The sequence below is a fragment of the Pseudomonas sp. NY15181 genome, assembly GCF_048068055.1.
Lineage (GTDB): Bacteria > Pseudomonadota > Gammaproteobacteria > Pseudomonadales > Pseudomonadaceae > Pseudomonas.
This window is the reverse complement of sequence record NZ_JBLUPT010000008.1, coordinates 1-57,671: the sequence shown is the minus strand read 5'-3', so window position 1 is coordinate 57,671 and position 57,671 is coordinate 1. Positions and strand designations below refer to the sequence as shown.

Here is a 57,671-nt window from a genome sequence, read left to right as displayed (position 1 = left end):
CTGCACACGGGACGGCCCTCACCCTAACCCTCTCCCAGGGGGAGAGGGGACCGTTCGGCGCAGGATGAAGTAGTAGTGTCAGCCGGCACGGTCTGCCCCCTCTCCCTCAGGGAGAGGGCCGGGGTGAGGGGAAGTGTCGGCACAGATTATCCAGAAGAAGACAGTTGCTCCTACGATGCTTTCTGGGTGATACCCCTTCGGGCCAGCGCAAGCGCTGTTCGCGATGAAGCCGCGTCCCGCGTTCGCGAGGATGACGTGTGCGGAGTATGGCGCATAACACCGTCACTCCCGCGAACGCGGGAGCCCAAAAGACACAGGAGCCATCAGACGCTCCTACGGAAACTGTCGGGTGCGGCCTCTTGTAGGACCGAGGGGGACGCCCAGTCCTTGCTCGCGAACAGAGGCACGCAGCGGAATCCATTCGCGAGCAAGCTCGCTCCTACGAAATGCAAACGCCAGATACGAAAAAGCCCCGCATCGCGGGGCTTTTTCATTCGAGCCTGAAGCTTACAAGTAGAACGCCTTCAGCGGCGGGAAGCCGTTGAATTCCACCGCGCTGTAGCTGGTGGTGTAGGCGCCGGTGGACAGCCAGTACAGGCGGTCGCCGGCGGCCAGGTTGAGCGGCAGGCCGTACTTGTAGTGCTCGTACATGATGTCGGCGCTGTCGCAGGTCGGACCGGCGATCACCACCTCTTCCAGCTCGCCCTGCTTCTCCACGTGGATCGGGAACTTGATGGACTCGTCCATGGTTTCGATCAGGCCGGAGAACTTGCCGACGTCGGTGAACACCCAGCGCTCCACGGCGGTGCGCGACTTGCGCGCCACCAGCACCACTTCGCTGACCAGGATGCCGGCGTTGGCGATCAGCGAACGGCCCGGCTCCAGGATGATTTCCGGCAGCTCGTCGCCGAAGTCTTCCTTGAGGAAGCGGATGATCTCTTCGGCGTAGGTTTCCAGGCTGTTGGTCTTGGCGATGTAGTTGGCCGGGAAGCCGCCGCCCATGTTGATCATCTGAAGCGTAATGCCGTCTTCTTCCTTCAGGCGCTCGAAGATGACCTTCACCTTGGCGATGGCCGCGTCCCACACGCCGATGTCACGCTGCTGCGAGCCGACGTGGAAGGACACGCCGTAGGGCACCAGGCCCAGGTCGCGGGCCAGCACCAGCAGGTCCATGGCCATGTCGGTCTGGCAGCCGAACTTGCGCGACAGCGGCCAGTCGGCGGAGGTGGAACCCTCGGTGAGGATGCGCACGTAGACCTTGGCGCCCGGGGCGGCCTTGGCGATGTTGCGCAGGTCGGCTTCGGAGTCGGTGGCGAACAGGCGCACGCCCTTCTCGTAGAAGTAGCGAATGTCGCGGGCTTTCTTGATGGTGTTGCCGTAGCTGATGCGCTCCGGGCCCACGCCGGTCTTCATCACCTTGTCCAGCTCGTAGATCGAGGCGATGTCGAAGTTCGAACCCTTGTCGCGCAGCAGCTCGGTGATCTCGGTGGCCGGGTTGGCCTTCACCGCGTAGTAGATCTTGGCGAAGGGGAAGCAGTCGGTCAGCTGGTCGTAGGCATCGGCAATGGTTTTCTTGTCGATGACGACGAAGGGGGTTTCCTGCTTGTCGGCAAACGCCTTCATGCGCTGGAAGGTTTCCGGGGCGAAGTAATCCTCGACCTTGATGGACATGGTTGGGACTCCAAATGGCAAAACACGCAATTGAAAAGAGGGATGGCCCTTAACTTTCGAGCCACGAACGCCTGATCAGTTTCCCCACTTTGGTTCGCCTACTTCCCAAGGCATGTCGCCGAGTATCACCGGTTCCAGTTCTCCAGGGCTCCCTGCCCCTGTCGGGGCGGCGGAGTCGCCGGGCCGGCAACCTCTCGTCGTCAGTACTTGAGCCGGATGGATCGTTTCCAGCATGAGCGTTCGGGCGCGAACTTTAGGACCACAGGCACCACAGATCAATCAAAAATTGCCGCTTTTTCATAACCCTTTGTCGCGATCCGGCGTTTCGTTTCAAATCCTTAACAAAACGTCATGAAATGCTGCACAGGCGCGGGTTTCAGGGGAATGACAGGCGCCGCCGACGGACCGTTTTCAGCCCGGATAAAGAGGTGATGGCGGACGAGTCGATAGCGCCGCCGGAATCCCCGGATTCGACTGCCGATCCACCTTTCTGGAGTGACCGCCAGGAGGGCACGCCAACCACCGGGTGCCCGGTGGCGCTGATCGGCCGGTCATTTCCCGTTATAATCCCGCGCTTTTGGGCCGATCCGGGCCCATCATCGATTCCAGCCAGGCACGCATCCATGACCCTCCAGGCCGCCGAAGTCGCCAAACGCCGCACGTTCGCGATCATCTCCCACCCCGACGCCGGTAAGACCACCATTACCGAAAAGCTCCTGCTGATGGGCAAGGCGATCGCCGTCGCCGGTACCGTGAAGTCGCGTAAATCCGACCGCCACGCCACCTCCGACTGGATGGAGATGGAAAAGCAGCGCGGCATCTCCATCACCACCTCGGTGATGCAGTTCCCCTACCGCGAGCACATGATCAACCTGCTCGACACCCCCGGCCACGAAGACTTCTCCGAAGACACCTACCGCACCCTGACCGCGGTGGACTCGGCGCTGATGGTCCTCGACGGCGGTAAGGGTGTAGAGCCGCGCACCATCGCCCTGATGGAAGTCTGCCGCCTGCGCGACACGCCCATCGTCAGCTTCATCAACAAGCTCGACCGCGACATCCGCGACCCCATCGAGCTGCTCGACGAGATCGAAGCCGTCCTCAAGATCAAGGCCGCGCCCATCACCTGGCCGATCGGCTGCTACAAGGACTTCAAGGGCGTGTACCACCTCGCCCAGGACAAGATCATCGTCTACGTGCCGGGCCACGGCCACGAGCGCATCGAGACGAAGATCATCGACAAGCTGGACTCGGACGAAGCCCGCGCACACCTGGGCGACCTCTACGAGAACTTCCTCGAAGAACTGGAACTGGTGCAGGGCGCCTGCCACGAGTTCGACAAGCAAGCCTTCCTCAACGGCGAGATGACCCCGGTGTTCTTCGGTACCGCGCTGGGCAACTTCGGTGTCGACCAGGTGCTCGACTGCATCGTCGATTGGGCTCCGCAACCGCTGGAGCGTGGCGCCCACGAGCGCACCGTCGCACCGACCGAAGAGAAGTTCTCCGGCTTCGTGTTCAAGATCCAGGCGAACATGGACCCCAAGCACCGCGACCGCATCGCCTTCATGCGCATCTGCTCGGGCAAGTACGAGAAGGGCATGAAGATGCGCCACGTGCGCCTGGGCAAGGACGTGAAGATCGCCGACGCCCTGACCTTCTTCTCCAGCGAGCGTGAGCAGCTGGAAGAGGCCTTCGCCGGCGACATCATCGGCCTGCATAACCACGGCACCATCCAGATCGGCGACACTTTCACCGAAGGCGAGGCGCTGGGTTTCACCGGCATCCCGCACTTCGCCCCGGAACTGTTCCGCCGCGTGCGCCTGAAGGACCCGCTGAAATCCAAGCAGCTGCGCCAGGGTCTGCAGGAACTGGCCGAGGAAGGCGCCACCCAGGTGTTCTTCCCCGAGCGCAACAACGACATCATCCTCGGCGCCGTCGGCGTGCTGCAGTTCGACGTCGTCGCCAGCCGCCTGAAGGAGGAATACAAGGTCGAGTGCGCCTACGAGGCGATCAACGTCTGGTCGGCGCGCTGGATCGAGTGCAAGGACGAGAAGAAGCTCAAGGAGTTCAAGGACAAGGCCATGGAGAACCTCTCTGTGGACGGCGGCGGCCACCTCACCTACCTGGCCCCGACCCGCGTCAACCTGAGCCTGATGGAAGAGCGCTGGCCGGACATCACCTTCCGCGCCACCCGCGAACACCACTGAGTTCGCTTCCATGAAAACGCCCGCCTTGTGCGGGCGTTTTCGTTTGCGCCCTGTATGTCCGCGATCGCGCCCACAGGGCGCTCCCACTGGGAGCGCTGCACTATCCCGTAGGGCGTACAACCGTTCGCGGTTGTACGTCGATGCACCCATCTCGACACATATCCCGTGGTTCGACCTGCCACGAATCCAACGCCATGGTCGACCCCGAGCGAACTCGGAACCAAGGTCAATCGGCGTATAACGCGGAGCGTTATACGCCCTACGCCTCGATTACGGATCGAGCGCGCCGGAGCTCCAGGTGCTCGAAGGTGCGCTGCCGGTGAGCTTGGCTGCGATGGCGCCCTGGGGGATCAGGCGATCGCGGTAGCGGGTCGCGAGGATGCCACTCTGCGGCGCGCGCAGGATATGCTCGCTGCTCGCATCACCAGGCCGGGCGACGATACGGCCGAATCGTTCGCCGGCCTCGATGCGCTCGCCCAGTTCGCGCTCGAACACCAGCACGCCGGCGGCCGGGGCGAACACGGTTTCCATGAAGCCGATGGGCGTGGCGACGCCTTTCCATTCCGGCACCGGCTCGGCGTCCGTCACCACGCCGCGCGCGCCGAGGAAGCGGTAGATGCCGTCCGCATCCTGCCGCGCCAGCGCATCGCTGACATCGCCCTGCCCGCGCAGCTCGACCGTGGCTACCAGACGCCCGTCGAAGCGCTGCTCGGCGAGCCAGGGCGCGATCACCACCTCCTCGAACGCACCATCGCTGTCGCCCTCCCAGATGATTGCCAGCTCTGCGCGCAGCGCCGCGGCGAGGTCCCGGCCGGCCGGCCAGAAACACTCGTGCAGGTAGACGTACTGCAGCGCCTCGTCGTCGGTGTGCAGGTCGAGCACGATGTCCGCCGGAGCAGCCAGTTCAGCCAGGTGCTTCTGCCACAGCGAGAGGTTATCCAGGGTACCGCGGGCGGCCGCCGAAGCCGGGAAGCCACGATTGAAATTGCGTGCGCTGGCATCGTGATGACGACCGAGGATGCGCCCCTGGCGGAACTGCCCGATGCCGATGGGATTAGCCTGCGGCACTACCGTCACGCTGCCGTTCAGCGCGCCGTTCTGTGCCGCCTCGCGCAGGCGCGGCAGCAGTTCGTGGAGCACCAGCATCCCGGCGATTTCATCGGCATGCACGCCTGCCTGCAGGTGCACCTTCGGTCCCGGTTTGCCACCGTCGATACGCCAGGCAAGCACGCGCAGCTCGGCACCGGAATCCCCGGGTACGCTGAAGGAAACGTCCTCGATCATATGTCCTCTCCTCTGTCCGAATCGCCCATGGAAATCTTCTTCGGCGCCCCCTAGTATCGGAGCCATTCATTCGCTGACCCGGACGGCCCCCTTGGATATGCCCCGCCAGAAAGCCCAGCGCGCCACCTCCGAGGAGCGTCGCGACCACCTGGTGCGCGCCTGCCTCAAGTGCCTGGTCGCCGACGGCCACGCGGGCATCTCGGTGCGCCGCATCGCCAAGGAAGCTGGCGTCGCCGTCGGCCTGGTGAACCACCACTTCGGCAGCATCGACGCCCTGGTCGCCCAGGCCTACGAAACCCTCGCCGGCGAAGTCACCCAGGCACTCTACGAGCAGGTCGATGCCGCTGGCGACGACCCCGCCGCACGCATGGAAGCCTTCCTCACTGGCTCCTTCTCGCCCCAGGTCCTGGACCCCGACCTGCTCAGCCCCTGGGTGGTGTTCTGGAGCCTGATCCGACACTCGCCGCCGGTGAACGACGCCCACGAGCGCGGCTACCAGAGCTACCTCACCATCCTGGAAAAACTCATCAGCGACCTCGCTGCTGCCGAGGGCTTCAGCGTTGCGCGTCCGCGCCTGGCCGCCATCGGCCTCTCCGCGATGCTCGATGGGCTCTGGCTGGAATGGTGTCTGAACCCCGCGACCTTCAGTGCCGCGGACGGTCTGGAGCTCAGCCGTTGCTGGGTAGAGGGGCTACGTCGCGGCGCCTACTCCTGACGATCTGCTGCGCGTCGGCTGGATGTCGTTGGGCGGCGCTCTCAGATGCTCATTTACTGGCGTAAACTCCGCTCCTCGAGCCCCCCGCCTAATCCAGCTCTAGCTCGCGAGATCGTAATGCGAGCCATAAATCCACAATCAAACCGCCGTACGCGGTCGCCGCTTGCCCAGCCAGGAACGCTGAGTCCTGCCCTGCGCCTCGCCGCGAATCGGCGTGCTGCGTTCCAGCACGGCGAAACCAGCCTCGATGATGAAGGTCAGACAGATGTAGATCGCCGCCACCAGCAGCAAGGGCTCATAGACGTTGAAGGTCTGCGCGCGCACCACGTTGGCCGCGCCGAGCAGGTCGACCACAGCGATGGTCGAGGCCAGCGCGGTGGACTTGAGCAGCATCACGCTCTCCCCCGCCAGGGTCGGCAACAGCAGGCGGATCGCCCGTGGCAGCCAGACGCGGTAGAGCACCAGCGTGTGGTTCATGCCGAATGCCGAAGCAGCCTCCAGCTCGCCACGCGGCACGGCCTTCAGACCGCCGCGCACCACCTCGCCGACATAGGCGCCCACCGAGAGGACAAGTGCGATGACGATGTACCAGAAGCCATCGCGCAGGTAGGGCCAGAGGAAGCTGCCGCGGATCAGCGGGAACTGCGCGAACAGGCTGCCCAGGCCGTAGTAGAAGATGTAGATCTGCACCAGCAGCGGTGTGCCGCGGATCACGCTGGTGTACGCCAGCGCCAGGCGCGCGATCAGGAAGTTGCGCGACATCCGCGCCAGCGCCACGCCCAGTGCCAGCGCGAAGCCCAGGATGGCGGAAATCAGCAGGATAACTAGGGTGGTGCCCAGCCCCTTGAGCAGCAGGGTGCCGTAGACGAATAGCCAGTGTTCGTTCATCGCCGTGCCTCGTTCAAACCGCCGGAATCCAGCGGCGGAAGCGCCGCTCCAGGTAGCCTGCGAACAGGTTGGAAAGCACGGTGAGCACGTAGTAGAGCGCCGCCGCGGTGAGGTAGAAGGTCAGGTAGTGCCGGGTGGAGCCTGCGGCCTGCTTGGCGGTGTAGAGCAACTCGTTGGTGCCCACCACGCTGATCAACGCGCTGTCCTTGATCAGGTTGACCCAGAGGTTGGCCATGCCGGCCAGCGCGTTGGGCGCCATGATCGGCAGGGTCACGCGGCGGAACAGGCCGAAGCCGTGCATGCCGTAGGCCCGCGCAGCCTCGATCTGCCCGTAGGGGATCGCCTGGATCGCGCCACGGAAGATCTCCGAGGCGTAGGCGCCCTGCACCAGGCCGAGCACGACGATGGCCACCATCATGCCGTTGAGCTTTACCTCGCCGTAGCCGAGCCAGGCGAAGAACTGGTTCAGCCCCATGGAGCCGACGTAGAACAACAGCAGGATCAGCAGCAGCTCCGGCACCGCCCGGCACAGCGTGGTGTAGCTGCGCGCGAGCATCGCCAGCGGCCGGGGTCCGCCGATCTTGGCGCTGGCCGCGGCCAGGCCGATCAGCAGGCCGACCAGGAAGGCGCCGACGGAAATCTGCAGGGTGACCAGCAGCCCCTTGAGCAGGGCCGGGCCCCAGCCGGTGGGGCCAAAGCCGATCAGGTCGAAGATACTTTGCATGGCACTCTCCACGACAGGAGCTGACTCGCGTGCCCGCGCACCGGGGAAGCCGGCGCGCAGGCGTGCAACGGCGTTACTGCTTGGGTGCGACGCTCATGCCGAAGTACTTGTCCGATAGCGCCTTGTAATCGTCGCTGGCGAGCAGCTTGCCGATGGCTTCGTCCATCTTCGCCTTCAGCGCGGTGTCGTCCTTGCGCATGCCAGCGCCGACGCCACGACCGAACAGCGGGTCGTACTTCACTTCACCCTTGTTGACGATGCCGGCAGCCTGGGCATCCGGCGACTTGACGAAGGACGCCACGGCGATGCCGTCGGCCATCATCAGGTCGATGCGCCCGGCCACCAGGTCGGCATTCACCGAGTCCTGGGTGTCGTAGTAGCGCACGTCGGCGATCTTCTCGTAGTACTTCTTCAGGTAGTTGGAGCTGACCGTGGAGATCTGCACGCCGATGGTCTTGCCCTTCAGGCCCTCGGGGCTGATCTGCAGGTCCGCGGCCTGGGGCGCGGCCACGGCGACCGGGGTGTCGTAATAGGGGCGGCTGAAGGCGATCTGCTTCTCGCGCTCCTCGGTGATCGACAGGGAGTTGAAGATCACGTCGATCTTCTTCGCCAGCAGCGCCGGGATGATGCCGTCCCAGGCCACTTCGTCGATCTCGCAGGTGGCTTTCATCTCGGCACAGACCTTGTGGATCAGGTCCGGCTCGAAGCCGACCCAACTGCCGTCAGGCTGCTTCTGCGAGAAGGGCGGATAGGGTTCGGCGGCCAGGGCGAAACGAATCGTCTCGGCCTGCGCGCTTACCGCGCCGGCCATGAGCATCGTTGCACCCACCACCCAGTTGCACAGACCTTTCTTGTTCATCGTGATCCCCTGCCTTGTTTTCGATTGTTATGGGTCACGCTTATCGATGCGCCGACTGCGCGGCATCGGTCAGCGATTCTGGTGCGCGTTGACGAACTGCCGGCAGCGCTCGCTGCGCGGCCGCGAGAAGACTTCCTCAGGCGTGCCTTCTTCTTCGATCAGCCCCTTGTGGAGGAACGCCACGTGGCTGGAAACATCGCGAGCGAAGGCCATCTCGTGGGTGACCAGGATCATGGTCCGCCCCTCCTCGGCCAACGAACGGATCACCCGCAGCACTTCGCCCACCAGTTCCGGGTCCAGCGCCGAGGTCGGCTCGTCGAACAGCATGACCTTCGGCCGAACCGCCAGCGCGCGGGCAATCGCCACCCGCTGCTGCTGGCCACCGGACAGGAAGGCCGGATAGGTGTGGCGCTTCTCCGCCAGGCCGACGCGCTCCAGCAGGGCCTCAGCGCGCTCGCGGGCCTCGGCCTTGCTCTCGTGGAGGACGAAGGTCGGCGCCTCGATCAGGTTCTCCAGCACGGTGCGGTGCGGCCACAGGTTGAAGTTCTGGAACACCATGCCCAGCTGCGAGCGGATGCGGGTCAGCTGCTTCTGGTCGGCCACCATCGGCTCGCCCTGGCGGTTCTGGGTCAGGCCGATGGTCTCGCCGTTGACGGTGACCGTGCCCTGGTTGGGAATCTCCAGCATGTTGATGCAGCGCAGCAGGGTGCTCTTGCCCGAGCCGCTGGCGCCGATCAGCGAGATCACCCCGCCCTCGCGGGCCGACAGCGACACGCCCTTGAGCACTTCGAAGTCGCCGAAGCGCTTGTGGATATCACGGACTTCGATAACCGGCTTGCCAGCAGGCTGCTGCGGCTCTTGTAGGGGCGAGCTTGCTCGCGAACCCGCCTCTGCACCGGGAACATCAAGGGCGTTCGCGAGCAAGCTCGCTCCTACAGGGGCAGACTTTGCATTCGCCGGAAGGGATTCGACAAACCGGATGATCCGCGCACAAGCCTCGGCCATGCTCTCGTCGCTCAGGCCAAAGGACAGCCGCACGAAACCTTCCGCCTGCGGGCCGAAAGCCGCCGCGTCCAGCACCGAAACGCCGGTGGCGTGGAACAGCTGCCAGGAGAAGTCCAGCGAACTCAGCCCGGTGTCGCGCACGTCCACCAGGACGAACATGCCGGCCTCGGGCTTGAGCACCCTCACCCGAGGGCAATCGCTCAACGCGGCGACCACCAGATCGCGGCGACGGCGATAGATCTCGCGCATCGACGACACCACCTCGTCGTGCCGCTCGACGGCCACCCGCGCGGCTTCCTGAACGAAGCCCGGCAGGCCGTAGAACATGTTCAGCGCGAGGTTTTCCAGGTGCCCGACCAGCGTCGGGTTGGCCACGACCCAGCCTGTGCGCCAGCCGGTCATGGCGTGGGACTTCGACAGGCTGCCGATGCTCAGGGTGCGCTCGGCCATGCCCGGCAGGGCGGCGAAACTCTGGTGCTCGCGCTCGAAGGTCAGGCCCTCGTAGACCTCGTCGACCACCACCCAGAGATCGTGGGCGCGGGCCAGCTCGGCGATGGCCAGCAGCTCCTCGCGGTTGAGCACGACGCCGGTGGGGTTGTTCGGGTTGGCGAAGAAGATCGCCTTGGTACGCGGGGTAATGGCGGCGGCCAGATCGCCGGCTTCGGGGCGGAAGCCGTTGCCTGCACGGGTCGGCACCGGCACCAGCACGGCGCCGGTGGACTTCAGGGTGGCCTCGTAGGTGACGTAGACCGGGTCGAAGACGATCACCTCATCGCCCGGCTCCAGCAGGCACATGGCAGCGGCGAAGAGGCCGTTCTGCGCGCCGGCGACGACGATGACGTTCTCGGCCGTCACCGCCTGGCCGCATCGTCGTTCGTGCAGGGCGGCGATGGCCTGGCGCAGCTCCGGGCGCCCGGCCACGTCGCTGTAGTGGGTGTCGCCAGCGCGCAGCGAGGTGACGGCGGCCTCGGTGATGAAGTCCGGCGTGGCGAAGTCTGGATCGCCAACGCTCAGGACGATCACATCCCGGCCTTCGCGCTGGGCGGCGATGGCCGCGTAATGAATGTCCCAGGCGGCAACGCCGGGTCCGACCATCCTGTCCACGAGCGACGAATAACGCATGCGAGAACCTCATCCGAATGACGGAATGCCTGACAGGTATTGGAATTGTTGTCTGTCAGAACGTGAGGCCAACATACGTCAGGAATGAACAAGTGTTCAACAGCGATTACCGACATTCAGATGTCGTTTTCAGAATGCTCCCAGCATTTCCCCGCCTTGGCTCGGATAGGCTATGCGATCCTCCCGGCGAGCCCGATTACAGTTTCACCACAAGCACTTAACGGGTTCTTAACGTATCCCCGGCTACCTTTCCTACACTCAAGTAGCGCGGCCCAGGCCCATCAGGACTCATAACATGGACATGAACTTCCTCCCCTTCTCCCGCCCCAGCATCGGCGACGAGGAGATCCGGGCGGTCAATGAGGTGCTGCGTTCGGGCTGGATCACCACCGGCCCGCGGAACCAGGAACTGGAACAGCGCTTCGCCCAATCCATCGGCTGCAAGCACGCCGTGGCACTGGCGTCGGCCACCGGCGGCATGCACATCGCGCTGCTCGCGCTGGGCATCGGCCCGGGCGACGAAGTAATCACCCCGTCGCAGACCTGGGTGTCCACCGCCAACATGATCTGCCTGCTGGGCGCCACCCCGGTGTTCGTCGACGTCGACCGCGACACCCTGATGACCGACGCCGCGCGCATCGAAGCCGCGATCACGCCGCGCACCCGCGCCATCATCCCGGTGCACTACGCCGGCGCCGCCGCCGACATGGACCCGATCAACGCGCTGGCGCAGCGCCATGGCATCGCCGTGATCGAGGACGCCGCCCACGCCGCCGGCACCCGCTACCGTGGCCGCCCGGTCGGCCAGACCGGCACCGCGATCTTCTCCTTCCATGCGATCAAGAACATGACCTGCGCCGAGGGCGCCATGTTCGTCACCGACGACGATGCCCTGGCCGATCGCGTGCGCATGCTCAAGTTCCACGGCCTGGGCGTGGACGCCTACGACCGCCTGACCCACGGCCGCAAGCCGCAGGCCCAGGTGATCGAGCCCGGCTTCAAGTACAACCTCTCCGACATCAACGCCGCCATTGCCCTGGTCCAGCTCGGTCGCCTGGAAGCGATCAACGCGCGCCGCGCCGAACTGGCGGCGGCCTACCAGGAACGCCTGGCCGGCCTGCCGGTGGAACCCCTGGCCCTGCCGGACTATCCGCAGCACCACGCCTGGCACCTGTACATCCTGCGCATCGACGCCGAACGCTGCGGCATCGACCGCGATGGTTTCATGCAGGCCCTGCAGCAGCGCGGCATCGGCACCGGCATCCACTTTATCGGCAGCCACCTGCACAGCTACTATCGCCAGCGCTTCCCCGACGTCAGTCTTCCCAACACCGAATGGAACTCGGCCCGCCTGTGCTCCATCCCGCTGTTCCCCGACATGACCACCGACGACCTCGACCGTGTCGTGGAAGCCATCGAAACCATCACCCGGTAACGCCATCGTGAAACCCTATCCGATCAACCTCGTGTCCATCGTCATCCCGGTGTACAACGAAGAAGCCAGCCTGCCCGAGCTGCTGCGCCGCACCAGCGCCGCCTGCGACAAGCTGGGCCGCGACTACGAGATCATCCTGATCGACGACGGCAGCCGCGATGGCTCGGCCGACCTGCTCCTGGAAGCGGCCGAGGCCCCGGGCAGCCACGTCGTCGCGGTGATCCTCAACCGCAACTACGGCCAGCACGCGGCGATCATGGCCGGTTTCGAAGAGTGCCGGGGCGACGTGATCATCACCCTCGACGCCGACCTGCAGAACCCGCCGGAAGAAATCCCGCGCCTGGTGGAAGAAGCCGCCAAGGGCTACGACGTGGTCGGCAGCGTGCGCCAGAAGCGCCAGGATTCGGCCCTGCGCCGCTGGCCGTCGAAGCTGATCAACCTCGCCGTGCAGCGCTCCACCGGCGTCGCCATGAGCGACTACGGCTGCATGCTGCGCGCCTACCGCTCCAGCATCGTCAAGGCGATGCTCGCCTGTCGCGAGCGCAGCACCTTCATCCCGATCCTGGCCAACAGCTTCGCCCGCCACACCACCGAGATCATGGTCGCCCACGCCGAGCGTGAGCACGGCGAATCGAAGTACGACTTCATGCGCCTGATCAACCTGATGTTCGATCTGGTCACCTGCATGACCACCACCCCGCTGCGCCTGCTGTCGCTGGTGGGCGGCGCAATGGCGGTGGCCGGCTTCAGCTTCGCGTTGCTGCTGGTCTTCCTGCGCGTGATCTTCGGCGCCGCCTGGGCCGGCCACGGCACTTTCGTGCTGTTCGCCGTGCTGTTTACCTTCACCGGTGTGCAACTGGTGGGCATGGGCCTGCTCGGCGAGTACCTGGGCCGCATGTACAACGACGTGCGCGCCCGCCCGCGCTTCTTCATCGAGCGCATCGTCCGCCAGCGGACCGTGCTCGAAACCCGCACAACCACCCCTTCTTCTTCTCTCGAGTCTCTCCAGCCATGACCCAGCAGACCATCGTCTTCGCCTACCACGACATCGGCTGCACCGGCATCGAAGCGCTGCTCGCCGCCGGCTACCAGATCGACGCTGTCTTCACCCATGCCGACGACCCGCAGGAAAACCGTTTCTACGGCTCCGTCGCGCAACTCTGCGCGCGCCATGGCATTCCCGTGCACGCCCCGGAAGACGTCAATCACCCGCTGTGGATCTCGCGTATCCGCGAACTGCAGCCGCGCTTCATCTTCTCGTTCTATTACCGCAACCTGCTCGGTGAAGAGCTGCTGGCCTGCGCCTCCGAAGGCGCCTTCAACCTCCACGGCTCGCTGCTGCCGCGCTACCGTGGCCGCGCCCCGGCGAACTGGGTGCTGGTCAACGGCGAGACCGAGACCGGCGTCACCCTGCACCGCATGGTCAAGCGCGCCGACGCCGGCGCCATCCTCGCCCAGCAGCGCGTGGCGATCGGCGCGGACGACACCGCCCTGATCCTCCATGGCAAGCTGCGCCAGGCTTCCCGCGAACTGCTGGACGAAGCGCTGCCCAAGCTTTCCAAGGGCGAGCTGAGCGAAGTCGCGCAGGACGAGTCCCGCGCCAGCTACTTCGGCCGCCGCACCCCCGCCGACGGCGCCATCGACTGGCAGCGTCCGGCCCGCGAACTGCACAACCTGGTCCGCGCGGTCACCCAGCCCTACCCCGGCGCCTTTGCCCCCGTGGGCGATCGCAAGCTGATCGTCTGGAGCTCCCGCGTCGCCAGCGGCAACAACGGCCAGGCCCCCGGCTCGGTGCTCAGCGTCGATCCGCTGCGCATCGCCTGCGGCGAAGACTCGCTGGAAATCCTCTCCGGCCAGCAAGGCGACGCCGGCCTGTTCCTCGCCGGTCCGCAACTGGCCCGCGAAATGGGCCTGGTGGAAGGCTCGCGCCTGTACGGCGCGGCTCGCAAGGCCAAGCGCAAGACCCGCGTACTGATCCTCGGGGTCAACGGCTTCATCGGCAACCACCTGTCCGAGCGCCTGCTGCGCGACGGCAACTACGAAGTCTACGGCCTGGACATCGGCTCCGACGCCATCGAGCGCCTGCGCAGCAACCCGGACTTCCACTTCGTCGAAGGCGACATCAGCATCCACACCGAGTGGATCGAGTACCACATCAAGAAGTGCGACGTGGTCCTGCCGCTGGTGGCCATCGCCACCCCCATCGAGTACACCCGCAACCCGCTGCGCGTGTTCGAGCTGGACTTCGAGGAAAACCTCAAGCTGGTCCGCTACTGCGTGAAGTACAACAAGCGCGTGATCTTCCCCTCCACCTCGGAGGTGTACGGCATGTGCACCGACGCCAACTTCGACGAAGACAAGTCGAACCTGGTGGTCGGCCCGATCAACAAGCAGCGCTGGATCTACTCGGTCTCCAAGCAACTGCTCGACCGCGTCATCTGGGCCTACGGCCAGAAGGGTCTGAAGTTCAGCCTGTTCCGTCCGTTCAACTGGATGGGCCCGCGCCTGGACCGTCTGGATTCGGCACGCATCGGCAGCTCCCGCGCCATCACCCAGCTGATCCTGCACCTCGTTGAAGGTACCCCGATCCGCCTGGTGGACGGCGGCGCGCAGAAGCGCTGCTTCACCGACGTGGACGACGGCATCGAAGCGCTGGCCCGCATCATCGACAACGAAGGCGGCCGCTGCGACGGGCAGATCGTCAACATCGGCAACCCGGACAACGAAGCCAGCATCCGCCAGCTGGGCGAGGAGTTGCTGCGCCAGTTCGAAGCCCACCCGCTGCGCGACAACTTCCCGCCCTTCGCCGGCTTCCGCGAAGTGGAAAGCCGCAGCTTCTACGGCGACGGCTACCAGGACGTGTCGCACCGCAAGCCGAGCATCGAGAACGCCCGTCGCCTGCTGAACTGGGAGCCCACCGTCGAACTGACCGAGACCATCGGCAAGACGCTGGACTTCTTCCTGCGCGAAGCCCTCGCCGAACGCGAAGGCGGTGCAGCACACGCCGTGCCGCTGAAAAACAAAAGCATCGCGTAATGCAGGCAGGACTGCGTATCGATGTGGATACCTACCGAGGCACCCGTGAAGGGGTGCCTCGGCTTCTGGACCTTCTCGACGAAGCCGGTATCAAGGCGACCTTCTTCTTCAGCGTCGGCCCGGACAACATGGGCCGCCACCTGTGGCGCCTGATCCGCCCGCAGTTCCTCTGGAAAATGCTGCGCTCCAACGCCGCCGGGCTGTACGGCTGGGACATTCTCCTGGCCGGCACCGCCTGGCCGGGCAAACCCATCGGCCGCGACCTCGGCCACCTGATGCGACGCGCCAGTGAGGCCGGCCATGAAATCGGCCTGCATGCCTGGGACCATCACGGCTGGCAGGCCAACGCCGGGCGCTGGAGCCCGCAGCAGCTGGTGGAGCAGATTCGCCAGGGTGTCGACACCCTCGCCGACATCATCGGCCAGCCGGTGGAATGCTCCGCCGCCGCGGGCTGGCGGGCCGACGAGCGCGTGGTCGAGGCCAAGGAACGTTTCGGCTTCCGCTACAACAGCGATTGCCGGGGTACCGCGCTGTTCCGCCCCCGGCTCGACGATGGCCGCATCGCTACGCCGCAAATCCCGGTAGACCTGCCGACCTTTGATGAAGTGGTGGGGCCGCAGGTGTCCGGCGCCGATTTCAACGACTTCATCCTCCAGCGCTTCCGCAAGGACGCGCTCAACGTCTACACCATCCATGCCGAGGTAGAAGGGATTCTCATGGCTGAGACTTTCCGTCAGTTGCTCGGGCGCGCCCGACAGGACGACATCCAGTTCCAACCCCTGGGCCGGCTGCTGCCGGACAACCCCGCCACCCTTCCCGTCGCCCGCCTGGTGCGTGGCGAACTGACCGGCCGCGAAGGCTGGTTGGGGGTGCAACAGGCATGAAGCGCCTCGCCTATCCGACGCTGCTGGCGGCGTTCGTGCTCTGCATCCTGTTGCCACTGTGCTTCCACGGCCTGTGGATTCCCGACGAAACCCGCAATGCGCAGATCGCCCAGGCCATGGTGGAAAGCGGCGACTGGGTGTCACCGCACCTGCTGGGCCTGCGCTATTTCGAGAAGCCCACCGGCGGCTACTGGCTGATCGCCGCGAGCCAGGCGGTGTTCGGTGAAAACCTGTTCGGCGTGCGCTTCGCCTCGGCCCTGGTCACCGCCTTCAGCACCCTGCTGGTGCTGCTGGTGGCCCGGCGCCTGTGGAACGACCCGCGGCGCACCTGGGCTGCGGGGCTGCTGTACGCCAGCTTCGGGCTGATCGCCGGGCAGGCCGGCTACGCCAACCTCGACCCGCAGTTCACCCTCTGGGTGAACCTCAGCCTCGCCGCCCTCTGGTTCGCCTTCGACGCCGCCACGCCACGGGGACGCATCGCCGCCTGGAGCCTGCTTGGCGCGGCCTGCGCCATGGGCCTCATGACCAAGGGGTTCCTCGCCCTGCTCCTGCCGGTGATCGTCGGCCTGCCCTACGCACTGCTGAACCGGCGCTTCATGGAGCTGCTGCGCTACGGTCCGCTGGCCGTGCTGGTGGCTGTCCTGGTGTGCCTGCCCTGGGCGCTGATGATCCACGCCCGCGAGCCGGACTTCTGGAACTTCTTCTTCTGGCACGAGCACATCCGCCGCTTCGCCGGCGAAGACGCGCAGCACAGCCGGCCCTTCTGGTTCTTCGTGCCGCTGCTGTTCGCCAGCGCCCTGCCCTGGGCCGTACTGGTGATCCCCGCGCTGCGCAACGGTTTCAGCCGCCTGCGTGATCCGCGGACGGGCTTCCTGCTGCTCTGGTTCCTCATGCCGTTCCTGTTCTTCAGCCTGAGCAAGGGCAAGCTGCCGACCTACATCATGCCGTGCTTCGCGCCGCTGGTCCTGCTGATGGCCGACACCCTGACGGACGCCCTGCAACAGGGCCGCCAGCGGATGCTGCGCATCAACGGCGCGCTCAACCTGCTGATCGGCCTGCTCGCCCTGATCGCGCTGGTAGTCATCCAGCTGCGCCGTCCGATCTACCTGGACGAAACGCCCAGCGTGCTGATGGTCGGCATCGTCTGCATCTCCTGGCTGGTCTGTGGAGCACTGCAACTGATGCGCCCGGCCCGCCTGTGGGCCGCACCGGCGTTCGCCCTGTGGATACTGGTCGCCCTGCTGCCCGCGGCCATGCCCAATCACATGGTCAACAGCAAGATGCCCGACCAGTTCGTCCTCGAACACCTGGATGAGCTGCGCGCTGCCGACAGCCTGCTGAGCAACGACCTCGGCGCGGCCACCGCGCTGGCCTGGCGCACCGGGCGCAGCGACGTCAACCTGCTCAATACCGTGGGCGAGCTGAAGTACGGACTTGGCTATCCCGAGGGCGCCGGCCGCAGCATCCCCCTGGAGGACGCCCAGGCCTGGATCGCCCAGGCCCGCGCCAAGGGCTCCGTCGGCGTGCTGCTGCGGGTCAACGGCGCCAGCGACGAGGAAGACCTGGCGCAGATGCCGAAGGATGCCGTCAGCTTCCGCCAGAACTACCTCGTCGTGCTGCTGATCCCGAAGGCGGCGCCATGATCGCCCTGCTGCTGGCCAGCGTGTGCCTGCTGACCTGCCTGGGGCAGATCGCGCAGAAGCTCGCGGTGGAAAGCTGGCGTGGCCGTGAACTCGACTGGCTGAAGCAGTTGCTCAGCCCCTGGCTGCTGCTGGCCATCGCCTGCCTGGGCAGCGGCCTGCTGCTCTGGCTGTTGCTGCTGCAACGCCTGGACGTGGGGCTGGCCTACCCGATGCTCAGCCTGAACTTCGTGCTGGTGACCTTTGCCGCACGGGCGCTGTTCCACGAGCACATCGACGCGCGCCACTGGTGCGGCGTCGGTCTGATCGTCGCCGGCGTGGCCCTGCTGGGGCTGCAATCATGAGCGTCGGACGCGGCATCGGTCTCGCCCTGGGCAGCGTCCTGCTGGTCAGCGGCGCACAACTGGGCATGCGCTGGGGCATGACGCGCCTGCCTGCGCCGACGCAGTGGCTCGACGCAATCGGGAGCCTCGACCTGGCCGCCCTGGCGGTGCTGGCCGGCGCGGTGCTGGCCTATGCACTGTCGATGCTGTGCTGGCTGATCGCCCTGAACCATTTGCCGCTGAGCCGCGCCTACTCGCTGCTCAGCCTGAGTTATGCCCTGGTGTACCTCGGCGCCGCCTGGCTACCGGGCCTGGGCGAACCCTTGAGCCTCGCGCGCACGCTGGGCGTCGGCCTGGTCATCGCCGGTGTGATCACCATCAACGCACCGCGTCGCGGCAACGGAACAAACGTCATGAAATCCGGCGACCCTCGCCGCCACAAAATCACACAGTTCGAATGACCCCATACTGGTCATGAGCCCTCAGCGGGAGATCACAGCATGAAAATCAGCGTATTCGGTATCGGCTATGTGGGGCTCGTCCAGGCCGCCGTCATGGCGGAAGTCGGCCATGACGTCCTGTGCATGGACATCGACGAAGAAAAGATCGCCAAGCTCAAGCGCGGGCAGATCAGCATCTTCGAACCGGGGCTTGCGGAGCTGGTGAAGGACAACCTGGAAGCCGGCCGCCTGCACTTCACCAGCGACGTCGCCGAGGCCACCGCCCACGGCCGGGTGCAGTTCATCGCCGTGGGCACGCCGCCCAGCGCCGATGGTTCGGCCGACCTGAGCGCGGTATTCGCCGTGGCCGAAAGCATCGCCCGCCACCGCCACCAGCCGGTGATCATCGTCGAGAAGTCCACGGTCCCGGTGGGCACCGGCGACCGCATCAAGGCACACCTGCAGCAGGTGCTGAACGACCTGGGACGCACGCTTGAGTTCGATATCGTCTCCAACCCCGAGTTTCTCAAGGAAGGCTCGGCGCTGGCCGACTGCCGCAAGCCTGACCGCATCGTCATTGGCTGCGAGCGCCCGGAAGTGATGGATGTGATGCGCGAGATCTACGAGCCATTCAACCGCAATCACGACCGCATCATCAGCATGAACCTGCGCAGCGCCGAGCTGACCAAGTACGCCGCCAACTGCATGCTGGCGACCAAGATCAGCTTCATCAACCAGATCGCCGAACTGGCCGAGCACATGGGCGCCGACATCGAATCGGTGCGCCAGGGCATGGGCGCCGACCCGCGTATCGGCTACCACTTCATCTACCCCGGCTGCGGCTACGGTGGCTCGTGCTTCCCCAAGGATGTGCAAGCGCTGATCCAGAGCGCCAAGGAAGCGGACTGCTCCAACGACCTGCTGCGCGCCGTGGAAGCCGTGAACGTGCGACAGAAGAACAAGCTGTTCCAGCGCATCCACCGCTACTTCGACGGCCAACTGGCCGGACGTACCTTCGCGCTCTGGGGGCTGTCGTTCAAGCCCAACACCGACGACATGCGCGATGCGCCCAGCCGGACGCTGATGGAGGCGCTCTGGGAAGCCGGTGCGCAGGTTCGCGCCTTCGACCCGGAGGCCATGACCGAAGCGCAACGCCTGTACGGCCACGATGAGCGCCTGACGCTGATGGGCACCCCGGAGGCCACCCTCGGAGGCGCCGATGCGCTGGTGATCTGCACCGAGTGGCAGCAGTTCAAGGCCCCGGATTTCGACCTGCTGGCCAGCCGCCTGAAGGCTCCGGTGATCTTCGACGGCCGCAACCTGTTCGATCCGGAGCGCATGGCGCGCCATGGTTTCGAATACTTCCCGATGGGCCGCGGCGACTCGCACCGCCTGCCGGTGCCGGCGATTGAGCAGAAACAACCGGAACAGCTCCACGTCTGAGGCGTCGCGTCCTCCCACCGCTCGAACGTAGGGCGTATAACGTTCGACGTTATACGCCGTTTGACCTTGATCCCAAGGCGCTCCGGGCTTGATCCCGGAGCCGGCGACAAGGCGAGGTGTATCGGCGTATAACCGCGAACGGTTATACGCCCTACGCGGTGGCTACACCCGCCCCTGCACCGGCTCGCCCATTACCATCATCGGCGCCGCTTCCGAGCGCTTGAGTACGGCATAGAGCACCCCCGTCACCACGCTGCCCACGGCGATCGCCAGCAGGTACAGCAGCGCGTGATTCATCGCATTGGGAATCAGCAGCACGAACAGCCCGCCGTGGGGCGCCAGCAGCTTGCAGCCGAACAGCATCGACAACGCGCCGGTCAGCGCGCCGCCGACGATGCTCGCCGGGATCACCCGCAGCGGGTCCCTGGCGGCAAAGGGAATCGCCCCCTCGGAGATGAAGCACAGCCCCAGCACCAGCGCCGCCTTGCCGGCCTCGCGCTCGCTCTGGGCGAACTTGCGCCGCGCCAGCAGGGTGGCGATGCCCATGCCGATTGGCGGGACCATGCCGCCCGCCATCACCGCCGCCATCGGCGCGTAGCTCTGCGAGGCCAGCAGGCCGACGGAGAAGGCGTAGGCCGCCTTGTTGATCGGCCCACCGAGGTCGACGCACATCATCCCGCCCAGCAGAAGCCCCAGCAGGACGGCATTGGTGGTACCCATGCCGGCGAGGAAGTCGGTCAGCGAATGCATCATCGCCGCCACCGGCGAGCCCACCACGTAGATCATCACCAGCCCGGTGAACAGGCTGGCCAGCAGCGGGATGATCAGGATCGGCTTGAGCGCCGCGACACTGGCCGGCAACGGAATCCACTGCGCGATCGCCCGCGCTGAATAGCCCGCCAGAAAACCCGCGACTATGCCGCCGAGGAAGCCCGCGCCCAGGGTGCTCGCCAGCAGACCGCCGATCATGCCCGGCGCGAGACCGGGCCGGTCGGCGATGGACCAGGCGATGTAGCCGGCGAGCATCGGCACCATCAGCTTGAACGCCGCCTCGCCGCCGATCTGCATCAGCGCGGCGGCCAGCGTGCCCTGCTGCTTGAAGGCCTCGATGCCAAAGACGAAGGACAGCGCGATCAGCAGGCCGCCGGCCACCACCATCGGCAGCATGAAGGACACACCGGTGAGCAGGTGCTTGTAGACCCCGCGCGCTTCGTTCCTGCCCGGCGCGGCGCCGGAGGCGGCAGAAGCGGCGGACTCCTCGCGTGCCTCGGCCAGCGCGCGATCGAGGATCACCAGTGGCTGCTTCAGCGCGATACCCGTGCCGCAGCGGAAGATGCGCTTGCCAGCGAAACGCTCGGTGTTCACTTCGATATCCGCAGCCAGCAACACCGCATCGGCAGCGGCGATGTCCTCGGCAGTCAGCGGATTGCGCGCCCCCACCGAACCCTGGGTCTCCACCTTCAGCCCGTAGCCCAGTTGCTGCGCCGCCTGCTGCAACGCCTCGGCAGCCATGAAGGTGTGCGCCACACCGGTTGGACAGGCCGTGATCGCCACCAGCTTCGCAGCACGCGCCTCCCCAGTGGAGAGGGCCGGTCGCTCCTCACCCTGCCACACAGCCGCATCCTGCGCGGCGCGCTGGAGGAAGGCAGCGGGATCAGCCAGCGCCTCGGCCGGGCGCGCCTGCAGCAGGCGCTTGCCGTTGAAGCGCGAGAGGTCCAGCGGCTGCGTGCTGACCACCAGCACCCAGTCGGCCGATGCGATCTGCGCCTCGGAGAGTTGGCGTTCGGGATGCTGCGGGTCGTGCTGCTCGACGCACACCGACCAGCCCAGGCGCTCGGCCGCCGCACGCAGCAGGCGGGCGCTGAGCACACTGGTGATCTGGCCGTTCGGGCAGGCCGTGATAAGGGCAAGGTTCATCGTCATAACCTCTTGTTGTTCTGGATGCGGCGCGGGTCAGGCCTGGGCCTGGACCTGCACGCCGTCTTCGATCCGGCTCAGGCGCGGCACATCGCCGATGCCGAACTCGAACTGGGTGACCGCCAGCGCCGCCACTGCCGTGGCGTGGCGCAGTACGCGCTCCGCCGGCCAGCCGGCGAGCAGGCCGTGCAACATGCCGGCGAGCAGCGAGTCCCCCGCCCCCACCGTGCTCGCCACCTCGACCTTCGGCGGAATTGACCGCCAGTGACCCTGCGGGCCGAACCAGCGCACACCGTCCGCGCCTTGGGACAGCACCACCTGCTCGATGCCGCGCGCACGCAGCGCCTCGGCCTGCGCGGCCAGCGCCGCCGGCGTCTCGAAAGCCTGTCCACAGGCTTCGGCCAGTTCGGCATCGTTCGGCTTGATCAGCCAGGGCGCCGCGTCCAGCCCCGCGCGCAGGGCCGCGCCGCTGCTGTCGAACGCCACCTTCAGGCCGAGCCGCCCGAGCCGCAGCAGCAGTTCGCGCAACCAGTCGGGATCGACGCCGCGCGGCAGGCTGCCGGCGACCACCACCAGCTCATGCTCGCCGGCGATCCGGTCGAGGCGATCGAGCAGCCTGTCCTGCTCGCCGGCGCTTACCTGCGGGCCGGGACCGTTGATATCGGTGATGCGCCCATCACCCTCGGCCAGCTTGATATTGCTGCGGGTTTCCCCCGGCACGCGGACGAAGGCATCGACGAAACCACGGCGCTGGAACAGCGCCTCGAAGGGCGGCGCATTGTCCGCTCCGAGAAAGCCCGTCACGCTCAGCGAATGGCCAAGATCGGCCAGCACCTGGGCGACGTTCAGGCCCTTGCCGGCCGCCTGGCTGAGCACCGACTCGCTGCGGTTGACCTCGCCGACGTCGAGCCGGGGCAGTCGCACCGTCAGGTCCAGTGCGGGATTCAGGGTTACGGTGAGGATGCGCGCCATCAGTTCACCTCCGGCAGGGCCTGGGCGACGCACTCGCGCACCTCGGCGGCGGAACCCAGTGCCAGCGCGGTCTGCGCCAGCTCGCGGGCCATCGGCAGATCGAGCTCGCGCACCCGCGCCTTGACCAGCGGGATGCTGCGCGCCGACACACTCAACTCATCTACCCCCAGCCCCACCAGCAGCGGCACCGCCTGCGCATCCGCCGCCAACTCGCCGCAGACGCCCACCCACTTGCCGTGGGCATGGGCGGCACGCACGGTCATGTCGATCAATTGCAGCACCGCCGGGTGCAGGCCGTCGGCCTGCGCCGACAGGGTCGGATGGCCACGGTCGATGGCCAGGGTGTACTGGGTCAGGTCGTTAGTGCCGACGCTGAAGAAATCCACTTCGCGGGCCAGCACCGGCGCGAGCAATGCCGCCGACGGCACTTCGACCATGATGCCCAGTTGCAGGTCATGCTCGCCGCCCAGCTCCGCGCAGAGCCGCCGGGTCAGGTCGCGGGCCTGTCGCCACTCCTCCACCTGCCCGACCATCGGGAACATGATGCGCAACGGACGCCCGGCGGCGGCCTGCAGCAGGGCGCGCAGCTGGGTCTGGAAGATCTGCGGGCGCTGCAGGGTCAGGCGCACGCCGCGCACGCCCAGGTAGGGGTTCTCCTCCCGGGGGATCGGCCAGTACGGCAGCGGCTTGTCGCCGCCCACGTCGAGGGTGCGCGCCACCAGTGGGCGCCCGTCGAGGGCATCGAGCACGCGACGGTACTCGGCCTCCTGGGCCGCCTCGTCGGGCGCCTGGGGGTTGTCCATGAACACGAATTCGGTGCGCAGCAGGCCGACGCCTTCCGCGCCCTGCTCCACCGCCGCCGCGGCGCCGGAGGTGTCGCCCAGGTTGGCGCAGACCTCCACGGCATGGCCGTCACGGGTGATCGCCGGCTCATGACGGCGCGCCTCGGCGCGCTCGGCACGACGTCGGCGCTGGTCGCGCTGGCGTTCGGCCTCGGCCAGGCATTCCGCGCTCGGCGAGACCAGCAGTTCACCCTGGTCGCCATCGAGCAGCAGGATGGTTTCGCTCTCCAGCGCCAGCACTGCCGCACCCGCCCCCACCAGGGCGGGAATGCCCAGCGCGCGGGCAATGATCGCGCTGTGCGAGGTTGCCCCGCCGCGCGCGGTGAGAATGCCGGCCACCCGCTCGCGGTCCAGCCGCGCCACATCGGACGGGCCGACCTCGTCCATCACCAGGATGTAGGGCCGCTCCGGCGCGGGCGCACTCTGCGCGCCACACAGGCGTGCCAGCACCCGCCGGCCAACGTCCCGCAGGTCGGCCGCGCGCTCGGCCAGCAAAGCGTCGCGCAGCGCTTCCTGCTCGCTGGCGACGCGCTCGATCACCTGGTTCCAGGCCGCCTCGGCGCTGGCGCCCTCGGCCAGGCGCGACTGCACCTCGTCGGCCAGCTCCGGGTCTTCCAGCAGCGCCTGGTGGGTGACGAAAATGTCGCGGATCGCCTTGACCTGGGTGCGCTTTACCAGCGCCTCGATCTCGGCGGAAATCGCTTCGCGTGCGTCATCCAGACGCTGGCGCTCCACCTCGACCGACTCGCCACGCTCGGCGAACCTGAAGTCGCGCTCGACCTGCAGATATGCAGGCCCGCTGGCGATACCGGGGGACGCGGCGATGGCCTGCAGGCGGCTGCCCGCTTCCGGCGCGAGGACCGATTGTGCTTCGACAGCCTCTACGACTTCGGTACTGGGCTCCGGCGACTCGGGCAGCGGCTCGACCTCCTCGCCCAACCCCTGCTCCACCGCCAGGCGCACAGCCTCCAGCGCGCGCCCGGCGATCTGGGGCTCGGCGAAGAATTCCAGCACCTGCCCACGCCGTGCGCCGAGGCTGAGCAGCTTGCTCAGGCTACGGATCGACACCGGCGCGCTGTCGGCCTCGGCGATGCGCACGCGAATCTCGCCCTCGAAGTCCCGCGCCAGCAACATCAGCACCTGCGACGGGCGGGCATGCAGGCCGTGCGGGTTGGCCAGCGGCACCCGCACACTCGGCCAATCCACCGGCAGCTCGCCGCCCAGGGCCTCCAGCACATGACGGCTGGTGGTGGCCCGCGCCAGGTCACTGGCGCGGCCGTCCACCAGCAGGTCGCACAGGCGCTCGAACATAGCCCGGTGCGCGTCACCCCGGCTGGCCAGGCAGAACAGCCCCCGCACCGGCAGACCGGCATGATTCAGTTCGCGCTGCGGCGTGACGAAGGCCAGCCCCGGCCGCGAGACGCGCTCGCCGCTGTGCAGCCACCAGAGCCCGCCGCCCAGCGGCAGTGCCTCGCTGCCTTGCAGTTCGGCCGCGAAGCCGGGCTCGACGCAGCCGGCCTTTTTCAATCGGCGCGCACCCAGCACGGTGAGTTCGTCGAAATCCTCGGCGGCGACACCCAGGCCTACCAGTTGCGTGTCCAGCAACAGCGCCTGCGGCGCGCCGCGCAGCAGATGCAGCAGCGCCTCGGGGCTTTCGGCCCGGCGCAGGGCCTCGCCCATCTCGCCGTCGCCCAGCGCGCGGGTGAGCAGTTGCAGCAGGTGCAGGTGCTCGTCGGACCTGGCGGCGATGGCGATGGCCAGGTGCACCGTCTGGCCGTCACCCCAGGCGACGCCCTCGGGGAAATGCATCAGGCGCACCCCGGTGCGCTGCACCAGGTGGCGGGTGTCCGGTGTGCCGTGGGGAATCGCGATGCCCTGGCCGAGGTAGGTGGAGCCCTGCGCTTCGCGGGCCTGCAGACCGGCGAGGTAGCCGGTGGCGACCAGTCCGTCGTCCTCCAGGGCCGCGCCGAGCAACGCCAGGGCGGCCTGCTTGTCGGCGGCGCGCTGGTCCATGCGAACCTGCTGCGCGTTCAGTTCGAGCATCGCGATCTCCTCGCCGGCGTTCAGGCGCGCCGGCGCTTTGGGCGGTAATCCGCTTGTATGGTGAACAGCTTAGAACCTGTGGCTTTCTCGGCCGCCGGGGCGGTCTTCAGGCAACGCACACAGGAATGCTGAATCGTTTCACCTATTGAGACTGGAACGTTACTCGATAATGCGTGATCCTTGAAGCCCCCAATTGTCGGCAGCCCATTGCGTTGAAACTCAGTGATATCGCCCGCCTGGCCGGTGTTTCGGTCACCACCGCCAGCTATGTGATCAACGGCAAGGCCGTGCAGCGCCGTATCAGTGCCGCCACGGTGGAGCGCGTGCGCGCGGTGATCGAAGAACACGGCTACCACCCGGACCAGCAGGCCGCCAGCCTGCGCCGCGGCCAGACCCGCACCCTCGGCTTCGTCCTGCCGGACCTGGAAAACCCCAGCTACGCCAAGCTCGCCAAGCTGCTCGAACAGGGCGCTCGGGCCCGTGGTTACCAGCTGCTGATCGCAAGCTCCGACGACGAACCGGACACCGAGCGCCAGGTGCTCAACCTGTTCCGCGCGCGGCGTTGCGATGCGCTGATCGTCGCCAGCTGCCTGCCGGGTAACGACGACAGCCTGGCCCGCCTGCAGGACATCGGCGTGCCGGTGATCGCGGTGGACCGCCAGCTCGATCCGCAGCGCTTCTGCTCGGTGGTCAGCGACGACCGCGACGCCTGCCAGCGCCTCACCGCCAGCCTGCTGGAGCCCGCGCCACGGAGCATCGCCCTGCTCGGCGCACGCTCGGAGCTGATCATCAGCCAGGAGCGTGCGGCGGGCTTCCGCAGCGCGCTGCGCGAGTTCAAGGGACAGGTGCTCGTCGAGCACGGCGAGACCTTCAGCCGCGCGTGCGGCCGGCGGCTGATGGAGGAGTTGCTGGCGCGCCAGGGCCGGCTGCCCGACGCGCTGATCACCACTTCCTACGTGCTGCTCGAAGGCGTCTTCGACGTGCTCCAGGCGCTGCCCGACGGCTGGCCGGCAGGACTGCGCATCGCCACCTTCGGCGATACCCAACTGCTCGACTTCGTTCCGCTGAAGGTCAACGCGATCTCCCAGCAGCACGCCCTGATCGCCGAGCGCGCCCTGGACCTGGCGCTGAGCGCGATCGAACAGAACAGCTACACCCCCGGCGTCCATCCGGTGGCGCGCACGCTGAAGCTGCGCACGGAGTGACACCATGCAGCTGATCGACACCCACAACCATCTCGACTGCGCGGACTTCGCCGACGACCGTCAGGCGGTGCTGCGGCGCAGCCGTGAGCGCGGGGTGATCCGTCAGGTGCTGCTAGGAGTGTTCCACGAGAACTGGGAAGACGTCTGGGCGCTGGTCGAGCAGGAGCCCGACCTGTATGCCGCCCTCGGCCTGCACCCTATCTACCTGGCGCGCCATCGCCCCGAGCACCTGGTGGCGCTGCGCGACTGGCTGGAGCGACTGGCGGGCCACCCGAAGCTCTGCGCGGTGGGGGAGATCGGCCTGGACTACTACCTGGAAGACCTCGACCGCGACGGCCAGCAGGCGATCTTCGAGGACCAGCTGCGCGCCGCCATCGACTTCGAACTGCCGGTGCTGCTGCACGTACGCCGCTCCCATGCGGCGGTGATCGCCACACTCAAGCGCTACAAACCCAGGCGCCAGGGCATCATCCATGCCTTCGCCGGCAGCCGCGAGGAAGCCCGCGAATACCTCAAGCTCGGCTTCCGCCTGGGCCTGGGCGGCGCGCCAACCTGGCCGCAGGCCAACCGCCTGCGCAAGGTGGTGCCGGAGATTCCGCTGGACTCCATCGTGCTGGAGACCGACTCGCCGGACATGGCGCCGGCCATGTATCCCTACGTGCGCAACAGCCCCGAACACCTGCCGGAGATCTGCGCGGCATTGGCGGAACTCAAAGGCATCAGCCCGGAAGAACTGGCGAGCGCCAGCACGCGCAATGCGATGGAGTTGTTCGGCTGGAAACCGTAGGGCGTACAACCGTTCGCGGTTGTACGCCGTTTCACCGATTTCATCGCCAACGCCGTGGTCGAGCCTGGCAATGGGCTCTCAGGTCAACCACGAGCGGCGTCCGGCCAAGGCCAATCGGCGTATAACGCGGAGCGTTATACGCCCTACAAGGCATTCAGCCTTGGCGTACCCCTGAATTCACCGACAACCCGGTATCCGCGAGATGGGGAAGCGTCCTTGCGCTCGCGCGGATACCGGGCTGCTGATGAACACCCTTGCTCAGACCCGGAACGCCCCGATCAGGCGCTTGAGCTCGCCCACCTGCCCGGTCAGCTCGCGGCTGGCGCGCTCGGTCTCGCTGGCGCCCTCGGCGGTGCGCTCACCGGCCTGGTTGATCTGCACGATGTTCTGGTCGATGTCATGGGCGACCGCCGTCTGCTGCTCGGCGGCGGCGGCGATCTGCTGGTTCTGGTCGACGATGGCGCCCACCGCCTGGAGGATGTTCTCCAGCGCCAGTTGCACCTGCTCCGACTGGCTCACGGTGCCGTCCGCGGTGTGGTGGCTGCTGCCCATCGCCTTCACCGCCGCACCGACGCCGTTCTGCAGGCGGGCGATCATCTGCTCGATTTCCTCGGTGGACTGCTGGGTGCGCTTGGCCAGCGTACGCACCTCGTCGGCCACCACCGCGAATCCGCGGCCCTGCTCGCCGGCCCGCGCCGCTTCGATGGCGGCGTTGAGCGCCAACAGGTTGGTCTGCTCGGCGATGCCCTTGATCACATCCAGCACGCGGCTGATCGAGGCGCTGTCGGCGGCCAACTGGTTGATCACCGCCACCGACTCGTCGATCTCGCCGGCCAGGCGCTGGATGCTGCCGACCTGCGACTCCACCAGGGCGCGACCACTGGCGGTTTCCTGGTTGACGTTGTGCGCGCTGCCCACCGCCACCGCTGCGCTACGCGCCACTTCCTGGGCGGTGGCGGCCATCTGGTTCATCGCCGTGGCGACCTGCTCGATCTGGTTGCGCTGGCCGGTCACGGCCTGGTTGCTCTCGGCGGATACCGACTCGACCCGCACGGTCTGCCGCTCGACTTCGCTGACGGTGCGGCCAACCTGCTCGATGAGGTCATGGATCCGCGCCACCGTCTGGTTGAACGCCTGCCCCAGCTCGCCGAGCTCGTCCTGGCTCTGGGCGCGGAAGGTGACCGTCATGTCGCCGGAGGCAACGCGCTCCATCACCTGCCCCAGGCTCTTGAGGGTGGTGCGAGTGGAGACGTAGAAGCCGCTGTACAGGTAGCCGATGGCGAGGAACACCACCAGCAGCGCCACCACCAGCAACAGCATCTGCCGCTGTTTGCTGGCCAGGCGCTCCTGCAGGTTGCCATCGACGAAGGCCAGCACCTGGTCGTCGAGACAGTAGGTCTTGTCCATCGCCCGGCTGACCTGGTCGTAGAAATCGGCCCAGGGCGTGTCGAGGGTATCGGCCATCACCACCTGGTCCTCGAACAGCTTGCCCAGGCTCTTCAAGGTTTCGCGGCTGGCCTCGGCGTCAGCGGACAACGCGGCCTGCGCGGCGGCGCTGCCGCCCAGGGCGTCCTGCAGCTTCAGGCCGTACTCGGCATGGAGCTTTTCCAGCTCCTGCAGCAGGTCGTTGAGCCGGTCGCTGGAGGATGAATTGATAAAGCCCTGGCCGAGCGCGCTGGCGCCGATGGTACGGCCCACGCTGATCGTCCGGGTGACCTGCGGGGTGACAGCGGTGATCAGCTCGGCGAGCTGGCGTACGTCACGGGCGTCGTCCTGGCTCAGCCCGCCCTGGGACAGCAGCAGCTTGTTGAAGACCTGCACCTGGTTGAGCAGGCGCGCCGCCGTGGCTGCCTTGCTCTGCAGCGAGCCTTCGCTCTCCACGCCCTTGAGGGAGCCCCGCAGTTCATCGCGCCGGGCATTGAACTCGGCGACCTGCTCGGCATCCTGGGTGACCGGCTGCAGCGCGTCGATCTGCGCCGCCAGGTCCTTGTGCAGCTTGGCGATACGCCCATCGATGCCGCCGCCCTTGCTGGACTGGCCGAGCACGCCATTGATCTGCAAAAGGTCGTTGTAGGCTTCGACGTTGCGGCGGATCTGCTGGCCATCGCCGATCAGCTGCAGGCTTTGAAGTTCGGCGCGGGTGCTGACGAACTGACGATAGGAATCGCGCACCAGGTAGAAATTGGTGATCAGCATCGGCAGGAAAAACAGCACGCTGATCAGGCTGAACTTCATGCCGAAGCTCAGGCGGTTCATCAGCGCGATGGCCGGATAGAGCACAGTCCTCACAAAGACGTCTCCTGTTCCCGTTATTGTTATGTCGCTTGTCGGGGATGGCAGGTGCGCCCCTGGACTGGCGCACGCCGCACGCGCGCTCGCCGGAACGGCTCGTGATGGACATCACAGACCGGATCGGCGCGCACAGGCTTCTGTGTACCTGATATCGGCGGGGAGTTCTGTAACTTAAGGTTAAAATGCCATCACCGGACCAGCGGCAGTGGCCCGGTATCAGGCTCTTACAGCAGCAGGGTCCAGATGGCGAAGACGGCATACCAGAGCACCGCCGAGCGCACCAGCAGCTGCCAGAGCGCATCCAGGCTGGCGACGCCCCTGGCGCCCAACCCGCCCTCGTTGAAGTCCTCGGCCACGTAGCCGGCCTGCGCCAGCAGCCGGGCGGCGGGCACGTCCCAGGCCAGCAGGTCATGCAGCAGGCTGCGGCTGACGGCGACGAAGTTGCCCACCAGGGCGAAACTCAGGACCAGTGCCCGCGCCGGCAGCCAGTCGAACGCATGACGCAGCTGGACGGCACGCTCACGCAGCTCCGCCTGCCGGCCCTGCTCCGCAGCGATGGCCAGCAGGCGGTAGGTCAGCGCCGCCACCGGGCCCAGCAGCGCGTACCAGAAGATCACCGCGAAGAACGCCTGATAGGCCTGCCACACCAGGGTGCCCTGGACCTGCGCCAGCAGCTCGTCGTCGTTGTCGGCCTGCACGCCGAGGTCGCGCTCGGCCACGTGATAGGCACCCTGGGCGTCCTCGCGGCGCCAGGCATCACGGAAGGGCCCGATGGCCCGCAGGATGTCGCCGCGCCCCAGACTCCAGACCACCACCAGCAGGTGCACCGGCAAGGCCAGCAGCCCATAGGCAACGGGCTCCAGCAGGGTCAGCAGCAGGGCGAGCAGCAACAAGGGCGGCAACACCGCCACCAACAGCCCGAGCCAGGGCTTCGCCACCAGCGAGGGCACACCGCCCACGGTATCCAGCCAGCCGAGCCATAAGCTGTCGCGCTGCAGCTGAGCGCGCCAGGAAGAGAGCTTCTCGACCGCCAGGACCAGCAACAGCACCAGGAAACTCATATCGACTCCTTCGCTCCGATGGCGGCGAAATAGCGCGCCCAATCAAACGCCTCGCCCGGGTCGGTCTTGCGTTCGGGGGCGATATCGCAGTGCCCCTGGATGCGCGCCGGGGTGATGGCCGGATAGCAGCTCATCAATTGTCGGGTCAGCTCCGCCAGGACTTCGTACTGGCGATCGCTGTACGGATCGCAGTCGGTCCCCTCCAGTTCGATGCCGATGGAAAAATCATTGCAGTTCTCGCGCCCGTCGAAACGCGACACGCCGGCATGCCAGGCCCGCTCGTTGCACGACACGAACTGGAACAGCGAACCGTCGCGCTCGATGAGGAAGTGCGCGGAAACAGTCATGGCGGCAATGCTGGCGAAATAGGGATGCTCGTCGGCATCGAGCCGGTTCTGGAAGAACTCCTGAACCTTGCAGGTGCCGAACTGGCCCGGCGGCAGGCTGATGTTGTGGATCACCAGCAACGACACCACCTCGCTGTCGGGGCGGGCATTGAAGTTCGGCGAGGGGCAGTGCTGGGCGCCTTGGCACCAGCCGGTACGGGGATCGAGCTGCATGGGGGCTCCTTGGCAGAACCCCACTCTAAAGCAGCGGCCCGGGGAAATGAACTCGCGGATCACCGCACCGCGGGGCGGTCAGGCGTTCTTCAGGCGACGCAGATTGCCGATCACCGACTCCAGGGCGCGGTCGAACAGCAGGGCGTCGTCCAGCAGGCGTACGGCGTTGCGGCGGAACTCCAGGGCCAGGCCCATGCGGGTCTTCTCCAGCACCTTCATGCCGGTTCGGTTGACGAAGATGTAGCGGCAGCTCGGGCGGATCACCGCCGCCAGCTTGCAGCGCAGCTTGTGCTCTTCGTCTTCCTGGATCTCCACCCAGCTGCCGACCCGCAGGTCATCGACCCGGCGCAGCGACTCGTCATCATCGGCAAGTACTTCGTCGGGCTCCACCGCTCGGGCTTCGCCGGGGGTGGCGAGCACGATTTCCGCCACCACGGCCACCATCGCCGACTGCGGTGCGATCGAGGCGACCTCGGCAGGGGCGTCCAGCGGCTCATCGAGCAGCGGCAGGTCGTCGTCCAGGCCGGCCGCCTTGCGCTCCTCGGCTTGCTTGTAGCGCTGGAACGCCTGCACGTGCAGCCCTTCCAGACGACTGAAGAATTCCCCGGTAGAGAACGGATCGAAGGCAGCGGAAGCCAGGCCTTCACGCAGCGACTTGAGCAGCTGCGGGACCATTTCCAGCAGGCGCAGGCGCGAATCCGGGTCCTCGTGGGGCTCCACGCTCCAGATCAGATCGTCCATGGTGGCCAGCGCGTCATCCCACTCGATGGAGGCCGTGCCGTGCTTTAGGCAGGTCAGCAGCAGCACCTTGCTCCAGGCTTCCTGCAACAGACGCACCACCACTTCCGGCAGCGTGCGACCCAGCAGGCGCTCATTGAGCACCTGCTCCACATCCTGGCGCGCCAGTTCGGCGCGGGCGCGGCCTTCCTCGGCGTCGCGGGTGCGCTGTTCGAGCAGTTCGCTTCGACGGCGCTCGTCGCCGGTGAATGCGATGAACTCATCAAGCAGCTCGGAGAAGATCGCCGGGTCGTCGACGAAGTCGTTCAGCAGGCGCATCACCACCTGCTCGATCTTCTGGTACAGGTAGTCGCGCTGGCCGTCGGTCTGCTCGCCCCAGCCCAGGGCCGCCGAAGCGATCTCGTTGAGCAGGCGGCGCGCCGGGTGGCTGCCACGGCTGAAGAAGGTCTTGTCGAGCACCGCGACCTTGAGCATCGGAATCTGTATGCGGCCGATCAGGGCCTTCAGGGAGTCCGGCAGGGTGCGGTCATCGAGGATGAATTCGAAGAGCATGGAGACGAGGTTGATGACGTCCTCGTCGACCTGGCCAACCACACGGGAACGGCCGCTCTTGGAGCTGACACGGCTCAGGAGGTGGTCCAGGTGCTGGCGTACATCGATCTCATCGATGGTCTGCGCCGGCAGGTGCGACTGCAGGTGGGAGAGCAGGCGCATCAGGTCGCTGCTGGTGATCGGCACCGCGTCGGAGGGGACTGCGCGGGTCGGTGCGACGGCGCTGCCTCGCACCTGCGAGAGCAGGTCCTGCAGGGCGGCAAAGGCCGCCTGGGACTCGCTGTCCAGGTACTGCGTGCCGGTCTGCTCCAGCGCACCGGCCAACGGTGCCGCGCCGCCACCCTGGCTGGGGGCGGTCCGCTGTGGCGGACGGCGCAGCGGCACGTTCTTGAGTTCCGGCAGCACACCGAGGGCAACCAGCGTCTGGTTGGCCTCGGCATACAGGTGCTCGGCCTCGGCCAGCACGTACTTGTCGAACAGCTTGAGGATGATCAGCTTGACCTTGATCTCGACACCCAGCCCCTGGCACGCCTCGAGGAACGCCTCGCACAGCAGGCGCGGTCCCAGCGGGTTGGTCTTGTCCTCGACCTTCTTGCTGACCAGCTTGTTGAGGCGGGTCGTGAGGTGCCCCAGGGCGACGCCGTCACGGCTCATCACCTTGGCGACCATGGCGTCCAGCGCCACGGCCTCTTCCAGCTCGTCGTTCTGGACCAGGGTAAGGTTGTCGTAGGAGACCGACTCCAGCGGCGAAGCCTTACCGATCTCGTACTGACCGAGACTGGCGAACTGCTCGAAGACTTTCTGCAGGAAGCCGCGTTCGATGTTCTTGCGCTTGAGGCGCAGGTCACGCATGGCTTCGAAATAGGCACTCTGTTCGGCGTTGTTGGAGGCCCGATCGGCCATCTCGAACAGGGTGTCGTCGGCGTTGTCGAACAGCGCCTGCATGGCCTGACGCAGCTGGAGGGCGACTTTGTCGCGCACACTGACCAGCGCCGCCGGCAAACGCCCGGCGAACGAATTCGGCGACTGTTCGGCAGTTACCGGCTTGTTCAGCGGCACTACATTCGCGTTCGCGTCCTTCTGCATCACAGTCTCCTGCCGTCAGCCCTGGCCGGGCTGGCTGGCGGTGCCAACAGTCATCGAAGCATCATCCTTAACGTCAAATTCATGGCGTCAAAAAGTAGGAAGGTTCAGAACCATTATAGGGAAGGTTCCTGAACAACCAAGAGTCATTTCTCGCAAACTTGAAGAAATTCACGCCGATTCTGCTGCCGTCTGTCCGACAGACCATCGGCCAGCGCCAAACGCCAATCGATACCCGCCAAGGCTCGCCGTCCGTATAATCCCGTCACTGCGAACAGGAGCCCTCCATGCCGAACCTCACCCTCGCCGAGCTTTCCGGGGAAATCCAGGCCAACGTGCGCGCCGCCCTGGCCGAAGACGTGGGCAGCGGTGACATCACCGCCCAACTGATCCCCGCCGAGCGCGACGCCGCCGCGCGCATCATCACCCGCGAGAATGCCACCGTGGCCGGCTGCGCCTGGGTCGACGAAGTCTTCCGCCAGGTCGACCCGCGCGTCCAGGTGAAGTGGCAGGTCAAGGATGGCGACCAGGTCAGCGCCGACCAGACCCTGTTCACCCTCGAAGGCCCGGCCCGTGCCCTGCTCACCGGCGAGCGCAGCGCCCTGAATTTCCTTCAGCTGCTTTCCGGCACCGCCACCCGCGCCCGCCATTACGCCGACCGGGTCGAGGGCACCGGCGTGAAGCTGCTCGACACCCGCAAGACCCTGCCCGGCCTGCGCCTGGCGCAGAAGTATGCGATCACCTGCGGCGGCTGTCACAACCACCGCATCGGCCTGTACGACGCCTTCCTGATCAAGGAAAACCACATCGCCGCCTGCGGCGGCATCGCCCAGGCCATCGCCGAAGCCCACCGCATTGCCCCGGGCAAGCCGGTGGAGATCGAAGTGGAAGACCTCGCCGAACTGCGCCAGGCCCTGGACGCTGGCGCCGACATCATCATGCTCGACGAACTGAGCCTGGACGACATGCGCACCGCCGTCGCCCTCACCGCCGGCCGCGCCAAGCTGGAAGCCTCGGGCGGCATCACCGAGGCGACCCTGCGCACCGTCGCCGAGACGGGCGTGGACTACATCTCCATCGGCACCCTGACCAAGGACGTCAAGGCGCTGGACCTGTCGATGCGGTTGAGTCTCTAGTTAAAAGCCAGAAAACAAAAAGCCCCGCTCGAAGCGGGGCTTTTTGTTGAAGCTGGTGCCGGTAAGAGGAATCGAACCCCCGACCTTCTCATTACGAATGAGCTGCTCTACCGACTGAGCTACACCGGCGGCGGGGCGAAGCCTACCACCTCCGCTCGACAACCTCAAACATCAGCATCTGCAGGAAGCCTAATAAGCAATGACGCCATTACTACCCCCTTTTGGCGCTCTTTCCTCTAATTCACGCCACTGGCGAGCAGGCATGAAAAAGCCGCCCGAAGGCGGCTCTTTTAGCAAATTACCGACTTAGCGGCAGCTTGCAGGAAGGAACTTCGGATCGGCAGTGCTGGTGCACTTCCAACCAACAATCGGCACATTGCTGGATGCAAGGAAATCGGCGGCGACAGAAGCAGTGGTAAGGCCAGCATCAGAGTACGGAGTCAAAGTAACGACTTTGCCATCAGGGTCGGTGGCCCGAATATTTTGCACAGTAGCCTCGATGGCACCTGCAGCGGTGGTATGCAACTCAGCAACATAGTTGGAAACCGCGCTGGACGTCTCACCACATCCAAAGCCATCTGCACCAGGCGCGGTATTGACGCCCGTCTGGGATGCCTCAGAAACGGAGACCTTGCACTTGTCCAAGGCAAGGATTACTTCAGACATTTTTGCGCGAGCGGTGTAGTCCTGATAGGCGGGCAGCGCAATAGCGGCCAGGATGCCAATGATCGCAACTACGATCATCAGTTCAATCAAGGTAAAGCCTTTTTGAGCTTTCATAGTTCTCTCCAGATTTTTTAGATGCGGTCCGAGGACCTATCCTGAAGCAAGCAGCTTCCGTGCCATAACTTCCGCACCAAAGAACCCGCCTTTTATAGAAGCCCTCTTACACGATCCAGCGAAATTACGCAGGAAGTGACAAATTTTGGCAGCAACCCTCGACCAATTTGGCACCTCCGCCCAACTGCGTTATAAGGCTTAATACCCTCCATCCGGCTATTTCCCCATGAACGATCAAGTTGTCCTGTCTGGCCTTGCACGGCAGTTGGTGCTGTCTCAACTGCTCGACGAGAATAGTGCGCGGCAGGCACAGCTGCAGGCGCAGCGCAACAAGCTGTCACTGGTAACCTACCTGGTGCAGAGCAAACTGGTGAAAAGCCGCCCGCTGATGGAACTGGCCGCCGATCAATTCGGTGTCGCCTTTTGCGACCTGGCCAGCCTGGACCGCGAGAGCTTCCCCAAGGACTTGGTCAGCGAGAAGCTGGTGCGCCAGCACCGTGTGCTACCTCTGTGGCGCCGCGGCAATAAGCTCTTCGTCGGTCTCTCGGACCCGACCAACCACCAGGCGGTCACCGATATCCAATTCAGCACCGGCCTCACGACCGAAGCCATTCTGGTCGAGGACGACAGACTCGGCGATGCCATCGAGAAGCTCTTCGAGAGTGCTACCGGCGGACTGGATGACCTGGGCGATGTCGACCTGGAAGGTTTGGATATCGAGAGTGGCAATGCCGAGCGCAAGGAGGAAAGCATCGGAGGTGACGCCGACGACGCCCCAGTGGTGCGTTTCGTCAACAAAATGCTGCTGGATGCTATCAAAGGCGGCTCTTCCGACCTGCACTTCGAGCCTTATGAAAAGATCTACCGGGTGCGATTCCGTACCGACGGCATGCTGCAGGAAGTGGCCAAGCCGCCAGTCCAATTGGTCAGCCGCATTTCCGCCCGCCTCAAGGTCATGGCGGGCCTGGATATCTCCGAGCGCCGCAAACCCCAGGACGGCCGCATCAAGATGCGCGTGTCCAAGACCAAATCCATCGACTTCCGCGTCAACACTCTGCCCACGCTATGGGGCGAGAAGATCGTGATGCGTATTCTCGACTCGGCAAGCGCGCAAATGGGCATCGACGCGCTTGGCTACGAGGAAGAGCAAAAGCAGCTTTATCTTGCGGCGCTGAAGCAACCGCAAGGCATGATCCTAGTGACTGGCCCCACGGGCTCGGGCAAGACAGTCTCCCTGTATACCGGCCTGAACATTCTCAATACTCCGGACATCAACATTTCCACCGCGGAAGATCCGGTGGAGATCAACCTGGAAGGCATCAATCAGGTCAACGTCAACCCGAAACAGGGCCTGGACTTCGCACAGGCCCTGCGCGCCTTCCTGCGCCAGGACCCCGACGTGATCATGGTGGGCGAGATCCGCGACCTGGAAACGGCGGAAATCGCCATCAAGGCGGCGCAGACCGGGCACATGGTGATGTCTACCCTGCACACCAACAGCGCCGCGGAAACCCTGACCCGCCTGCTGAACATGGGGGTTGCCTCCTTCAACCTCGCCACTTCGACTAACCTGATCATTGCCCAGCGCCTGGCGCGCAAACTCTGCCCGGCCTGCAAAAAGGAACACAACGTACCGCGCGAAACCCTGCTCCACGAAGGCTTCCCGGAAGAGCGGGTCGGCTCGTTCAAGCTCTACGCCCCGGTCGGGTGCGAGAACTGCAAGAACGGCTACAAGGGGCGTGTAGGTATTTATGAAGTGGTTAAAATCACGCCGGCGCTACAGCGGATTATCATGGAAGAAGGCAATTCCATTCAGATCGCCGAACAAGCCCGCAAAGAAGGCTTCAACGATCTGCGCACCTCGGGCCTGCTGAAAGCCATGCAGGGCATTACCAGCCTCGAGGAAATCAACCGCGTGACCAAGGATTAATCCATGGCGGAAAAAGCATTGAAGACCAGTGTCTTTACCTGGGAAGGCACTGATCGCAAGGGCGGGAAGATCAAAGGGGAGCTTTCGGGGACCAGCCCGGCCTTGGTCAAGGCCCAGTTGCGCAAGCAGGGCATCAACCCGATCAAGGTTCGCAAGAAAGGCATGTCGCTGCTGGGCAAGGGCAAGAAGATCAAGCCAATGGACATCGCCCTGTTCACCCGGCAGATGGCGACCATGATGAGTTCGGGCGTTCCGCTATTGCAATCCTTCGACATCATCGGTGAAGGCTTCGACAACCCGAACATGCGCAAGCTGGTCGACGACATCAAGCAGGAGGTCGCCGCCGGTAACAGCCTGGCTAACTCCCTGCGCAAGAAGCCCCTGTACTTCGACGACCTGTACTGCAACCTGGTCGATGCGGGCGAACAGTCCGGCGCCCTGGAAACCCTGCTCGACCGCGTGGCGACCTACAAGGAAAAGACCGAATCGCTTAAGGCGAAGATCAAAAAAGCCATGACCTATCCCATTGCGGTCATAGTCGTGGCCATCGTCGTCTCCGCCATTCTGCTGATCAAGGTCGTGCCGCAGTTCCAGTCGGTCTTCGCTACCTTCGGCGCGGAGCTCCCAGCTTTCACCCGCATGGTCATTTCCTTGTCGGAAGTACTGCAGAAGTGGTGGTTCATCGTCCTGATCGCCATGTTTGCCGTTGCATTCATGTTCAAGGAAGCCCATAGGCGCTCGGAGAAATTCAGGGATACCGTTGATCGCTCGGTCCTGAAGCTGCCGATTGTCGGCGACATTCTCTACAAGTCCTCGGTCGCCCGTTATGCTCGCACGCTCTCCACCACCTTCGCCGCCGGTGTTCCGCTGGTCGAAGCGCTGGACTCGGTGTCCGGCGCCACCGGCAACGTGGTGTTCCGTAACGCGGTGAGCAAGATCAAGCAGGACGTCTCCTCCGGTACGCAGTTGAACTTCTCCATGCGCACCACCGGCGTCTTCCCGAGCATGGCCATCCAGATGGCCGCCATCGGCGAGGAATCCGGCTCGCTGGACGCCATGCTCGACAAGGTCGCCAATTACTACGAGGAAGAGGTCGACAACGCCGTCGATAACCTCACCACTCTGATGGAACCGATGATCATGGCCGTACTCGGCGTACTGGTCGGCGGCCTGGTGATTGCCATGTACCTGCCGATCTTCCAATTGGGCAACGTCGTATAAGCCACATGCCAGTCCTCAACTTCCTGGCCAGCACCCCGCTGGCCTTTGTTTTATGCGTGCTCGTACTCGGACTTCTGGTCGGCAGCTTCCTCAACGTAGTCATCCACCGCCTGCCACGGATGATGGAGCGTGACTGGCAGCGCGAGGCACGCGTGGCACTGGACTTGCCGGAAGGCGAAGCGCAGCCCACCTACAACCTGATCCTGCCGAACTCCCAGTGCCCGCACTGCGGCCATGAGATCAAGGCCTGGGAAAACATTCCCGTGGTGAGCTACCTGGCGCTGGGCGGCAAGTGCTCCTCGTGCAAGACGCCGATCAGCAAGCGCTACCCGCTGATCGAGCTGGCATGCGGCGCGCTCTCGGCCTTCATCGCCTGGCACTACGGCTTCGGCTGGCAGGCCGGCGCCATGCTGCTGCTCGGCTGGGGCCTGCTGGCGATGAGCATGATCGACGTCGATCACCAGTTGCTGCCGGATGCGCTGGTGCTACCGCTGCTCTGGCTGGGGCTGATCGTCAATTACTTCGGGCTGTTCACCAATCTGGGCGATGCGCTCTGGGGCGCGGTGTTCGGTTACCTGAGCCTGTGGTCGGTGTACTGGCTGTTCAAGCTGCTCACCGGCAAGGAAGGCATGGGCTACGGCGACTTCAAGCTGCTGGCGATGCTCGGCGCCTGGGGCGGTTGGCAGGTGCTGCCACTGACCATCCTGCTGTCGTCGCTGGTGGGCGCGCTGCTGGGCATCGTTACCCTGCGCCTGCGCAAGGCCGAAACCAGTACGCCGATCCCCTTCGGCCCCTATCTGGCCATTGCCGGCTGGATTGCGCTGCTCTGGGGTGATCAAATAACCGCGACCTATCTGCAGTTCGCCGGTTTCCACTAGCCTTCCCTCGCGCCGAGCCCGTTCGGCGCGTTCTGACGGTCGCTGGACCGGCAAGAAGGAGAGCCATGAAACCCTGGATTCTGGGCCTGACCGGCGGTATCGGCAGCGGCAAGAGCGCCGCCGCCGAGCACTTTGCCGCGCTGGGCGTACACATGGTGGACGCCGATCACGCCGCGCGCTGGGTGGTCGAACCCGGCCGCCCTGCCCTGGCCAAGATCGTCGACCGCTTCGGCGATGCGGTGCTGCTGCCGGACGGCCAGCTCAACCGGGCCGCCTTGCGCGAGCGCATTTTCAAGTCGGAAGAAGAACGGCGCTGGCTGGAACAGTTGCTGCACCCGCTGATCGGTGAGGAAATCGCCGCCAATCTGGCGCGCGCCGAATCCCCCTACGCCATTCTGGTCTCACCGCTGCTGGTGGAGTCCGGGCAGCGCCGCATGACCCAGCGCGTGCTGGTGGTGGACACCCCGGAGCACCTGCAACTGGAACGCACCATGCGTCGGGACAAGGTGTCCGAAGAACAGGTCCGCGCGATCCTCAAGGCTCAGGCCGTGCGCGAAGACCGACTCAAGCACGCGGACGACGTGCTGCTCAACGACGGCGATCTCGGGCACCTGCACCAGCAGGTCGAGCGCCTGCATCAGTTCTATCTCGGCCTGCGTGGAGGACAACCATGAGCCAACCTATGACCGTGGAATGCCCCACCTGCGGCGCCCCCGTGGAGTGGAGCGCGAAGAGCGAATTCCGCCCCTTCTGCTCGCACCGCTGCAAGCTGATCGACCTCGGTGCCTGGGCCGCTGAAGAACACGCCATCCCAGGTGACAACCTGGAAGACGAGCTGTTCTCCGGCGACCTGGAAACGCCGCGCGGGCACTGAGTCCCAATGAAAGGGCCCGCATCAACCGGCCCTTTCGTTTCACGTCCGCACCCAACACAACGTGAAATGACGTGTAGGAGCGAGCTTGCTCGCGAACCGCCCGAGCTCCGAAGTCACCGGGAAAGCATTCGCGAGCAAGCTCGCTCCTACAGGAAAAGCAAAGGCCCGCATCTGCGGGCCTTTTCGTTCAGGGGCGCATGAAGGCGTAGTCCCTTTCTTCATCCAGATTGTCAGCGAGGAAGTGCAGTTCGTGGCCCAGGTCCTCTTCGGTGCGTACCTGCGCATTGGCCCGCACCGCTGCGCTGAGCAACGCACGCACCACCAGTTGCGGGTCCTGCCCCGCCGCCTCCGCCTCGATCAGCAGCTCCTGAAGACGCTGCTCCGCCCAGCTATGAATGCTCATCGGCAATCTCCTCGCGAATGGGGGGCCAAGCTTCCCCGATCGCGGACGGTTTCCGAACTGACCTGGATCAAGCGACAGGGGCGATGCGCCTGGCCAATGGCCGAACATCAGCGCGACTCATCGTCATCCTTCCAGGGCGCCTGCAGGTAGCGCGTGCGATTGAAGGTCTCCAGCCAGTCCGGATAGAACACCACCAGCCCGGTGACGATGGTGCCGTTGATGAAGGCCTCCGGGAACATGATCAGCCAGAGGTAGCCGATGAAGTCCTCGATCCACGGCGGCATGGGAAACAGGCCATCCATCCACAGCAGCCCCAGGCCGAGCATCAGGCTGCACAAGGCCGCCAGCGCGGCGGGGAAGAACCCCGAGCAGAAGATGTAGACGAACAGGTTCCGTGGCTGCCGGCGCTCGACGAAGATGGCCGCAAGCTCGGTGATCAGCACCGGGATCAGCACCAGCAGGATGCCGTTGATGCCGATGGCGGCCCAATCCTGCCGGTCGATCACACACAGGCCGATCTGCGCCACCAGCCCGACCATGATCGCCAGCGGCCAGTCCAGCAGCAGGGTCACGGCGGTCATGCCGATGAAGTGGAAGGACACCCCCGAGGTGAAATCCCGGCGCACCAGCCACAGCAGGAACAACCCGAGCATGGTGCCGAACACCAGGTGCTGGCGGCGGAAGTCGCTGATCAGCTCCAGCCAGGGGGCGCGCCAGGCAGCCCAGGCCAGAACGGGCAGATAGACGGCCCAGCCCAGCTCCAGGGTTTCTTCGGAGAGCAGGTGCGCGGCAATCACAGCGTGCCGCGCTCCAAGGCCTGGCGCAGCGCCTCGGCATTATCGAAACGGCGGGTGTCGACCACCCTGCCCTGCTCCACCTGCAGCCAGGTCACGACCTCAGGCTGGGCACTGAAGCGGGTGGCGATGCGCGCATCGCGGTCGAGCAGCACGCGGTAGCTGTAGTCGCGCATGGCGGGTACGGCGAACATCGCCGAGATCGCCCCGGGCATGCGGCTGATGTCGGCGACAAACACGCCATGCCGGGCCTCGAGATAGCCGGCGGGGCGGCCGTCGAGTGCGGACTTGACCAGCTTGCTGCCGGTCATGTCGCGGGCGATCAGCACTATTCGCAGCTCGGCGTTGGCCGTGTAGGGCTTGTCGAACTGGTCCAGCAAGGTCCAACCGCTCGCCGTAGTCGCCTCCTGCGCCAGCACGGTGCTCGACAGCAGCAGGAACAGCAGTCCGCTCAGCAATCGTTTCACGCTCAACCTCCCACGGAGAAAATCTGTAGATCCTCGCGCCGTCCCCACCCCGTCTGGGCCTCCCAGAACGCAAGGGCCTCGGGCGCATCCCTGAGCACGAAGACGTGCGACTTGCCGATCCCTTCGCGAGCCAGACGGACCAGCACCTCGTCGAGCAGCGCCCGCGCCATCCCGCGCCCGCGAAAGGCCTCATCGACCACCAGATGCTGCAGATAACCCCGGCGTCCGTCATGGCCGGCCAGCAGGCTGCCGATCACCTGGCCGCCGTCTTCCAGCACCAGGCTAAGACCGGGATTACGCCGCAGATAGGCAGCAAAAGGCTGGTAATCGTCGTCACGACGCAACTGGATGCCCGGTGTGCGCTCCCACAGGGCGCGCAGGGCGGCGTGATCGTCGGGAACAGCAGAGCGAAGCAGCATCGCGACCTCGGTGTCATGGCTCGCGACAGTCTACACCGGGCGTCCATCCCCCCGCCCCATCGATTCGGCAACGCCCCTGCGATGCACAGCAACTATGCTGAAGACATGAATGAGTCCGACTACCTGCGCCTGCTGACCCGCCAGGCGGAACAAGCCAACGACTTCCTCTCCAACGGCCGCAAGTGGGAGCGGGAGTGCTGGGCCTGCCAGCGCCTGCTGCAGGCCCTGAAGGTGCCCTATCGCCAGGAAGACTTCATCGCGCCGGCGCAGCAGCCGCCGGATGTGCTGTTTCGCGATGCCAGCTTCGAGGTGTTCTTCGTGCTCGACCAGGGCCGGCGGCTCAACGAGGAATGGCGCGAGGAACTGCTGCGCCGGCGCATGGCACAAAGCATCAACCAACTGATCCGCCGCGAGCAGCGCCCACGGCGGATTCCCTGCGCGGACCTGCAGGCGCGCCTGGCGCCTACGCTGCGCAAGAAGGCGCACAACTACAGCGAGCGTGGCATCGATGTCCGCGACCTGGATCTGCTCGCCTTCGTCAGCCTCAAGCGCGAGACGGCGGACTTCAACACCCCTTTCCCCCCCCCCACGGAATTCCTGCGCCAGGGCTGGCGTTCACTGTCGATCGTCGGCCCCACTTTCGCCCGGGTGCTGTTTGCCCATACCGACGCGCCGGACTTTCTGCGCGGCAGCCTCGGTCGCACGGTGCTGTTCGACATGGGCGTCGGCCTTTGAGGCACGCCCGCTCGGCTCTTTGCGCATTGAGGGGCCGCCCGAGCCCTACTAGAATGCTCGGCATTACAAACGGAGGCCGCCCATGCCCAGTCGCTTGAGCCCCGAAGACCAGCAGAAAGTCGATCAGTACCTCAGCTCTCCCGTCCACCAGGTCGAACGTGCGCCGTTCAAACCCTGGCTGATGATGGGAGCCCTGCTCGCTGTGGTCATCGGCCTGGGCCTGCTGAGCCGCCTCCTGGCCTACCTTGCGTGAGCGCCGTGCCGCCACGGGCCGATACAGGATTCCCTAAGCTATGAGAATGCAACATGTCCCATCGTATCGTGATCGTCGGCGGCGGCGCCGGCGGGCTGGAGCTCGCGACCCGTCTCGGCCGCACCCTGGGTAAGAAAGGCCGCGCGCGCATCACGCTCGTCGACGCCAACCTCACCCACATCTGGAAACCCCTGCTGCACGAAGTCGCTGCCGGCTCGCTCAACTCCTCCGAGGATGAGCTGAACTACGTCGCCCAGGCGAAATGGAACCACTTCGAATTCCAGCTCGGCCGTCTCACCGGCCTGGACCGCGCCGGCAAGCGCATCCAGCTCGCCGCCACGCTCGATGAGCAGGGCACGGAACTGGTGCCGGCGCGCAGCCTGGAGTACGACAGCCTGGTCCTGGCCATCGGCAGCACCACCAATGACTTCGGCACCCAGGGCGCTGCGGATCACTGCATCTTCCTGGACACCCGCGAGCAGGCCGAGCGCTTCCACAAGCTGCTGCTGACCCACTACCTGCGCGCCCACGCCGGGCAGGACAAGGACGACCAGATCAGCGTCGCCATCGTCGGCGCCGGCGCCACGGGCGTCGAGCTGTCGGCCGAGTTGCACCACGCCGCGCAGGAGCTGGCGGCCTACGGCCTGACCGGCATCCAGCCGCAGAACATGCGCATCACCCTGATCGAAGCCGGCCCGCGCGTGCTGCCGGCGCTGCCCGAGCGCATCAGCCGCCCGGTGCACCAGACGCTGGAGAAGCTCGGCGTGCGCGTGGCTACCGGTTCAGCAGTACAGGAAGTGACGGCCGAGGGCCTGCGTACTTCGGCTGGCGAGTTCATCCCGGCGAGCCTGAAGGTCTGGGCGGCGGGCATCCGCGCGCCGAGCCTGCTCAAGGAGATCGATGGCCTGGAGACCAACCGTATCAATCAGCTGGTAGTCCGCTCGACCCTGCAGACCACGCGCGACGACAACATCTTCGCCTTCGGCGACTGCGCCGCCTGCCCGATGGGCGATGGCAGCGAACGCACCGTGCCGCCGCGCGCCCAGGCTGCGCACCAGCAGGCATCGCTGCTGGCCAAGGGGTTGGTCGCGCGCCTGGAGGGCAAGTCGCTGCCGGAGTACCGCTACACCGACTACGGCTCGCTGATCTCGCTGTCGCGCTTCAGCGCCGTGGGAAACCTGATGGGTAACCTGATGGGCAGCGTGAAGCTCGAAGGCTGGCTGGCGCGGATGTTCTACGTGTCGCTTTACCGCATGCACCAGATGGCGCTGTACGGGCCGTTCCGCACGGCGCTGCTGATGATCGCGGATCGCATCGGGCGCAGTACCGAGCCGCGGTTGAAGCTGCACTGATCCAGCGGCGCTAAAGAAAGGGCGGACACCCAAGGTGGCCGCCCTTTTTCATTGGGCCGCTTACGCGGCTATCGCGGACGAAGCCAGCTCCTACGAAACCAAAAGCCCCTCACCCTAACCCTCTCCCGCACGCGGGAGAGGGGACCGACCGATGCAGGCGGGCGATACGGTGTCAGCCGGCACGCACGGCCCCTCTCCCTCTGGGAGAGGGCTGGGGTGAGGGAAAGCGCAGGCACGGGCGTCAACGTAGGGCGTATAACGCTCCGCGTTATACGCCGCCTAGCCCAGACCTCAGGGCACTCCGAGTTCGACCGCGGCGCTGAATCACGGACAAGGTGTATCGGCGTACAACCGCGAACGGTTGTACGCCCTACTTCCATGGCGCGGCGTCGCACATGCAGAAGGCCGCGCACAAAAAAGCCGCCCCGAAGGGCGGCTTTTTCGTTACAGCCGAGCAGTCTTACAGCGCCGCCAGCATCGACTGGGCCGGGATGGCCTGGAAGTCGATGGACATCATCAGGCTCAGCACGCTGATCGCGATGATGGAGAAGGCGAACAGCTGGCGAGCCCAACGGCGATCGTCTTCGGCACTGAAGCCTTTCACCGCGATGAACAGCCACCAGGCGCTGACCGCCAGCGCCACCACCAGGTAGCCGTAGCCGGCGAAGCCGGTCACGGTCAGCAGCAGGGTCGCAAGGCCGAAGGCCACCACGTAGTAGAGGATCTGCTTCTTGGTCGCTTCGATGCCGCGCTCCACCGGCAGCACGGGAATCCCGGCCGCGCGGTAGTCGTTGAGGCGGAAGATCGCGATGGCGTAGCTGTGCGGCATCTGCCAGAGGCAGAAGATCAGCAGCAGCACCGCCGCGCCCATGTCGAACTGACCGCTGGCGGCGCAGTAGCCCACCACCGGCGGCATGGCTCCGGAGAGACTACCGACCAGCGTGCCGTAGACCGAACTGCGCTTGAGCCAGAGGCTGTAGAGCACGACATAGACGAAGAAGCCGAACGCGGCGAGCAGGGTCGCCTGCACGTTGGTCTTCCACGCCAGCAGGCCGAAGCCCGCCACGCCCAGCACCAGGCCATGAGCCAGTGCCGCCGTGAGCGAGATCTGCCCGGTCACGGTGACACGGCTGCGGGTACGCTCCATGAAGCGATCGATGTCGCGGTCGATGCAGTTGTTGAACACACAACCACTGGCAACGACCAGGGACAGGCCGATCACGGTGGCCAGCAGCAGCATCGGGTCAACGCTGCCGCGGGCGGCGAGGAAGTATCCCCCTGCCACCGCGATCAGGTTGCCGAAGATGATGCCCGGCTTGGCTACCAGGAGATAACGCTTGAGTTTCACGGCATCGGCCCTCAGGGCATCGGCATCATCAGGGTGTCGGCGGTGTAGATGATCCACAGCGACAGACCGACCACCAGCAGGATGATGATGGCGGTGAAGATGAATGCCATGACGTTCCAGCGGCCTTCGGAGCTGAAGTTCATGTGCAGGAAGCAGATCAGGTGCACGACGACCTGAACCAGACCCAGGATCACCATGGTCAGCAGAGTGGCGTGACGCGAGAAGCCACCGTCGATGACCATGTAGAACGGGATCGCAGTCAGGATCACCGAGAGCACGAAACCGATGGCGTACGAGCCCAGGCTGCCGTGACCGGCACCGTGGTTGTCGTGGCCGTGGGCGCCGTGGGAGTCGTGATGATGTGCAGCAGCGGACATTACAGAGCCCCCATCAGGTAGACGACGGTGAAGACGCAGATCCAGACGATGTCCAGGAAGTGCCAGAACAGGCTCAGGCACATCATGCGGGTGTTGTTCTGCGCGGTCAGGCCACGGGTGCCGATCTGCGCCATCAGCACCAGCATCCACAGCAGGCCTGCGGAAACGTGCAGGCCGTGCATGCCGACCAGGGTGAAGAAGGACGACAGGAAGGCGCTGCGGCTCGGGCCGAAGCCTTCGACGATCAGGTGATGGAACTCGTTGAGTTCCATGCCGATGAACGCGGCGCCGCAGAGGAAGGTCACGCCCAGCCAGGCGATGGCCTTGCCCTTGGCACCCTTGTGCGCGGCCAGCATGGCCAGGCCGTAGGTGCAGGAGGAGATCAGCAGGATCGCGGTTTCGACGGCCACGTAGGGCAGTTCGAAGATGTCCTTGCCGCTCGGGCCGCCGGCCGTGTGGTTGACCAGCACGGCGTAGGTGGCGAAGACGCTCGCGAACAGGATGCAGTCGGTCATCAGGTACAGCCAGAAGCCGAAGACCGTCATGCCGCCGCTGTCGTGGGCGTGGTCATGGTCGTGCGCCGCTTCGTGCGTATCGACCAGGTGTTGATTCAGTACTGCCGTAGACATCGCTTATACCTGCGCAGTGGCGAGTTTCTGGAAGTTGGCGTTTTCGATGCGCTCGATCTCATCCGGCTGGACGTAGTAGTCCAGGTCGGTGACGTAGCTGCGCACGATGACCGAGGCGATCATGCCGACGAAGCCAACGCCCACCAGCCACCAGATGTGCCAGATGGCGGCGAAGCCGAAGATGAAGGCGAACAGCGCGATGGAGAAACCAGCGGCGGTGTTCTTCGGCATGTGGATCGGGGCATAGGCCGGCAGGCGGCGGTACGCGGTACCGGTCTGCTTCATGTCGTGGAACGCGTCGATGTCGTTGACGTGCGGCAGCTCGGCGAAGTTGTAGTACGGCGGCGGCGAGGAAGTGGACCACTCCAGGGTACGGCCGCCCCACGGGTCGCCGGTCACGTCGGCCAGAGCCTTGCGGTTCTTGATCGAGACGAACAGCTGGATCAGCTGGCAGGCGATGCCCAGGAAGATCAGCACAGCGCCGAAGAAAGCCACGACCAGGTACGGCTTCCACATCGGGTTGTCGTAGTGGTTCAGGCGACGGGTCATGCCCATGAAGCCGAGGATGTACAGCGGCATGAAGGCCATGTAGAAGCCGACCAGCCAGCACCAGAAGGAACGCTTGCCCCACTTCTCGTCCAGGGTGAAGCCGAAGGCTTTCGGGAACCAGAAGACGAAGCCGGCCAGGTAGCCGAACACCGCACCACCGATGATGGTGTTGTGGAAGTGGGCGATCAGGAACAGGCTGTTGTGCAGCAGGTAGTCAGCACCCGGAATGGCCAGCAGAACGCCGGTCATGCCACCGATGGTGAAGGTGACGATGAAGCCCAGGGTCCACAGGATCGGGGTGTTGAAGCGCAGGCGGCCACGGTAGATGGTGAACAGCCAGTTGAACAGTTTCACCCCGGTCGGGATGGAAATCAGCATGGTCGCAACGCCGAAGAAGCCGTTGACGTCGCCGCCCGAACCCATGGTGAAGAAGTGGTGCAGCCAAACGGTGAAGCCGAGGAACGTGATCGCGGCGCTCGCCCACACCATCGAGGTGTAGCCGAACATGCGCTTGCCGGCGAAGGTCGCGGTGACTTCGGAGAAGATACCGAACGCCGGCAGGATCAGGATGTACACCTCAGGATGGCCCCAGGCCCAGAAGAGGTTGATGTACATCATGGCGTTGCCGCCCAGCTCGTTGGTGAAGAAGTGCATGTCGAAGTAGCGGTCCAGCGACAGCAGGCCCAGGGCCGCGGTCAGGATCGGGAACGACGCAACGATCAGGATGTTGGCGAAGGTGCAGGTCCAGGTGAAGATCGGCATCTGCATCAGCTTCATGCCGGGGGTACGCATCTTGAACACGGTCACCAGGAAGTTGATACCCGTGAGCAAGGTACCCATACCCGATATCTGTAGTGCCCAGATGTAGTAGTCCACACCCACGCCCGGGCTGTAGGCCAGCTCGGACAGCGGCGGGTAGGCGACCCAGCCGGTACGGGCGAATTCACCCAGGCCCAGCGAGACGTTCACCAGCATGGCGCTGACGACCAGCAGCCAGAAGCTCAGGGAGTTCAGGAAGGGGAACGCCACGTCGCGCGCGCCGATCTGCAGCGGCACGGCCAGGTTCATCAGACCGGTCATGAAGGGCATGGCCATGAAGATGATCATGATCACGCCGTGAGCGGTGAAGATCTGGTCGTAGTGTTCCGGCGGCAGGTAGCCGTGGTTGGCGCCTTCAGCCAGCGCAAGCTGGCCGCGCATCATGATGGCGTCGGCGAAGCCGCGCAGGAGCATGACCAGGGCGACGATGATGTACATCACGCCGATCTTCTTGTGGTCGATGGAGGTCAGCCATTCGGTCCACAGGTAGGTCCACTTGCGGTAGTAGGTGATCGCGCCGAACACGCCGAGGCCCAGCAGGGCGACGACGGCCAGCGTGATGACGATGATCGGCTCGTGATACGGCACGGCCGACAGTGTCAGTTTCCCGAACATCTGTGGTTACTCCTGGCTCGGATTCATTTGCATGCCCGGCATGTCGCTCATGTCGTGGCCCGCCATGGCGGTCTCGTCATGGGCAGCTTCGCCGTGCTCGCCGTTGGCCTGCTCTTCTTTGAGCTTGTGGGCCTTGGCCATCTCGTGGCCGGCGTGTTCCCACTTCTTCAGCACGCTGGAGAACAGCTCGGGGCTGACGGTTGCGAAGTAGGTCGCCGGGACGTTCTCGGTCGGCTTCACCAGCTCCGGGTACTGATCCAGGTTCAGGGTCTGCTGCGAGGCCTTGACCTTCGCGACCCAGTCCTGGAAGCCCTGCTCGGAGGTAGCGATGGCCTTGAACTTCATGCCCGAGAAGCCGCCGCCGCTGTAGTTCGCGGAGATGCCGTCGAACACGCCTTCTTCGTTGGCGATCAGGTGCAGCTTGGTCATCATTCCGGCCATGGAGTAGATCTGGCTACCCAGCTGCGGAATGAAGAAGGAGTTCATCACCGAATCCGAGGTGATCTGGAAGTTCACCGGGGTGTCTTTCGGGAAGGCGATTTCGTTGACGGTGGCGATACCCTGTTCCGGGTAGATGAACAGCCACTTCCAGTCCAGCGAGATGGCCTGGATGGTCACCGGCTTGACCTCGGAGTCCAGCGGACGGTACGGGTCCAGCTTGTGGGTGCTCTCCCAGGTGATCCAGCCAAGTGCGGCGATGATCAGGCAGGGAACCAGCCATACCACCAGCTCGATCTTGGTCGAGTGGGACCAGTCCGGCATGTAGGTGGCCTTGGTGTTCGAAGCCCGGTATTTCCAGGCGAACGCGAAGGTCATCAGGATGACCGGCACCACCACGATCAGCATCAGCAGGGTTGCCGTGATGATCAGGGACTTCTCGTCAGCGCCGACCTGCCCTTTCGGGTCGAACAGCGCCATGTTGCAACCACCGAGCATCAGCATCGGCAGCCACGCAAGTCTCTTCAAAATTCCTGTGTACTGCTCTTTTTTCATCTTGCGGCCTTAGTGGATGAAAATCGCTTCACCGCCCATGAGCCTTCGCCACGCACTGCACGACGACTCGTTACCCGCGACTTTTCCAAGCCGCCTGCCAGGGCTGTCATGGATTCACGAACGCGGCCGCAAGGATTCCAGGCAAAGGGAGGTCGCCCGGTCTTCGCGATGCGAAACCGATTTCGTCAGCTGATTCGTTCCGTGTTATTCAGCGTGTAGTGTCTGGACTGGCGGCTCGTTAGAGCGCGCGCGTCGCACACCGGATGCACGAGCGGATTGCCCGACTCGTCTTATGACAGGAGCCCACCGATGGCAGCCCCCTGTTGTTATGCCGCTGCACCAAAGGGTGAACACTGGCCATGACCTGCGTCAGTGCGACTCAGCGATTTGGGGGTAGGAAATGGACGGCGGGTATTACAAAGCATTTCAGAAATGCCTTTCAAGGCCCCGGCCTTTCATTTTTAACAAGATATTTTCTCAACACGGGAAACAGTTGCGGCCTGAATCGCACAGAAAATGAACAATTCACGCAGACTGGGAAAGGGTATTGCCTGCCTGCCGGAGCCCTTTCCGTGGGTGCCACGAAATTGTGTCAGATCCATGAAAAGCGCGGCTTTCAACGCCATTCCACAGGAAGCGAATCCAGCCTGTGAAGCACTTGGCAAAGACCCTGCCATGATGGCGATCAAGAACCTTTGCGAAAGCCCTCGAAGCACTGCGCGCACCCTGCGACACATCGACGCACAGCGACATTTGCAAGGGGCAAACTGCTTCAAGTTGTGACGATCGTACTGGACGATCCAGGCGCTCCTCGGCATGTACGCCCCGCACTGGGGACGAGTCGAGCCTCCATGACCACCGAAGCGGACATGCCGGGAGGAAGTGGATGAACTGGGCGGGGACGGTCTGTACGCGGACCGCGCGCGATCAACGGATAGCCGACTCGCTGCCCGGCGCCAGCCAGGCCATCAGGCCGCTGGTTTCCGCGCGAATGCGCAGGTCCGCAGTCTTGGCGCTGTAGTAGGTGTCGGATGCGGCGATCTGGTGCGTGTAGTACTCGTTCTCGGCGATCAGCACGTCCAGCAGCGTACGCTTGCCCAGGTGGTACCACTGGTCATAGAACATCTTGCGCACCCGGTCGGACTCGGTCAGCAGCTCCTTGTAGTCACCGACGCGAGCCGCCGACAGGTCACGCTGCTCGACCAGATTGCGGATGCGGTACTCCGACTCACGACGGGTCGCCTCCATCTTCTCTTCCGCCGCGTTCGCCCGTGCATAGGCCGCGCGCTGCGCCGCCGACGCCGAACCACCGGAGAACGCCTGCCACTCCACGGCAAGGCCGGTCGACCAGGGCTCATTGTTGTCGAACATGTTGTTGCCGGTGCTGCGTCCCACGACCCAGTTCAGCTTCGGCATGCGCGACGACTTCACCGACTCGGCATTGGCCAGCGCCGCCTCTTTCTCCCAACGGGCCTGACGCAACGCAGGCATGTCCGACAGCTGCGCCAGTGCATCGTTCAGCGACATCGGCGCCCAGTCCCACTTCGCACTCGCGGGTACCGTCACATCCTCGCCAACCAGCTTGGCCAGGGTCGTCTTGGTTTCCTGCAACTTGGACTGCACCAGGTCGCGGGCGGTCTCCGCCTGCAACAGGCGCGAACGAGCCTGTACCACCTCGCTGCGACGGCCAGGGTCCACCTCGGCGATCTTCGACAGCATGTCCACCAGCTCGCGCATGCGCGTCACATAGCGATTGCTGATATCCAGCGACGCCTGCTGATGGGCCAGTTCCACCACCGCCGAAGCGGTGTTGTAGGCGACCGTCACCTGGGTCTGGCCCTTGGCTTCTTCCTGGGCATTCGCCGTATTGCTGCGGCTGTCGATGGTGTGGCGGATTGCGCCGAAGTCATAGATCGGTGTGGTCATCTGCACAGTGGTACTGCCGTCGTTGCCGTACTCGCTCTTGCTGGACTGCAGCGTCTTCGAACTGGCGCTGACCTGCACCTGCGGCCAGCGCGCGCCCTTGGCCTGGTCCACATCGCCCTTGGCAGCCTGCCAGTTGGCATCGGCCTGCTTCATCTCCGGGCTGATGTGCAGCGCGGTATTCACCAGCTCGCGGATGTAGGCCAGCGAAGCCTCCGACGAGCCAAGGCTCGAAGCGCGCGCGCCGCTGCCGGCGCCAAACGAGGTACCAGCGCCGACGCCCACCGGCAGGCTCAGGTCCAGCGAGGGTTTGGCGGTTGCACGCACTTCAGGCGCCTTGGCCGGTTTCGTCTCGGCGATGGCCATGGCTGCCGGCCTGGCAACTGCGTCGGCCGGAGCTGCTGCAGTCTTTGCAACCGGAGCAGCCACCGGGATAACGGTGGGAGCAGCGATGGGCGCTGCGCTGGACAGCGCCGGTGCGGTACCGGACGCAGCCGCAGCGCGCTCCTTGGGTGCGGAGTAGAAGCTCAGGGCCCCGGCGTAGTCATCTGCCGATGCAACGCCAGCGCCTGAGATCGCCGCCAGCGAGGCCACCGTGGCAGCGAGCGCCGAGCGGCCGAAGCAGAACCGTTTACGAAGGTTGTTTGAGGTCAGTTCAAGGTCTTTCATTTTCATCATCTCTCGCGGAAGGCCTCACGCGCTTTAAGCGCGGGCTTGAGTAGGTAATCCAGGATGGTTTTTTCCCCGGTACGGATTTCCGCGGTCGCGGTCATGCCGGGAATGATCGGGAAGTGCTTGTCACCCTTGGTCAGCTCGGCCTCGTCGGTGCGGATCAGCACCCGGTAGAACGAGGTGTCCGGGCGGCCCTGGCGGGCCATCTCGTCGTCCTTGATGGTGTCGGGACTGATGAGCTCGACCTTGCCGGTGAGGCCGCCGTAGATGGCGAAGTCGTAGGCGGAAATCTTCACCGTGGCGGGCAGGCCGGGGCGCAGGAAGGCCACATCGGCCGGGCGGATCTTGGCCTCCACCAGCAGGCGGTCCTCCAGCGGGACGATCTCCATGATGTCCTGGCCCTGCTGGATCACACCGCCAATGGTGGTGACGCGGACGTTCTTCACGATGCCCTTGAGTGGCGCCGTGAGCGTGGTGCGTTTCATCACGTCCTCGCGCCCTGCCGCGTTCTCCACGGACTGGGCGAGTTCGCTCTCCACCCGGGTCAGTTCGGCGTTGGCATCGGAGCGATACTTGTTGCGGCGCTCAGCCGAGCCATCGGCGGTGATGAAGTCGGTGGAGTGCGTCACGTCGATCGACGAGTCCTTGCTCATGCTGCTGATCGATACACCGTTGAGCTGCACCTGATAGGCGTGGGTCGCGGTGACGTCCGTCGAGTTGCCCGCCGCATCGTGGGCCACCAGGGTGGCGTTGATGCTGTGGGCGCTGTCGGCCACCAGCTTGCTGCCGGGAACGGAGACGCTCCAGGTACCGTCAGCCGCCACGCTGGCGCTGTAGGTGGTGCCGTCGAGCTTGAAGCTCACCTTGTCGCCGGCGGTGAACTCGCCGGTGACCTTGCCGCTGATAACCTGGTTGGTTGCCGCTTCGGCGGAGTTGACGATGTCGTCACCGGCCACCGCGTTGATGGTCAGCGTCGCCACCGGCGGGGTGACATCCACGCTGTAGGCGTGATCGGCCTCGATGACGCCGACGTTGCCGGCGGCATCCTTGGCCATCAGAGTGGCATGGATGTTGGTTTCCTTGGCCAGGTCGGAACCGGCCACGGAAACGCTCCACTCACCCTTGGCGTTCACCGTGGTGCTGTAGGTGGTGCCGTTGAGCGTGAAGCTGACCTTGTCGCCGGCCTGGAACTCGCCGCTGGCCTTGCCGCTGATGGTCTGGGTGGTCTTCGACTCCTCGAGGTTGACGATGTCGTCGCCGGCCACGGTGTTGATGGTCAGCTGGGTGGTTTTCGCGTCCGGCCCGTCGAGATCGACGGTATACGGGTGGTTGGCCGTGACGCTGGCGCTGTTGCCTGCCGCATCGTGGGCCACCAGGGTGGCGTCGATGCTGCTGCCCTTGGCCAGGTCGGTGCCCGAGACCTGCACGCTCCACTCGCCCGAGGCGCTCACCGAGGCGCTGTAGACCGTGCCGTTGAGGCTGAAGGTCACCTTGTCGCCGGCCTGGAACTCGCCACTGGCCTTGCCGCTGATGGTCTGGTTGGTCATCGACTCGGCCTTGTTGACCACGTCGTCACCGGCCACCACGTTGATGGTCAGGGTCGCCACCGGGGCGGTGATGTCGACGCTGTACGGATGGCTGGCCTTGGCGCTGGCGCTGTTGCCCGCCGCGTCGTGGGCCACCAGGGTGGCGTCGATGCTGCTGCCCTTGGCCAGGTCGGAACCGGCCACCTTGACGCTCCACTTGCCGGAAGCATCGACCGTGGTGCTGTAGGCGGTGCCGTTGAGCGTGAAGCTGACCACGTCGCCGGCCTGGAACTCGCCGCCGGCCTTGCCGCTGATGGTCTGCTGGGTCTGCGATTCGGCGATGTTGACGATGTCGTCGCCGGCCACGGTATCGATGGTCAGGGTGGCGACCGGCGGCGCCAGGTCGACGCTGTACGGACGGTTGGCCGCTACGTCTGTGGCGTTACCGACATCATCATGCGCCACCAGAATGGCGTTGATGCTGCTGCCCTTGGCCAGGTCGGAACCGGCCACCTTGACGCTCCACTTGCCGGAAGCATCGACCGTGGTGCTGTAGGTGGTGCCGTTGAGCGTGAAGCTGACCTTGTCGCCGGCCTTGAACTGACCAGTCGCTTTACCGCTGATGGTCTGCTCGGTCTGCGATTCGGCAATGTTGACGACGTCGTCACCGGCCACCACGTCGATGACCAGGCCGGCCACCGGCGGGGTGACACTCACCTCGTACGGATGGTTGGCCGTGACGCTGGCTTCGTTGCCCGCGGCATCGTGGGCCACCAGGGTGGCGTCGATGCTGCTGCCCTTGGCCAGGTCGGAACCGGCCACGGAAACGCTCCACTCGCCCTTGGTGTTCACCGTGGCGCTGTAGGTGGTGCCATTGAGCGTGAAGCTCACCTTGTCGCCGGCCTGGAACTCACCGCCAGCCTTGCCGCTGATGGTCTGGGAGGTCTGCGATTCGGCGTAGTTGAGGACGTTGTCTTCGGTCACGTTGTTGATGGTCAGCGTCGCCACCGGCGGGACGAGGTCCACGGTGTAAGCGTGATCCGCCACGACATCGGCCACGTTGCCGGCGGTGTCATGGGCCACCAGGGTGGCATGGATGTTGGTTTCCGCCGCCAGGTCGGCGCCGTCCACGGCAACGCTCCAGTTACCGGTGGAGTTCACCGACGCACTGTAGGTGGTGCCGTTGAGCTCGAAGCTCACCACATCACCGGTCATGTACTCGCCGGTCACCTTGAGAACCACCTCGTAGCCGTGGTCGGCGCTGACGCTGGTTGCGTTACCGGCGGTGTCGTGCGCCACCAGGGTGGCGTGGATATTGGTTTCCGCCGCCAGATCGGCGCCGGTTACCTGCACGCTCCAGTTGCCCGAAGCATCCACCGCGGCGCTGTAGGTGTGGCCGTTCAGTTCGAAGGTGACCTTGTCGCCTTCCTGGAACTCGCCGACGGCCTTGCCGCTGATGGTCTGGTTGGCCTTGGATTCGGCCAGGTTGACCATGTCGTCACCCGTCACCGGGTCGATGCTCAGCGTTACCACCGGAGGCGTGGTGTCCACCTGATAGGCGCGCGCCTCTGTCACCGGCGTGCTGTTGCCAGCGCTGTCGGTGGCCACGAAGGTCGCCACGACGCTGTGCGCCGCATCGGCCACCAGGGCGGAGCCCGGAACCGAGATGCTCCAGTCGCCCTTGTCGTCGACGGTGCCGCTGTAGCTCACGCCATTGACCACGACTGTTACCACGTCACCGGCACGGCCGCCCGTCGAACCGCCACTGATGGCCTGGTCGACCTTGGACTCTTCCAGGTTGACGATATCGTCGCCGGCAATGACATGGATGCTCAGCGTCGGCACCAAAGGATCAACGACAACGGTATACGGGTGGTCAGCGACCACGGTGGTCGCGTTGCCGGCCGCATCATGCGCCACCAGGGTGGCATGGATGTTGGTTTCCTCGGCCAGGTCGGAACCGGCCACCGAAACGCTCCACTCGCCCTTCTCGTTCACCGTGGTGCTGTAGGTAGTGCCATTGAGCGTGAAGGTCACCTTGTCGCCGGCCTGGAACTCGCCGCCAGCCTTGCCGCTGATGGTCTGCTGCACTTCCGATTCGGCAATGTTGAGCACGTCGTCACCGGCCACCTTGTCAATGGTCAGTGTTGCGACCGGCGGGGTGAGGTCGATGTTGATCGGATAGGCATCCGACGCCGGGCTGATGTTGCCCGCCGGGTCTTCGGCCTTGACGGTGAAGTCATGCTCGCCCTCGTCCAGGGACTTGTCGGCCGGGACTTCGAACGACCAGGTGCCGTCGTCGCTGGTGACCACGGTGGAGCCCAGTTCGGTCTCGCCGTCGAACACGTGGATGATGTCGCCTTTCTCGGCGCCGCCACCGTTGATGACCGGGGTGGTGTCGTTGGTGTCGCCATTCTTCGGTACGTCGACTAGGTGCGCCGGATCGTCGTTGTCGACAACGCCGGTGATGCTCGGGGCAGACGGAGCGGTAGTGTCGATATTGATCGGATAGGCATCCGACGCCGCGCTGATGTTGCCCGCCGGGTCTTCGGCCTTGACGGTGAAGTCGTGTTCGCCTTCTTCCAGGGCCTTGTCGGCCGGAACTTCGAACGACCAGGTGCCATCGTCGTTGGTGACCACGGTGGAGCCCAGTTCGGTCTCGCCGTCGAACACGTGGATGATGTCGCCCTTCTCGGCGCCACCACCGTTGATCACCGGGGTGGTGTCGTTGGTGTCGCCATTCTTCGGTACGTCGACCAGGTGCGCCGGATCGTCGTTGTCGACAACGCCAGTGATGGTCGGAGCGGACGGAGCGGTGGTATCGATGTTGATCGGGTAGGGTTCCGACGGCTCGCTGATGTTGCCGGCCGGGTCTTCCGCCTTGACGATGAAGTCGTGCTCGCCCTCATCCAGGGCCTTGTCGGCCGGGACTTCGAACGACCAGGTGCCGTCGTCGCTGGTAACTACGGTGCTGCCCAGTTCGGTCTCGCCATCGAACACGTGGATGATGTCGCCCTTCTCGGCGCCGCCACCATTGATCACCGGAGTCGTGTCATTGGTGTCGCCATTCTTCGGTACGTCGACCAGGTGCGCCGGATCGTCGTTGTCAACGACGCCGGTGATGGTCGGGGCGTTCGGAGCGGTGGTGTCGATGTTGATCGGGTAGGGCTCCGACGGGCCACTCATGTTGCCGGCCGGGTCTTCCGCCTTGACGATGAAGTCGTGCTCGCCCTCGTCCAGGGCCTTGTCG

The 57,671-nt window shown here is 65.2% G+C and carries 46 protein-coding genes and 1 tRNA gene; 21 read left to right on the top strand and 26 right to left on the bottom strand.

Features of this window, described 5'->3' with window-relative positions:
* Window positions 1-507: 507 nt before the first annotated feature.
* Window positions 508-1,671: a type III PLP-dependent enzyme gene (locus ACNFBT_RS18585; RefSeq protein ID WP_416751815.1), complete on the bottom strand. Its 1,164-nt coding sequence runs from the start codon at window positions 1,669-1,671 to the stop codon at window positions 508-510.
* Window positions 1,672-2,294: 623 nt separating this feature from the next.
* On the opposite strand from ACNFBT_RS18585, the gene ACNFBT_RS18580 reads away from it, so the two are divergent.
* Window positions 2,295-3,878 carry a peptide chain release factor 3 gene (locus tag ACNFBT_RS18580; RefSeq protein WP_416751813.1) on the top strand — a complete coding sequence of 528 codons (1,584 nt, stop codon included), beginning with the start codon at window positions 2,295-2,297 and terminating at the stop codon, window positions 3,876-3,878.
* 270 nt (window positions 3,879-4,148) lie between these two features.
* On the opposite strand, the gene ACNFBT_RS18575 is transcribed toward ACNFBT_RS18580, so the two are convergent.
* A complete protein-coding gene (locus ACNFBT_RS18575; protein WP_416751811.1) occupies window positions 4,149-5,162 on the bottom strand; it encodes a succinylglutamate desuccinylase/aspartoacylase domain-containing protein in 1,014 nt (337 codons plus the stop codon).
* A gap of 91 nt (window positions 5,163-5,253) precedes the next feature.
* On the opposite strand from ACNFBT_RS18575, the gene ACNFBT_RS18570 reads away from it, so the two are divergent.
* On the top strand, window positions 5,254-5,877 hold the full coding sequence (locus ACNFBT_RS18570; RefSeq protein WP_416751809.1) for a TetR/AcrR family transcriptional regulator: 624 nt from the start codon (window positions 5,254-5,256) through the stop codon (window positions 5,875-5,877).
* A 138-nt stretch (window positions 5,878-6,015) separates the two neighbouring features.
* Here the strand turns inward: ACNFBT_RS18570 and ACNFBT_RS18565 are convergent, their stop codons facing one another.
* The 4 genes from ACNFBT_RS18565 to ACNFBT_RS18550 form a co-directional block, all read right to left on the bottom strand.
* The gene (locus ACNFBT_RS18565; RefSeq protein WP_416751807.1) at window positions 6,016-6,765 is read right to left on the bottom strand and encodes an ABC transporter permease; all 750 of its coding nucleotides are present in this window, start codon (window positions 6,763-6,765) and stop codon (window positions 6,016-6,018) included.
* A gap of 13 nt (window positions 6,766-6,778) precedes the next feature.
* The gene (locus ACNFBT_RS18560) at window positions 6,779-7,489 is read right to left on the bottom strand and encodes an ABC transporter permease (RefSeq protein WP_416751805.1); all 711 of its coding nucleotides are present in this window, start codon (window positions 7,487-7,489) and stop codon (window positions 6,779-6,781) included.
* 73 nt (window positions 7,490-7,562) lie between these two features.
* Window positions 7,563-8,348, bottom strand: coding sequence for a transporter substrate-binding domain-containing protein (locus ACNFBT_RS18555; RefSeq protein ID WP_416751803.1), 786 nt, complete (start codon window positions 8,346-8,348; stop codon window positions 7,563-7,565).
* A 69-nt stretch (window positions 8,349-8,417) separates the two neighbouring features.
* On the bottom strand, window positions 8,418-10,475 hold the full coding sequence (locus ACNFBT_RS18550; protein ID WP_416751801.1) for an aminotransferase class I/II-fold pyridoxal phosphate-dependent enzyme: 2,058 nt from the start codon (window positions 10,473-10,475) through the stop codon (window positions 8,418-8,420).
* A 295-nt stretch (window positions 10,476-10,770) separates the two neighbouring features.
* On the opposite strand from ACNFBT_RS18550, the gene arnB reads away from it, so the two are divergent.
* The 8 genes from arnB to ACNFBT_RS18510 are packed head-to-tail and all read left to right on the top strand — an operon-like array spanning window position 10,771 to window position 19,676.
* The gene (gene arnB / locus ACNFBT_RS18545; protein WP_416751799.1) at window positions 10,771-11,910 is read left to right on the top strand and encodes a UDP-4-amino-4-deoxy-L-arabinose aminotransferase; all 1,140 of its coding nucleotides are present in this window, start codon (window positions 10,771-10,773) and stop codon (window positions 11,908-11,910) included.
* 7 nt (window positions 11,911-11,917) lie between these two features.
* A complete protein-coding gene (arnC, locus tag ACNFBT_RS18540) occupies window positions 11,918-12,925 on the top strand; it encodes an undecaprenyl-phosphate 4-deoxy-4-formamido-L-arabinose transferase (protein WP_416751798.1) in 1,008 nt (335 codons plus the stop codon).
* Window positions 12,922-14,946: a bifunctional UDP-4-amino-4-deoxy-L-arabinose formyltransferase/UDP-glucuronic acid oxidase ArnA gene (gene arnA / locus ACNFBT_RS18535; protein WP_416751796.1), complete on the top strand. Its 2,025-nt coding sequence runs from the start codon at window positions 12,922-12,924 to the stop codon at window positions 14,944-14,946. The genes arnC and arnA overlap by 4 nt, the downstream gene beginning before the upstream one ends.
* Window positions 14,946-15,830, top strand: a complete 885-nt coding sequence (arnD, locus tag ACNFBT_RS18530; protein ID WP_416751794.1) for a 4-deoxy-4-formamido-L-arabinose-phosphoundecaprenol deformylase — start codon at window positions 14,946-14,948, stop codon at window positions 15,828-15,830. The genes arnA and arnD overlap by 1 nt, the downstream gene beginning before the upstream one ends.
* Window positions 15,827-17,473 carry a lipid IV(A) 4-amino-4-deoxy-L-arabinosyltransferase gene (arnT, locus tag ACNFBT_RS18525; protein WP_416751793.1) on the top strand — a complete coding sequence of 549 codons (1,647 nt, stop codon included), beginning with the start codon at window positions 15,827-15,829 and terminating at the stop codon, window positions 17,471-17,473. The genes arnD and arnT overlap by 4 nt, the downstream gene beginning before the upstream one ends.
* A complete protein-coding gene (gene arnE, locus ACNFBT_RS18520) occupies window positions 17,470-17,814 on the top strand; it encodes a 4-amino-4-deoxy-L-arabinose-phosphoundecaprenol flippase subunit ArnE (protein ID WP_416751791.1) in 345 nt (114 codons plus the stop codon). Before arnT ends, arnE begins: the two co-directional genes overlap by 4 nt.
* Window positions 17,811-18,254, top strand: a complete 444-nt coding sequence (arnF, locus tag ACNFBT_RS18515) for a 4-amino-4-deoxy-L-arabinose-phosphoundecaprenol flippase subunit ArnF (RefSeq protein WP_416751789.1) — start codon at window positions 17,811-17,813, stop codon at window positions 18,252-18,254. The genes arnE and arnF overlap by 4 nt, the downstream gene beginning before the upstream one ends.
* Before the next feature lie 39 nt (window positions 18,255-18,293).
* Entirely contained in the window at window positions 18,294-19,676 is a 1,383-nt protein-coding gene (locus tag ACNFBT_RS18510) for a UDP-glucose dehydrogenase family protein (RefSeq protein WP_416751787.1), read from the top strand.
* Window positions 19,677-19,838: 162 nt separating this feature from the next.
* Here the strand turns inward: ACNFBT_RS18510 and ACNFBT_RS18505 are convergent, their stop codons facing one another.
* From ACNFBT_RS18505 to ptsP, 3 genes are read right to left on the bottom strand one after another with little or no spacing between them, the layout of a single operon-like run.
* Window positions 19,839-21,593: a PTS fructose-like transporter subunit IIB gene (locus tag ACNFBT_RS18505; protein ID WP_416751785.1), complete on the bottom strand. Its 1,755-nt coding sequence runs from the start codon at window positions 21,591-21,593 to the stop codon at window positions 19,839-19,841.
* A gap of 36 nt (window positions 21,594-21,629) precedes the next feature.
* Entirely contained in the window at window positions 21,630-22,565 is a 936-nt protein-coding gene (gene pfkB, locus ACNFBT_RS18500) for a 1-phosphofructokinase (protein ID WP_416751784.1), read from the bottom strand.
* Complete coding sequence (gene ptsP / locus ACNFBT_RS18495) at window positions 22,565-25,450, bottom strand: phosphoenolpyruvate--protein phosphotransferase (RefSeq protein WP_416751782.1); 2,886 nt, start codon at window positions 25,448-25,450, stop codon at window positions 22,565-22,567. The genes pfkB and ptsP overlap by 1 nt, the downstream gene beginning before the upstream one ends.
* 212 nt (window positions 25,451-25,662) lie before the next feature.
* On the opposite strand from ptsP, the gene cra reads away from it, so the two are divergent.
* Window positions 25,663-26,655: a catabolite repressor/activator gene (cra, locus tag ACNFBT_RS18490; RefSeq protein ID WP_416751780.1), complete on the top strand. Its 993-nt coding sequence runs from the start codon at window positions 25,663-25,665 to the stop codon at window positions 26,653-26,655.
* A gap of 4 nt (window positions 26,656-26,659) precedes the next feature.
* Window positions 26,660-27,442 carry a TatD family hydrolase gene (locus ACNFBT_RS18485; RefSeq protein ID WP_416751778.1) on the top strand — a complete coding sequence of 261 codons (783 nt, stop codon included), beginning with the start codon at window positions 26,660-26,662 and terminating at the stop codon, window positions 27,440-27,442.
* Between the two features lie 258 nt (window positions 27,443-27,700).
* Here ACNFBT_RS18485 and ACNFBT_RS18480 read toward each other — a convergent pair whose 3' ends face one another.
* From ACNFBT_RS18480 to ACNFBT_RS18465, 4 genes are all read right to left on the bottom strand, one after another.
* Window positions 27,701-28,405 carry a methyl-accepting chemotaxis protein gene (locus ACNFBT_RS18480; protein WP_416752187.1) on the bottom strand — a complete coding sequence of 235 codons (705 nt, stop codon included), beginning with the start codon at window positions 28,403-28,405 and terminating at the stop codon, window positions 27,701-27,703.
* A gap of 1,553 nt (window positions 28,406-29,958) precedes the next feature.
* Window positions 29,959-30,795: a regulatory signaling modulator protein AmpE gene (gene ampE, locus ACNFBT_RS18475; RefSeq protein WP_416751776.1), complete on the bottom strand. Its 837-nt coding sequence runs from the start codon at window positions 30,793-30,795 to the stop codon at window positions 29,959-29,961.
* A complete protein-coding gene (gene ampD / locus ACNFBT_RS18470) occupies window positions 30,792-31,355 on the bottom strand; it encodes a 1,6-anhydro-N-acetylmuramyl-L-alanine amidase AmpD (protein ID WP_416751774.1) in 564 nt (187 codons plus the stop codon). The genes ampE and ampD overlap by 4 nt, the downstream gene beginning before the upstream one ends.
* Window positions 31,356-31,433: 78 nt before the next feature.
* Window positions 31,434-33,731 (bottom strand): DUF1631 domain-containing protein, encoded by a 2,298-nt coding sequence (locus ACNFBT_RS18465; protein ID WP_416751772.1) that lies wholly within the window; start codon window positions 33,729-33,731, stop codon window positions 31,434-31,436.
* 284 nt (window positions 33,732-34,015) lie between these two features.
* On the opposite strand from ACNFBT_RS18465, the gene nadC reads away from it, so the two are divergent.
* Window positions 34,016-34,864 (top strand): carboxylating nicotinate-nucleotide diphosphorylase, encoded by an 849-nt coding sequence (nadC, locus tag ACNFBT_RS18460; RefSeq protein WP_416751770.1) that lies wholly within the window; start codon window positions 34,016-34,018, stop codon window positions 34,862-34,864.
* Window positions 34,865-34,917: 53 nt separating this feature from the next.
* Here the strand turns inward: nadC and ACNFBT_RS18455 are convergent.
* Window positions 34,918-34,993: transfer RNA gene (locus ACNFBT_RS18455), tRNA-Thr, on the bottom strand.
* Between the two features lie 177 nt (window positions 34,994-35,170).
* Window positions 35,171-35,644: a pilin gene (locus ACNFBT_RS18450; RefSeq protein WP_416751768.1), complete on the bottom strand. Its 474-nt coding sequence runs from the start codon at window positions 35,642-35,644 to the stop codon at window positions 35,171-35,173.
* 226 nt (window positions 35,645-35,870) lie between these two features.
* Here ACNFBT_RS18450 and pilB point away from each other — a divergent pair, with 226 nt between their 5' ends.
* The 5 genes from pilB to yacG all read left to right on the top strand — a co-directional run bounded on the left by pilB (window position 35,871) and on the right by yacG (window position 40,547).
* The gene (pilB, locus tag ACNFBT_RS18445) at window positions 35,871-37,574 is read left to right on the top strand and encodes a type IV-A pilus assembly ATPase PilB (protein ID WP_416751766.1); all 1,704 of its coding nucleotides are present in this window, start codon (window positions 35,871-35,873) and stop codon (window positions 37,572-37,574) included.
* Between the two features lie 3 nt (window positions 37,575-37,577).
* A complete protein-coding gene (locus ACNFBT_RS18440; protein WP_416751764.1) occupies window positions 37,578-38,795 on the top strand; it encodes a type II secretion system F family protein in 1,218 nt (405 codons plus the stop codon).
* Between the two features lie 5 nt (window positions 38,796-38,800).
* Window positions 38,801-39,673: a prepilin peptidase gene (locus tag ACNFBT_RS18435; RefSeq protein ID WP_416751762.1), complete on the top strand. Its 873-nt coding sequence runs from the start codon at window positions 38,801-38,803 to the stop codon at window positions 39,671-39,673.
* 65 nt (window positions 39,674-39,738) lie between these two features.
* Window positions 39,739-40,347, top strand: a complete 609-nt coding sequence (gene coaE / locus ACNFBT_RS18430; protein WP_416751760.1) for a dephospho-CoA kinase — start codon at window positions 39,739-39,741, stop codon at window positions 40,345-40,347.
* Entirely contained in the window at window positions 40,344-40,547 is a 204-nt protein-coding gene (gene yacG, locus ACNFBT_RS18425; protein WP_416751758.1) for a DNA gyrase inhibitor YacG, read from the top strand. The genes coaE and yacG overlap by 4 nt, the downstream gene beginning before the upstream one ends.
* A 187-nt stretch (window positions 40,548-40,734) precedes the next feature.
* Here the strand turns inward: yacG and ACNFBT_RS18420 are convergent, their stop codons facing one another.
* The 4 genes from ACNFBT_RS18420 to ACNFBT_RS18405 form a co-directional block, all read right to left on the bottom strand.
* On the bottom strand, window positions 40,735-40,950 hold the full coding sequence (locus ACNFBT_RS18420) for a hypothetical protein (RefSeq protein WP_275610273.1): 216 nt from the start codon (window positions 40,948-40,950) through the stop codon (window positions 40,735-40,737).
* A 107-nt stretch (window positions 40,951-41,057) separates the two neighbouring features.
* On the bottom strand, window positions 41,058-41,747 hold the full coding sequence (locus ACNFBT_RS18415; RefSeq protein WP_416751756.1) for an energy-coupling factor ABC transporter permease: 690 nt from the start codon (window positions 41,745-41,747) through the stop codon (window positions 41,058-41,060).
* Window positions 41,744-42,211 carry an FAD/FMN-containing dehydrogenase gene (locus ACNFBT_RS18410; RefSeq protein ID WP_416751754.1) on the bottom strand — a complete coding sequence of 156 codons (468 nt, stop codon included), beginning with the start codon at window positions 42,209-42,211 and terminating at the stop codon, window positions 41,744-41,746. The genes ACNFBT_RS18415 and ACNFBT_RS18410 overlap by 4 nt, the downstream gene beginning before the upstream one ends.
* A 2-nt stretch (window positions 42,212-42,213) precedes the next feature.
* Entirely contained in the window at window positions 42,214-42,630 is a 417-nt protein-coding gene (locus ACNFBT_RS18405; protein WP_416751752.1) for a GNAT family N-acetyltransferase, read from the bottom strand.
* Window positions 42,631-42,735: 105 nt separating this feature from the next.
* Here ACNFBT_RS18405 and ACNFBT_RS18400 point away from each other — a divergent pair, with 105 nt between their 5' ends.
* The 3 genes from ACNFBT_RS18400 to ACNFBT_RS18390 all read left to right on the top strand — a co-directional run bounded on the left by ACNFBT_RS18400 (window position 42,736) and on the right by ACNFBT_RS18390 (window position 44,970).
* Complete coding sequence (locus ACNFBT_RS18400; protein WP_416752185.1) at window positions 42,736-43,365, top strand: DUF1780 domain-containing protein; 630 nt, start codon at window positions 42,736-42,738, stop codon at window positions 43,363-43,365.
* An 82-nt stretch (window positions 43,366-43,447) separates the two neighbouring features.
* The gene (locus ACNFBT_RS18395) at window positions 43,448-43,618 is read left to right on the top strand and encodes a DUF3094 domain-containing protein (RefSeq protein ID WP_152220482.1); all 171 of its coding nucleotides are present in this window, start codon (window positions 43,448-43,450) and stop codon (window positions 43,616-43,618) included.
* A gap of 53 nt (window positions 43,619-43,671) precedes the next feature.
* Entirely contained in the window at window positions 43,672-44,970 is a 1,299-nt protein-coding gene (locus tag ACNFBT_RS18390; RefSeq protein WP_416751750.1) for an NAD(P)/FAD-dependent oxidoreductase, read from the top strand.
* A 460-nt stretch (window positions 44,971-45,430) separates the two neighbouring features.
* On the opposite strand, the gene cyoE is transcribed toward ACNFBT_RS18390, so the two are convergent.
* From cyoE to ACNFBT_RS18355, 7 genes are all read right to left on the bottom strand, one after another.
* A complete protein-coding gene (cyoE, locus tag ACNFBT_RS18385; RefSeq protein ID WP_416751748.1) occupies window positions 45,431-46,318 on the bottom strand; it encodes a heme o synthase in 888 nt (295 codons plus the stop codon).
* Between the two features lie 11 nt (window positions 46,319-46,329).
* Window positions 46,330-46,695, bottom strand: coding sequence for a cytochrome o ubiquinol oxidase subunit IV (cyoD, locus tag ACNFBT_RS18380; protein ID WP_413349288.1), 366 nt, complete (start codon window positions 46,693-46,695; stop codon window positions 46,330-46,332).
* Window positions 46,695-47,324, bottom strand: a complete 630-nt coding sequence (cyoC, locus tag ACNFBT_RS18375; protein ID WP_015475724.1) for a cytochrome o ubiquinol oxidase subunit III — start codon at window positions 47,322-47,324, stop codon at window positions 46,695-46,697. The genes cyoD and cyoC overlap by 1 nt, the downstream gene beginning before the upstream one ends.
* A 3-nt stretch (window positions 47,325-47,327) precedes the next feature.
* Window positions 47,328-49,307 carry a cytochrome o ubiquinol oxidase subunit I gene (cyoB, locus tag ACNFBT_RS18370; RefSeq protein ID WP_243805322.1) on the bottom strand — a complete coding sequence of 660 codons (1,980 nt, stop codon included), beginning with the start codon at window positions 49,305-49,307 and terminating at the stop codon, window positions 47,328-47,330.
* 6 nt (window positions 49,308-49,313) lie between these two features.
* Window positions 49,314-50,300, bottom strand: coding sequence for a ubiquinol oxidase subunit II (cyoA, locus tag ACNFBT_RS18365; protein WP_416751746.1), 987 nt, complete (start codon window positions 50,298-50,300; stop codon window positions 49,314-49,316).
* 927 nt (window positions 50,301-51,227) lie between these two features.
* Window positions 51,228-52,892 (bottom strand): TolC family protein, encoded by a 1,665-nt coding sequence (locus ACNFBT_RS18360; protein ID WP_416751744.1) that lies wholly within the window; start codon window positions 52,890-52,892, stop codon window positions 51,228-51,230.
* A 5-nt stretch (window positions 52,893-52,897) separates the two neighbouring features.
* A partial coding sequence (locus ACNFBT_RS18355; RefSeq protein ID WP_416751742.1) for an HlyD family type I secretion periplasmic adaptor subunit occupies window positions 52,898-57,671 on the bottom strand: 4,774 nt, incomplete at its 5' end.

Bases quoted from the DNA above. Each gene is read 5' to 3' on its own strand.
- coaE (WP_416751760.1), top strand. From the start codon at position 39,739: ATGAAACCCTGGATTCTGGGCCTGACCGGCGGTATCGGCAGCGGCAAG.
- arnD (WP_416751794.1), top strand. From the start codon at position 14,946: ATGCAGGCAGGACTGCGTATCGATGTGGATACCTACCGAGGCACCCGT.
- ampE (WP_416751776.1), bottom strand. From the start codon at position 30,795: ATGAGTTTCCTGGTGCTGTTGCTGGTCCTGGCGGTCGAGAAGCTCTCT.
- ACNFBT_RS18505 (WP_416751785.1), bottom strand. From the start codon at position 21,593: ATGAACCTTGCCCTTATCACGGCCTGCCCGAACGGCCAGATCACCAGT.
- ACNFBT_RS18585 (WP_416751815.1), bottom strand. From the start codon at position 1,671: ATGTCCATCAAGGTCGAGGATTACTTCGCCCCGGAAACCTTCCAGCGC.
- ACNFBT_RS18395 (WP_152220482.1), top strand. From the start codon at position 43,448: ATGCCCAGTCGCTTGAGCCCCGAAGACCAGCAGAAAGTCGATCAGTAC.
- ACNFBT_RS18575 (WP_416751811.1), bottom strand. From the start codon at position 5,162: ATGATCGAGGACGTTTCCTTCAGCGTACCCGGGGATTCCGGTGCCGAG.
- pilB (WP_416751766.1), top strand. From the start codon at position 35,871: ATGAACGATCAAGTTGTCCTGTCTGGCCTTGCACGGCAGTTGGTGCTG.
- ACNFBT_RS18435 (WP_416751762.1), top strand. From the start codon at position 38,801: ATGCCAGTCCTCAACTTCCTGGCCAGCACCCCGCTGGCCTTTGTTTTA.
- ACNFBT_RS18405 (WP_416751752.1), bottom strand. From the start codon at position 42,630: ATGCTGCTTCGCTCTGCTGTTCCCGACGATCACGCCGCCCTGCGCGCC.
- ampD (WP_416751774.1), bottom strand. From the start codon at position 31,355: ATGCAGCTCGATCCCCGTACCGGCTGGTGCCAAGGCGCCCAGCACTGC.
- ACNFBT_RS18360 (WP_416751744.1), bottom strand. From the start codon at position 52,892: ATGAAAGACCTTGAACTGACCTCAAACAACCTTCGTAAACGGTTCTGC.
- cyoC (WP_015475724.1), bottom strand. From the start codon at position 47,324: ATGTCTACGGCAGTACTGAATCAACACCTGGTCGATACGCACGAAGCG.
- ACNFBT_RS18510 (WP_416751787.1), top strand. From the start codon at position 18,294: ATGAAAATCAGCGTATTCGGTATCGGCTATGTGGGGCTCGTCCAGGCC.
- arnF (WP_416751789.1), top strand. From the start codon at position 17,811: ATGAGCGTCGGACGCGGCATCGGTCTCGCCCTGGGCAGCGTCCTGCTG.
- ACNFBT_RS18420 (WP_275610273.1), bottom strand. From the start codon at position 40,950: ATGAGCATTCATAGCTGGGCGGAGCAGCGTCTTCAGGAGCTGCTGATC.
- arnA (WP_416751796.1), top strand. From the start codon at position 12,922: ATGACCCAGCAGACCATCGTCTTCGCCTACCACGACATCGGCTGCACC.
- pfkB (WP_416751784.1), bottom strand. From the start codon at position 22,565: ATGGCGCGCATCCTCACCGTAACCCTGAATCCCGCACTGGACCTGACG.
- arnE (WP_416751791.1), top strand. From the start codon at position 17,470: ATGATCGCCCTGCTGCTGGCCAGCGTGTGCCTGCTGACCTGCCTGGGG.
- ACNFBT_RS18560 (WP_416751805.1), bottom strand. From the start codon at position 7,489: ATGCAAAGTATCTTCGACCTGATCGGCTTTGGCCCCACCGGCTGGGGC.
- arnT (WP_416751793.1), top strand. From the start codon at position 15,827: ATGAAGCGCCTCGCCTATCCGACGCTGCTGGCGGCGTTCGTGCTCTGC.
- ptsP (WP_416751782.1), bottom strand. From the start codon at position 25,450: ATGCTCGAACTGAACGCGCAGCAGGTTCGCATGGACCAGCGCGCCGCC.
- ACNFBT_RS18565 (WP_416751807.1), bottom strand. From the start codon at position 6,765: ATGAACGAACACTGGCTATTCGTCTACGGCACCCTGCTGCTCAAGGGG.
- ACNFBT_RS18465 (WP_416751772.1), bottom strand. From the start codon at position 33,731: ATGCAGAAGGACGCGAACGCGAATGTAGTGCCGCTGAACAAGCCGGTA.
- cyoB (WP_243805322.1), bottom strand. From the start codon at position 49,307: ATGTTCGGGAAACTGACACTGTCGGCCGTGCCGTATCACGAGCCGATC.
- ACNFBT_RS18485 (WP_416751778.1), top strand. From the start codon at position 26,660: ATGCAGCTGATCGACACCCACAACCATCTCGACTGCGCGGACTTCGCC.
- ACNFBT_RS18480 (WP_416752187.1), bottom strand. From the start codon at position 28,405: ATGGCCGCCACCGCCCAGGAAGTGGCGCGTAGCGCAGCGGTGGCGGTG.
- ACNFBT_RS18440 (WP_416751764.1), top strand. From the start codon at position 37,578: ATGGCGGAAAAAGCATTGAAGACCAGTGTCTTTACCTGGGAAGGCACT.
- ACNFBT_RS18550 (WP_416751801.1), bottom strand. From the start codon at position 10,475: ATGCGTTATTCGTCGCTCGTGGACAGGATGGTCGGACCCGGCGTTGCC.
- cyoD (WP_413349288.1), bottom strand. From the start codon at position 46,695: ATGTCCGCTGCTGCACATCATCACGACTCCCACGGCGCCCACGGCCAC.
- ACNFBT_RS18400 (WP_416752185.1), top strand. From the start codon at position 42,736: ATGAATGAGTCCGACTACCTGCGCCTGCTGACCCGCCAGGCGGAACAA.
- ACNFBT_RS18450 (WP_416751768.1), bottom strand. From the start codon at position 35,644: ATGAAAGCTCAAAAAGGCTTTACCTTGATTGAACTGATGATCGTAGTT.
- ACNFBT_RS18555 (WP_416751803.1), bottom strand. From the start codon at position 8,348: ATGAACAAGAAAGGTCTGTGCAACTGGGTGGTGGGTGCAACGATGCTC.
- arnB (WP_416751799.1), top strand. From the start codon at position 10,771: ATGGACATGAACTTCCTCCCCTTCTCCCGCCCCAGCATCGGCGACGAG.
- ACNFBT_RS18390 (WP_416751750.1), top strand. From the start codon at position 43,672: ATGTCCCATCGTATCGTGATCGTCGGCGGCGGCGCCGGCGGGCTGGAG.
- nadC (WP_416751770.1), top strand. From the start codon at position 34,016: ATGCCGAACCTCACCCTCGCCGAGCTTTCCGGGGAAATCCAGGCCAAC.
- ACNFBT_RS18580 (WP_416751813.1), top strand. From the start codon at position 2,295: ATGACCCTCCAGGCCGCCGAAGTCGCCAAACGCCGCACGTTCGCGATC.
- yacG (WP_416751758.1), top strand. From the start codon at position 40,344: ATGAGCCAACCTATGACCGTGGAATGCCCCACCTGCGGCGCCCCCGTG.
- cyoA (WP_416751746.1), bottom strand. From the start codon at position 50,300: ATGAAAAAAGAGCAGTACACAGGAATTTTGAAGAGACTTGCGTGGCTG.